61 protein-coding genes (2 of these 61 cut by a window edge) are annotated in these 55,326 nt (G+C 61.6%); 30 read left to right on the top strand and 31 right to left on the bottom strand.

The features are described from left to right. Window positions 1-206, top strand: partial view of a hypothetical protein gene (locus RRF64_RS03085; RefSeq protein WP_323844359.1) — the 3' portion only. Its footprint begins 286 nt before the window's first position; 206 of the gene's 492 nt are visible here — the last part of the coding sequence; the start codon falls outside the window, past its left edge; the stop codon is at window positions 204-206. Between the two features lie 84 nt (window positions 207-290). Here RRF64_RS03085 and RRF64_RS03080 read toward each other — a convergent pair whose 3' ends face one another. The 8 genes from RRF64_RS03080 to RRF64_RS03045 all read right to left on the bottom strand — a co-directional run bounded on the left by RRF64_RS03080 (window position 291) and on the right by RRF64_RS03045 (window position 7,717). Next, a complete protein-coding gene (locus tag RRF64_RS03080; protein ID WP_323844358.1) occupies window positions 291-851 on the bottom strand; it encodes a 3'-5' exonuclease in 561 nt (186 codons plus the stop codon). Beyond that, a complete protein-coding gene (locus RRF64_RS03075; RefSeq protein WP_323844357.1) occupies window positions 848-1,690 on the bottom strand; it encodes a metallophosphoesterase in 843 nt (280 codons plus the stop codon). The genes RRF64_RS03080 and RRF64_RS03075 overlap by 4 nt, the downstream gene beginning before the upstream one ends. Window positions 1,691-1,891: 201 nt before the next feature. Continuing rightward, on the bottom strand, window positions 1,892-2,977 hold the full coding sequence (locus RRF64_RS03070) for a bifunctional nicotinamide-nucleotide adenylyltransferase/Nudix hydroxylase (RefSeq protein ID WP_323845585.1): 1,086 nt from the start codon (window positions 2,975-2,977) through the stop codon (window positions 1,892-1,894). A 276-nt stretch (window positions 2,978-3,253) separates the two neighbouring features. Then, a complete protein-coding gene (locus RRF64_RS03065; protein ID WP_323844356.1) occupies window positions 3,254-3,730 on the bottom strand; it encodes a Mov34/MPN/PAD-1 family protein in 477 nt (158 codons plus the stop codon). Continuing rightward, window positions 3,718-5,355: a ThiF family adenylyltransferase gene (locus RRF64_RS03060; RefSeq protein ID WP_323844355.1), complete on the bottom strand. Its 1,638-nt coding sequence runs from the start codon at window positions 5,353-5,355 to the stop codon at window positions 3,718-3,720. The genes RRF64_RS03065 and RRF64_RS03060 overlap by 13 nt, the downstream gene beginning before the upstream one ends. Further along, entirely contained in the window at window positions 5,352-6,491 is a 1,140-nt protein-coding gene (locus RRF64_RS03055) for a CBASS cGAMP synthase (RefSeq protein ID WP_323844354.1), read from the bottom strand. The genes RRF64_RS03060 and RRF64_RS03055 overlap by 4 nt, the downstream gene beginning before the upstream one ends. Then, the gene (locus RRF64_RS03050) at window positions 6,485-7,486 is read right to left on the bottom strand and encodes a CBASS cGAMP-activated phospholipase (RefSeq protein ID WP_323844353.1); all 1,002 of its coding nucleotides are present in this window, start codon (window positions 7,484-7,486) and stop codon (window positions 6,485-6,487) included. The genes RRF64_RS03055 and RRF64_RS03050 overlap by 7 nt, the downstream gene beginning before the upstream one ends. Before the next feature lie 6 nt (window positions 7,487-7,492). Beyond that, complete coding sequence (locus RRF64_RS03045) at window positions 7,493-7,717, bottom strand: DUF2188 domain-containing protein (protein ID WP_323844352.1); 225 nt, start codon at window positions 7,715-7,717, stop codon at window positions 7,493-7,495. Between the two features lie 187 nt (window positions 7,718-7,904). Here RRF64_RS03045 and RRF64_RS03040 point away from each other — a divergent pair, with 187 nt between their 5' ends. Then, window positions 7,905-8,399 (top strand): helix-turn-helix domain-containing protein, encoded by a 495-nt coding sequence (locus RRF64_RS03040; protein ID WP_323844351.1) that lies wholly within the window; start codon window positions 7,905-7,907, stop codon window positions 8,397-8,399. Window positions 8,400-8,401: 2 nt separating this feature from the next. Next, window positions 8,402-9,271, top strand: coding sequence for an ImmA/IrrE family metallo-endopeptidase (locus RRF64_RS03035; RefSeq protein ID WP_323844350.1), 870 nt, complete (start codon window positions 8,402-8,404; stop codon window positions 9,269-9,271). Between the two features lie 68 nt (window positions 9,272-9,339). On the opposite strand, the gene RRF64_RS03030 is transcribed toward RRF64_RS03035, so the two are convergent. Beyond that, on the bottom strand, window positions 9,340-10,284 hold the full coding sequence (locus tag RRF64_RS03030; RefSeq protein WP_323844349.1) for a site-specific integrase: 945 nt from the start codon (window positions 10,282-10,284) through the stop codon (window positions 9,340-9,342). 235 nt (window positions 10,285-10,519) lie between these two features. Between RRF64_RS03030 and RRF64_RS03025 the strand changes: the two genes are divergently transcribed. Beyond that, complete coding sequence (locus RRF64_RS03025; RefSeq protein WP_323844348.1) at window positions 10,520-11,542, top strand: DNA-binding protein; 1,023 nt, start codon at window positions 10,520-10,522, stop codon at window positions 11,540-11,542. A 51-nt stretch (window positions 11,543-11,593) separates the two neighbouring features. Here RRF64_RS03025 and RRF64_RS03020 read toward each other — a convergent pair whose 3' ends face one another. After that, entirely contained in the window at window positions 11,594-11,929 is a 336-nt protein-coding gene (locus RRF64_RS03020) for a YnfA family protein (protein ID WP_323845584.1), read from the bottom strand. A 412-nt stretch (window positions 11,930-12,341) separates the two neighbouring features. Here RRF64_RS03020 and RRF64_RS03015 point away from each other — a divergent pair, with 412 nt between their 5' ends. The 6 genes from RRF64_RS03015 to RRF64_RS02990 all read left to right on the top strand — a co-directional run bounded on the left by RRF64_RS03015 (window position 12,342) and on the right by RRF64_RS02990 (window position 20,326). Further along, window positions 12,342-12,713 carry a hypothetical protein gene (locus tag RRF64_RS03015; RefSeq protein WP_323844347.1) on the top strand — a complete coding sequence of 124 codons (372 nt, stop codon included), beginning with the start codon at window positions 12,342-12,344 and terminating at the stop codon, window positions 12,711-12,713. 78 nt (window positions 12,714-12,791) lie between these two features. After that, the gene (locus RRF64_RS03010) at window positions 12,792-14,093 is read left to right on the top strand and encodes a TolC family protein (protein WP_323844346.1); all 1,302 of its coding nucleotides are present in this window, start codon (window positions 12,792-12,794) and stop codon (window positions 14,091-14,093) included. Between the two features lie 35 nt (window positions 14,094-14,128). Continuing rightward, window positions 14,129-15,424 (top strand): efflux RND transporter periplasmic adaptor subunit, encoded by a 1,296-nt coding sequence (locus RRF64_RS03005; protein ID WP_323844345.1) that lies wholly within the window; start codon window positions 14,129-14,131, stop codon window positions 15,422-15,424. Window positions 15,425-15,436: 12 nt separating this feature from the next. After that, entirely contained in the window at window positions 15,437-18,556 is a 3,120-nt protein-coding gene (locus tag RRF64_RS03000) for an efflux RND transporter permease subunit (protein WP_323844344.1), read from the top strand. Between the two features lie 80 nt (window positions 18,557-18,636). Beyond that, entirely contained in the window at window positions 18,637-18,975 is a 339-nt protein-coding gene (locus tag RRF64_RS02995; protein WP_323844343.1) for a P-II family nitrogen regulator, read from the top strand. A gap of 454 nt (window positions 18,976-19,429) precedes the next feature. Further along, complete coding sequence (locus RRF64_RS02990; protein WP_323844342.1) at window positions 19,430-20,326, top strand: cation diffusion facilitator family transporter; 897 nt, start codon at window positions 19,430-19,432, stop codon at window positions 20,324-20,326. A gap of 17 nt (window positions 20,327-20,343) precedes the next feature. Here the strand turns inward: RRF64_RS02990 and cadR are convergent, their stop codons facing one another. After that, entirely contained in the window at window positions 20,344-20,754 is a 411-nt protein-coding gene (gene cadR / locus RRF64_RS02985; RefSeq protein WP_323844341.1) for a Cd(II)/Pb(II)-responsive transcriptional regulator, read from the bottom strand. A gap of 136 nt (window positions 20,755-20,890) precedes the next feature. On the opposite strand from cadR, the gene RRF64_RS02980 reads away from it, so the two are divergent. The 13 genes from RRF64_RS02980 to RRF64_RS02920 all read left to right on the top strand — a co-directional run bounded on the left by RRF64_RS02980 (window position 20,891) and on the right by RRF64_RS02920 (window position 28,624). Continuing rightward, window positions 20,891-21,739: a cation efflux transmembrane domain-containing protein gene (locus RRF64_RS02980; protein ID WP_479691290.1), complete on the top strand. Its 849-nt coding sequence runs from the start codon at window positions 20,891-20,893 to the stop codon at window positions 21,737-21,739. Window positions 21,740-21,806: 67 nt separating this feature from the next. Then, window positions 21,807-22,211 carry an Hg(II)-responsive transcriptional regulator gene (gene merR / locus RRF64_RS02975; protein WP_323844339.1) on the top strand — a complete coding sequence of 135 codons (405 nt, stop codon included), beginning with the start codon at window positions 21,807-21,809 and terminating at the stop codon, window positions 22,209-22,211. Between the two features lie 60 nt (window positions 22,212-22,271). Beyond that, a complete protein-coding gene (locus RRF64_RS02970) occupies window positions 22,272-22,610 on the top strand; it encodes a mercuric transporter MerT family protein (protein WP_323844338.1) in 339 nt (112 codons plus the stop codon). Between the two features lie 39 nt (window positions 22,611-22,649). Further along, the gene (gene merP, locus RRF64_RS02965) at window positions 22,650-22,925 is read left to right on the top strand and encodes a mercury resistance system periplasmic binding protein MerP (RefSeq protein ID WP_323844337.1); all 276 of its coding nucleotides are present in this window, start codon (window positions 22,650-22,652) and stop codon (window positions 22,923-22,925) included. A gap of 14 nt (window positions 22,926-22,939) precedes the next feature. After that, the gene (merC, locus tag RRF64_RS02960; protein WP_323844336.1) at window positions 22,940-23,341 is read left to right on the top strand and encodes an organomercurial transporter MerC; all 402 of its coding nucleotides are present in this window, start codon (window positions 22,940-22,942) and stop codon (window positions 23,339-23,341) included. A 12-nt stretch (window positions 23,342-23,353) separates the two neighbouring features. Beyond that, on the top strand, window positions 23,354-24,754 hold the full coding sequence (merA, locus tag RRF64_RS02955; RefSeq protein WP_323844335.1) for a mercury(II) reductase: 1,401 nt from the start codon (window positions 23,354-23,356) through the stop codon (window positions 24,752-24,754). 304 nt (window positions 24,755-25,058) lie between these two features. Further along, the gene (locus tag RRF64_RS02950; RefSeq protein ID WP_323844334.1) at window positions 25,059-25,415 is read left to right on the top strand and encodes a hypothetical protein; all 357 of its coding nucleotides are present in this window, start codon (window positions 25,059-25,061) and stop codon (window positions 25,413-25,415) included. A gap of 4 nt (window positions 25,416-25,419) precedes the next feature. After that, window positions 25,420-25,731 (top strand): heavy-metal-associated domain-containing protein, encoded by a 312-nt coding sequence (locus tag RRF64_RS02945; protein WP_323844333.1) that lies wholly within the window; start codon window positions 25,420-25,422, stop codon window positions 25,729-25,731. Continuing rightward, the gene (locus RRF64_RS02940) at window positions 25,728-26,039 is read left to right on the top strand and encodes a heavy-metal-associated domain-containing protein (protein ID WP_323844332.1); all 312 of its coding nucleotides are present in this window, start codon (window positions 25,728-25,730) and stop codon (window positions 26,037-26,039) included. Before RRF64_RS02945 ends, RRF64_RS02940 begins: the two co-directional genes overlap by 4 nt. Further along, the gene (locus tag RRF64_RS02935; protein ID WP_323844331.1) at window positions 26,032-26,949 is read left to right on the top strand and encodes a transporter; all 918 of its coding nucleotides are present in this window, start codon (window positions 26,032-26,034) and stop codon (window positions 26,947-26,949) included. Before RRF64_RS02940 ends, RRF64_RS02935 begins: the two co-directional genes overlap by 8 nt. A 20-nt stretch (window positions 26,950-26,969) precedes the next feature. Next, window positions 26,970-27,923, top strand: coding sequence for an NHL repeat-containing protein (locus tag RRF64_RS02930; protein ID WP_323844330.1), 954 nt, complete (start codon window positions 26,970-26,972; stop codon window positions 27,921-27,923). Window positions 27,924-27,942: 19 nt separating this feature from the next. Further along, window positions 27,943-28,227: a glutaredoxin family protein gene (locus tag RRF64_RS02925; RefSeq protein ID WP_323844329.1), complete on the top strand. Its 285-nt coding sequence runs from the start codon at window positions 27,943-27,945 to the stop codon at window positions 28,225-28,227. Beyond that, window positions 28,211-28,624 (top strand): heavy metal-responsive transcriptional regulator, encoded by a 414-nt coding sequence (locus RRF64_RS02920; RefSeq protein WP_323844328.1) that lies wholly within the window; start codon window positions 28,211-28,213, stop codon window positions 28,622-28,624. Before RRF64_RS02925 ends, RRF64_RS02920 begins: the two co-directional genes overlap by 17 nt. 53 nt (window positions 28,625-28,677) lie before the next feature. On the opposite strand, the gene RRF64_RS18775 is transcribed toward RRF64_RS02920, so the two are convergent. The 14 genes from RRF64_RS18775 to RRF64_RS02855 all read right to left on the bottom strand — a co-directional run bounded on the left by RRF64_RS18775 (window position 28,678) and on the right by RRF64_RS02855 (window position 45,315). Continuing rightward, window positions 28,678-28,767: a nuclear transport factor 2 family protein gene (locus tag RRF64_RS18775; RefSeq protein WP_422732604.1), complete on the bottom strand. Its 90-nt coding sequence runs from the start codon at window positions 28,765-28,767 to the stop codon at window positions 28,678-28,680. Between the two features lie 232 nt (window positions 28,768-28,999). Then, on the bottom strand, window positions 29,000-29,923 hold the full coding sequence (locus tag RRF64_RS02915) for a DMT family transporter (protein ID WP_323844327.1): 924 nt from the start codon (window positions 29,921-29,923) through the stop codon (window positions 29,000-29,002). Then, on the bottom strand, window positions 29,893-30,591 hold the full coding sequence (locus tag RRF64_RS02910; protein WP_323844326.1) for a lycopene cyclase domain-containing protein: 699 nt from the start codon (window positions 30,589-30,591) through the stop codon (window positions 29,893-29,895). The genes RRF64_RS02915 and RRF64_RS02910 overlap by 31 nt, the downstream gene beginning before the upstream one ends. Next, a complete protein-coding gene (locus RRF64_RS02905; protein ID WP_323844325.1) occupies window positions 30,588-31,478 on the bottom strand; it encodes a ribose-phosphate pyrophosphokinase in 891 nt (296 codons plus the stop codon). Before RRF64_RS02905 ends, RRF64_RS02910 begins: the two co-directional genes overlap by 4 nt. A gap of 16 nt (window positions 31,479-31,494) precedes the next feature. Continuing rightward, window positions 31,495-33,927, bottom strand: coding sequence for a phosphoketolase family protein (locus RRF64_RS02900; protein ID WP_323844324.1), 2,433 nt, complete (start codon window positions 33,925-33,927; stop codon window positions 31,495-31,497). Then, window positions 33,924-35,063, bottom strand: coding sequence for an acetate/propionate family kinase (locus RRF64_RS02895; RefSeq protein WP_323844323.1), 1,140 nt, complete (start codon window positions 35,061-35,063; stop codon window positions 33,924-33,926). Before RRF64_RS02895 ends, RRF64_RS02900 begins: the two co-directional genes overlap by 4 nt. A 1-nt stretch (window position 35,064) precedes the next feature. Beyond that, window positions 35,065-36,570, bottom strand: a complete 1,506-nt coding sequence (locus tag RRF64_RS02890; RefSeq protein WP_323844322.1) for a thymidine phosphorylase family protein — start codon at window positions 36,568-36,570, stop codon at window positions 35,065-35,067. Continuing rightward, window positions 36,567-37,214, bottom strand: coding sequence for a hypothetical protein (locus tag RRF64_RS02885; protein WP_323844321.1), 648 nt, complete (start codon window positions 37,212-37,214; stop codon window positions 36,567-36,569). Before RRF64_RS02885 ends, RRF64_RS02890 begins: the two co-directional genes overlap by 4 nt. A gap of 3 nt (window positions 37,215-37,217) precedes the next feature. After that, window positions 37,218-38,570 carry an MBL fold metallo-hydrolase gene (locus tag RRF64_RS02880; RefSeq protein WP_323844320.1) on the bottom strand — a complete coding sequence of 451 codons (1,353 nt, stop codon included), beginning with the start codon at window positions 38,568-38,570 and terminating at the stop codon, window positions 37,218-37,220. After that, window positions 38,567-40,597: an ABC1 kinase family protein gene (locus tag RRF64_RS02875; RefSeq protein ID WP_323844319.1), complete on the bottom strand. Its 2,031-nt coding sequence runs from the start codon at window positions 40,595-40,597 to the stop codon at window positions 38,567-38,569. Before RRF64_RS02875 ends, RRF64_RS02880 begins: the two co-directional genes overlap by 4 nt. 2 nt (window positions 40,598-40,599) lie before the next feature. Then, the gene (locus RRF64_RS02870) at window positions 40,600-41,982 is read right to left on the bottom strand and encodes an SRPBCC family protein (RefSeq protein ID WP_323844318.1); all 1,383 of its coding nucleotides are present in this window, start codon (window positions 41,980-41,982) and stop codon (window positions 40,600-40,602) included. 26 nt (window positions 41,983-42,008) lie between these two features. Then, complete coding sequence (locus tag RRF64_RS02865) at window positions 42,009-42,665, bottom strand: methyltransferase family protein (protein WP_323844317.1); 657 nt, start codon at window positions 42,663-42,665, stop codon at window positions 42,009-42,011. Beyond that, a complete protein-coding gene (locus tag RRF64_RS02860; protein WP_323844316.1) occupies window positions 42,662-42,892 on the bottom strand; it encodes a DUF2933 domain-containing protein in 231 nt (76 codons plus the stop codon). Before RRF64_RS02860 ends, RRF64_RS02865 begins: the two co-directional genes overlap by 4 nt. A 149-nt stretch (window positions 42,893-43,041) precedes the next feature. Beyond that, window positions 43,042-45,315, bottom strand: a complete 2,274-nt coding sequence (locus tag RRF64_RS02855; RefSeq protein ID WP_323844315.1) for a copper-transporting P-type ATPase — start codon at window positions 45,313-45,315, stop codon at window positions 43,042-43,044. 161 nt (window positions 45,316-45,476) lie between these two features. Between RRF64_RS02855 and RRF64_RS02850 the strand changes: the two genes are divergently transcribed. The 6 genes from RRF64_RS02850 (at window position 45,477) to RRF64_RS02825 (ending at window position 50,252) form a co-directional block, all read left to right on the top strand. Further along, window positions 45,477-45,935, top strand: coding sequence for an ATPase (locus RRF64_RS02850; protein ID WP_323844314.1), 459 nt, complete (start codon window positions 45,477-45,479; stop codon window positions 45,933-45,935). 26 nt (window positions 45,936-45,961) lie between these two features. Next, entirely contained in the window at window positions 45,962-46,216 is a 255-nt protein-coding gene (locus tag RRF64_RS02845; RefSeq protein WP_323844313.1) for a DUF5676 family membrane protein, read from the top strand. A 12-nt stretch (window positions 46,217-46,228) separates the two neighbouring features. Next, the gene (locus RRF64_RS02840; RefSeq protein ID WP_323844312.1) at window positions 46,229-46,717 is read left to right on the top strand and encodes a hypothetical protein; all 489 of its coding nucleotides are present in this window, start codon (window positions 46,229-46,231) and stop codon (window positions 46,715-46,717) included. 127 nt (window positions 46,718-46,844) lie between these two features. Next, window positions 46,845-48,062 (top strand): hypothetical protein, encoded by a 1,218-nt coding sequence (locus tag RRF64_RS02835; RefSeq protein ID WP_323844311.1) that lies wholly within the window; start codon window positions 46,845-46,847, stop codon window positions 48,060-48,062. 616 nt (window positions 48,063-48,678) lie between these two features. Continuing rightward, the gene (locus tag RRF64_RS02830) at window positions 48,679-49,704 is read left to right on the top strand and encodes a porin (protein WP_323844310.1); all 1,026 of its coding nucleotides are present in this window, start codon (window positions 48,679-48,681) and stop codon (window positions 49,702-49,704) included. Window positions 49,705-49,715: 11 nt separating this feature from the next. Further along, window positions 49,716-50,252: a c-type cytochrome gene (locus RRF64_RS02825; RefSeq protein ID WP_323844309.1), complete on the top strand. Its 537-nt coding sequence runs from the start codon at window positions 49,716-49,718 to the stop codon at window positions 50,250-50,252. A gap of 117 nt (window positions 50,253-50,369) precedes the next feature. Here RRF64_RS02825 and RRF64_RS02820 read toward each other — a convergent pair whose 3' ends face one another. Then, on the bottom strand, window positions 50,370-51,137 hold the full coding sequence (locus RRF64_RS02820) for a zinc metalloprotease (RefSeq protein ID WP_323844308.1): 768 nt from the start codon (window positions 51,135-51,137) through the stop codon (window positions 50,370-50,372). Between the two features lie 104 nt (window positions 51,138-51,241). Between RRF64_RS02820 and RRF64_RS02815 the strand changes: the two genes are divergently transcribed. Then, window positions 51,242-51,451 (top strand): hypothetical protein, encoded by a 210-nt coding sequence (locus RRF64_RS02815; protein ID WP_323844307.1) that lies wholly within the window; start codon window positions 51,242-51,244, stop codon window positions 51,449-51,451. An 80-nt stretch (window positions 51,452-51,531) separates the two neighbouring features. On the opposite strand, the gene RRF64_RS02810 is transcribed toward RRF64_RS02815, so the two are convergent. From RRF64_RS02810 to RRF64_RS02790, 5 genes are all read right to left on the bottom strand, one after another. Continuing rightward, on the bottom strand, window positions 51,532-52,023 hold the full coding sequence (locus tag RRF64_RS02810) for a YybH family protein (protein WP_323844306.1): 492 nt from the start codon (window positions 52,021-52,023) through the stop codon (window positions 51,532-51,534). Window positions 52,024-52,038: 15 nt separating this feature from the next. Next, window positions 52,039-52,560: a c-type cytochrome gene (locus RRF64_RS02805; RefSeq protein ID WP_323844305.1), complete on the bottom strand. Its 522-nt coding sequence runs from the start codon at window positions 52,558-52,560 to the stop codon at window positions 52,039-52,041. A gap of 43 nt (window positions 52,561-52,603) precedes the next feature. Next, the gene (locus RRF64_RS02800; protein ID WP_323844304.1) at window positions 52,604-52,888 is read right to left on the bottom strand and encodes a hypothetical protein; all 285 of its coding nucleotides are present in this window, start codon (window positions 52,886-52,888) and stop codon (window positions 52,604-52,606) included. Between the two features lie 135 nt (window positions 52,889-53,023). After that, window positions 53,024-53,842: a copper resistance protein B gene (locus tag RRF64_RS02795; protein WP_323844303.1), complete on the bottom strand. Its 819-nt coding sequence runs from the start codon at window positions 53,840-53,842 to the stop codon at window positions 53,024-53,026. Between the two features lie 11 nt (window positions 53,843-53,853). Further along, window positions 53,854-55,326: the 3' portion of a copper resistance system multicopper oxidase gene (locus RRF64_RS02790; protein WP_323844302.1), read on the bottom strand. It continues 603 nt past the right edge of the window; the window shows 1,473 of its 2,076 coding nt (coding positions 604-2,076); its start codon lies beyond the right edge, outside the window — the gene reads right to left on this strand; its stop codon occupies window positions 53,854-53,856.

Genomic DNA, 55,326 nt, shown 5'->3' with positions numbered 1-55,326 from the left:
TGCGCAAGCGCCTTGCCAAGCTCCTTTTCTCGCTTCTCGCGTTGCTCCAGCGTCTCGTTGGCCGGTGCTATCGACTTGCGATAATAGGACTTGGCTTTCTCCTCGAAACCGGCGATCGCCCGTTCGAGAGGGCTCATTTCGTGGTAGTGAGGCGTGATTCGTCGTCCGTGATCATATTCCATCGCAGTTACTCCATTGCTGCTTGATGCGAAGGGCGCTTTTTCCAAAACGGGATGTTACAACATTCTCCGGACACGGAGGAAAGCTCCGGCGCGCCGTGACGACCGGCACTACAAATCCAGATTCGGCAGTAGCCGGGCGATGTTGCGCGCGTCGTCCTCCCCGCGATGCTGCCGCCCCTCGAATTCCAGACCGAGGGATTGCAGTGCGCTTCCGAGGCCGGCGTGACGCTTCTTGCCGGTCTTCTGCTGCCACAGCGCCTTAAGGTTGATATGTTGCTTGGCAAAAAATGCCGGCGCGCAGTCGTGGCGCGCCTGCTCGATGCGGATCTGGTTGAAGTCGTACTGTCCCCAACTGGCCCAGGCCTTGTATTCGAGCCCCTGCAGCCAGCCGTTCAGCAGCGCCGTCGCCTCTGCAAAGTCCGGCGCCGCCGCCACTTGTCCGGGATCTATGCCGGTGAGCTGGCAGCAGAAATCGCTGAGTTCGGGGTTGATGGTGGGCCTCACTAATTGGCTGTGGCTGGCCAGGACTTCTCCCTCCAGGGTGGCCAGGGCTAGTCCGAACTCGATCACTTCCATGGTCTCGGCGGACTGTGGGCGATCGTTCCAGCAGGTGGCTTCGAGGTCGACGATCAGCAGGTGACGGATGGGATCCGCATTCGGCGGTGTCATGAAAGGGGCTCCGTTGTTCCAGGGGATTCGCTGAGGCACACCAGGGCGAGCCGCTCGCCTTCCTCTCCGCGATAGGTATCCAGGAAGTGGCAGTTGCCCACGGCGACCGGCCTGGGTACAAAGTTGTGGCCGAGGTAGAGTGCGTCGATGCCGTCGATCCGGAAGGGGGCGAGGGCTTTCGGTTCGGCCTGGGCAATCGTGTCCAGGCGCTCCAGAAATAGTCGTCTGTATTCGGCCGGGGTGCGTTTCGCATCGCCCAGCCCGAGCAAGCGCCGGTACAGCTGGCTGGCCAGGGAGCGATCCCATAGGAACTGCTCCGCGGTATTCGCCACTCGCTCGTCTTCTTCCAATGATACGCCAGAGGACCAGGACTCCTCGATTACGGCCAGGGCGCGCAGCGTTCGCGGCCAGCTGCCGCCGAGGACGTTGGCGTGGATCAGGCCGATGTGCCGGCCGCCGGCGTCTAGCTCGATGGCCCAGGGCCATCGCCTAACTTGGCTCACTAGGTACTGCTGTTGTGCCTGCGGCAGCCTGTAGAACCAGTCGCCGCCGTTGGCACGGTGCCGGAGTGCAGTTTCCGGATTCTCGGACCCGGCGATCATCATCGCTTCGTGGTTGCCGAGAATGCCGAAATAGGTCTTTTGATCGACCATTGCGAGCAGAGATTCGCTGTCCGGGCCTCGGTCAACCAGGTCTCCGAGACAGAAGAGGCGATCGCAAGCAGGATCGAAGGCAACCTCCCGCAATTGCTTATTGAGCTGCTGCAAATGGCCGTGCAGGTCCCCGACGACGAAGTCACGTCCGGCAAGATTCCTGTCGACATTGAGGAACAGACTCATGGAAGACTCACATGATTGACCATAGGCCGCGTTGCCGGCATCGGAGAAGCCGTTGTTTCCGGCCTCATTGCCGGCACTCAGGTGGCCGACGGCTTCCCGGATGGCGAAGTTATCAAAATCACTTATAACTCCCTAAACTCGCTATAAATCGACCGCGGTGGGGTGCGGGTACCTGCGAGCACATCTCATGATGCCGGAAGGTTACGCTGTCCCTACCAAGGATTGGATTATGTAGTAGTGGTCCTCGAACATCTCCTGGGGATCCAGTGCACCCAGTGGCACCCACCTGGCATGGCGGGCGTCGTCGCCGCCCTTTACCTTGGGCAACTGGCTGCAGGGTTCCAGTTCAATATAGAAGGCGTGGGTAATGGTCCTGCCACGGGCGGAGCGATAGGGCTCGTCGAAGACGTCCTGGCGGCGGATCGAGCCCTTGAGGACCGGAGCCGGCACCCTAAGCCGGGTCTCTTCGCGCAGTTCCCGCAGGCAGGCGTCCACCAGCTTCTCGTGCGGATCGACAAAGCCGCCGGGCAGGGCCCAGAGGCCACGTCCCGGGAAGGCGCGCCGCTCCACCAGGAGCACGTGCCCTGACTGAACTACCACCGCATCCACCGTCACATGCGTGGGCGGGTAGGGCGCGGCAGTCCAGGAGGCCTTGTACTTGGTCACGAACTCAGCCTCCTCGCGCATTGCCTGGTAGGCCGGATCAGAGTCCACGAAGCTGTGCAGAGTTTGCGCCACCGGCGGCGGCAGCAGGTGGGAATCCTCCAGATCCCGCAACTGACCAGCCGGATTATCGCCGAACACCCGCTCCCGGATGGGCGTCGCGCTGATGCTCTTGAAATTGTCGACGCCCAGAGAATCCCACTGGGGGAAAAGGTTCAGGTAGAAGCCGGTGTGATCCTTGCGGTGACCGATCAGCGCGATCTTCGGAGGCTTGTGCGGCACCGGGTGATGCGCGGTCACTATTCCAGAGACCGAAGTCTGCACGTTGCGTACCCACAACTCATCGTTATAGGGCACGTCCATCAGCGGCAGGCAGATGAGACGTCGGTTGTCTGCTTCCGGCAAGCAGGCCCGGATATGCGTCTCCCGCTCGACGTGCGTCCAAGGGTTGCGGGGATTGCGTGGTTGGAAGGCTGAGCCGATCAGGACGATCAGACGCGCTGCCCGGGACAGCCCTTCCTCGACCACCTTGAGGTGACCTGTATGAAATGGCTGAAAGCGGCCGATAAAGACGGCGAAATCGTAGTCTTTGGACATGGCAGCAAGCTCCTTGCTGGGGTGAATGACTCTGGTCTATCCAGTGCCGTGATTATTCATCCTTACATTATTGACTTTTAGACACTAATGGTCAAGAAGCAGATACCTTGTTAGCCAACATGCTATGCACGAGATTACATTATTATATCGCTAGATGTCTTGAGGATCTTGGGCTTCAACTCTAAAAAGAATCTGTGACGCTTGGACCTTTTTCTATCCATGGTTCGATATGCAAAATCCGCGCTATTTCTTTTTCACGGCATTGTAGTATTCGGCTTTAGTAGAGCAATACAGATTGAGCAGTTACTCCATAGGGACAAGCACAGAACCGCGCCCTGAACTTGGCACCAATTCTACATATAGAGATTTTCGTCCAACGATGGCAGCAAGCATTAGCCGCTTGTCCTGGCGCTTCTCTGATAAGCGGTTCCACTCTGACCTATCGAGAACAGAAGGATGAGGATTGTCTTCCGGATGGGTGTGCCATTCACCCAGATAACGGACGGTCCCGTGACTCATCGTCCATCGTGACATGGCGATGGTTTCGTGGCCAAATGGCATCCGCTCGAAAAGATAAGGAAACCGCTTATCCAATGCCGTGGGAACCGTGGCTTGCTCAATGAGCATATGGGTTCCATGGACAGAACCGAGCAGAAGCCCACCAGCTTCGCAGTCGGTATCATTGCTCTGAATATGCTGACAAAAAGTTTCCAACGTGGCCTTCGAAAAATGCAGCAGCGTTCTTTTGTCGTTGGTCGCCCAAGAACTCATGAAGTGCATAGGGGACATTCCCGATCCCGCAGCGGATCGCAATCGGGTGTAGCAAGCTGTTGGGTGCGGTCGATCAATCTGGTTCGCAACGCGGGGGAATAAACGCCGTTGATCCAGTCAAGGGTCATCTCAGCACCTAGGCTGGCAGCATGCACCGACACCGAAGCGGGGAATGGCACGTACAAGCCCTCGCATCCATGCCCTGCCAAAATGGCAGGTAGAGGATCAAGGGTGGAACGGAGTTCATCTCTCCTGTTGCTATGCCAAAGACATCGGAAGCACGCACCAGATGCGTTCGTTCTCAGGAGCGCACGGACGGCCGTTCCCGGCCCCTCGATCCAGACCGAGAGCATGGGCATCGGAGGCGGATAGTGGCCGCACAGCCAATGTCCAAGCGATTCTTCTCCAGTGGCGTCTATGAGTAAATCCAACTCTCCCAACTGGGCTTGCCTGACATCCACAGGGAGCGCACGAATCTCGGCACCTGGCGCCAAGCGTTTGAGTTCCTTCGCCATAGCTTCGGCCTTGTTCGACAGCAAGTCTGGAAAACCCAGGCGATGCCGCCCGATGTTCTGCGGGAGAAGGTAATCGAAATCCACCAATGTGAGTTTTCCGCCGCGTGTCCCCGCCCCAGCCTTGACCAGCATGTCCGACAGATATCCGCCGATCGTGCCGCATCCCACAACGGCAAGGTTTTTACCCGCAAGCGTCTTCGACTTTGGTATGTTCCGCTGGGCAAGGTACCGATCGTCAATTCTGACCACCGAGATGGGCTTCGCCTTCAATCCATAGCTCAAATCCTTGCGATCTGCGAGTTGTTTGCTCTTTTGGACCGGACGTTTTTTGCGGTCATAGAAAACCACGAAGCCATACGTCATCAACGGAGACTCGATAATGATCAGATTGCCGTTGGCCTTTTTCCTTTCTCCCTCCTTGATGCGCTTGTGAATCTTGCGCCGGCATTGAGGGTCAAGGGTGCCTTGCCATGCCAAGATGTCCCCAACGGTTTCGGGGGGCCAATGGCCGGTCAGAGGACGGGGTTGGGTGCCAGTCCTTATCCGATAAGTCAGCACAGTGCTATCGGTGACTTGGAAGCCCAGCGACTTCAGCTTCTCAGTTGTTCGGTCTTCGTTGTCGGTGATAAACCAAAAGGGGCTCTCGTTGGCCTGTGCGACTATGCAGTTCTGTTGCCCTAGGTCCTCGCTCTGCATGTCCACGAAGCAAAACCAGCCACGCCAATAAGCGAAGAACTCTTCCGCCAGGTCTTCAATCATCTCCCCCTGCATGATCTGCCCAAAAACAGCCGCTGCACGTTGCAGGCACGCCAGCGACTGTCCGACAGGATCGTAGATATCCAGAACGACAGTACCCTTGGCGAGATAGCAAAGCTCGCCATCTGCACCAAGATGAGGAACCGCTGCGGGCAGCTCAGGAGGGATTTCCAGCAGCCGGATGCGGGGCAAGTCGAAGAACGTGGGATCGAGCTGCACTTCGCATGGACAACCCTTGTCCGCTTGGGGCGGAATCAACCGCCCGTGTAGTCGGAACCAGCCGTCCTTCTTCATGCCGACAAACTCAAAGCCTCGCTGCTTGAAGGCCTCGATCACGTCTGCGACTGCTGCAACGCAGCTCATCCAGCCTTCGTTCGCCCGACAAGTTCGCTCGGACCAGCAGTGGCGGGCGCTGCGGAAATGGTGGCGGCAACGGATACCACCTTGACCCGATCCGGCTCGTTGGGAAAGCGCGGGCCAAACTTACCTTGCATCCAAATGCAGGCCTGTGAAGGGCTGCCGGCGTCGGTGGCTCCGCGCAGCACCTTCTCAAATTCTTCAAACGCCTTGGCCGCTTCTTCGACCCCCGCGTTGCCGAGCCGTTCAGTGAGCGACTCGGACTCTTCCACTGGGTTGTTTACACCCTCCCGTAACTGGGTCGGCAGTGCCGCGACGACATCCAGCAGCGCGAGGTCGTCGCGCCGATCACGTTTCTCAAAGACAGGTGCGGCGGCGGCCATCAACAGGATCGAAGCGGGGCCGCCGTTGGGCCAGCTCCAATCGCGGTATGCCTTCAAATAACGAACCACGCGGCGGAACTGCTCCCCCTTGGCTTCCACTTCGCCCAGGAACCATTCCTTCACAGGCCTGGGGTCAGAGGGCTTCCAGTTGCATTCACGATGGGCCAACAGCACCTTGTCAGCGGGGAGCGCCGTCCAGATATCCTGCTCCGCCATGTTTACAGCTTCTGATAGCGAATCGTAGCCACGCATTTCCATTGACGCCTTTAGAAGCGCAAACTCTTCGTCCGGGATGGCATACAGGGGAATATCGATGTGGGCGAATGTAGCAATGACGATGCGAATACACGTTGGCTTATCGGTGACAAGACTCCAGCTATTTTTTTCGACCAGCGGCTTCAAGGCTTCTTCCGCTGCTGCAAAGAATACCGTCGCTGCAGTGCTAGGGCGCTTAGTCTGAGAGACGAAGCTCATTGGCAGATAGCAGCCATCATCGACATCCGCCTGCTGCGGGTGCTGTGCTGGGGAGTTCAGCGTCTTGTATGCCCACGACCCTTGTGTGAAGAAGCGGGGCTTGGGGACGTTTTCTGTGTATCCGCCTGCCTTCAGCACCCGAGGGATCCCCGAACGCAGGCAGTCTCTGACATCAGAGCGTGCGCTGGCGATACAGGCGCGCTGCTCAGAGGTGAGGTCCAGCTCGTCATGCATGCAGGATTCGTCATCAACGGTGGTAAAGAAAAGTGGGCTCAGGTTCAGCATGCGGTCTCCGGAACATTTTTGTTGGGGCCGTGATAGAAAATGGGTGCGCCGGCTTGGTGCGCTCGAAATGGTTGGAAAAGAGGATCGCCGAGCGCACGCTGCGCCGCATGATTACCGCGATCCTTGAGCGTATTCGTGGCGGCAATGGAAACCCGATCCAGCGCTTTCACGTCCTTGCTTTGATCCGGCGTCGCCTGGTCGTCGATCTGGAAATAATCGTTACCCAACGACTGCCGCAGCATGTAGTCCACGGACGACTCCTGAGCGGAGATCACCAAATCAAAGAGCCCTCCACCCCACTTGCCGAATCCACGATCAAGGCTGGCACCGCCGCGAACGGTTGCACCGATGGTCATCGTGCCGATGGCGAGGACCCGAACCAGCGCATCCGGGTTCGGCGCCAGGAACATCTTGACTTCGTGCAACCCGAACAGGCCGGGGGCGTTGCCCACTAGCCCCCCGTCCGCGAAGACACCGCGGTTATTGCGAGCCAGCGGAAAGTAGACAGGCGCGGCCGCGGTCGCCAACGCAACGTCGACGATCTTCATCCGGTGATCCAACTCAAAGGATGGATGGTGCGGGGTCTTGAAAAACTGCCCACGTCCCGTCGAGTAGTTGACCGCCGGCACAAGAACACGATGCTTCAGGTCACCGATCGTGGTTCCTTGAAAGCGCTCTGTCAGCACTTCATTCAATCCCGCTGAGTCATGCTTTGCGGTCAACCAGAATCCCAGGAGCCGTCGCGGAAGGTTGCGACAACCAAAGATGCGGCTGCCCTCGTCTTCAAACAGTGCTTTGAGTTCATGGGCCGGAATTTCTGCAGCCAGCCCCAAAGCCAGCATCCCGCCCGCCGATGTGCCGCAAATCAGATCAAAATGTGAAGCGATAGGGCGACCCAGCACGGCTTCAAGTTCGGCAAGAACCGTAGCCGTATAGAGGCCGCGATAGCCTCCGCCCGACAGGGCGAGCACATGGTAGGTAGGGATGTCAGTCATGGCACCTTAACCTCTCGGGGGAAAGGAGTCGTTGCCATGGCTATCCTTGTCGCGGATACGGCCATCTGGACGATGGATGACGAGTTCGGAATTCTGGTTGCGTGCAATATCCCGCGCAGCATCTATTGCCTGTTGCTGCGTGTCATGCACAGAGGTCGCTCGCTGGTTGCCAGCGCCTTTGACGGCCCAACCGTCTTGATGAGGAACAACATGCTGATTTTTTCCGGCCATGATGGCTCTCCTACAGTGGGGCTAAGGAAGTCCCAGCCCATCGGCTGGGTTGTCAATGGCCGTCCACTGCAGCACAATACGTTGCTCAGTCAGACAACAGGAGGGCCGAGCCAATCCAAGCTGAAGCGACCGTAAAGCCCGCCTCTGTTGTCTGGCTGGACAACAATGTATCAGAGCATGCGCGCCGGTGCAACCCCTGCGCCACATGCGCCTTTTAACTCGACTGGATGCGGGATTGGTGCAACCGAGGGCTACGACCTTCTTCCCGCAACCGCAAGGATCAGAACTCATGCCGCAAACAGGTTTGGGCGTCGCTATCAAGACGCTACGCGAACGCAGAACCCTTTCCCTGCGTGAAATTGGCCAGCTATCGGCAGTGGACCATGCGTATATCCACCGTCTCGAAACGGGCGAAAAAACAAACCCCTCTCCAGACCTGGTTGAAAAGCTATTGAAGGTTCTTAAGCCGTCGGAGAGAGATGCTGTACTCGTAACTTGGCTGGTTGATCATGCAGGAGCTGACCCGAGCCTCGTCGAATATGTGCTGCAAGATCCTTCTATCAGTATCGACGTATTTACGGCTGCGGCTGGAGTCAGGCATAGGGGTAATGCAAGGCCTGATCCTGCAACATTGATTGCCCGAATTAAAAAGGCCTTCGAGGATGACGACGAGGACGATTGAGTATGGATGAAGCGAATGTCAGGCAGAAGGCGCGTGCGTTTATCGCGAAAGTCGATGTTTCTAACATCCAAGAAGATCTTTCCCCCTACGTGACCGCAGCTAACGCCAAGGTCAAGAAAGATGAGCTTGGCGAGGGGGAATCTGGATACACCATTACCAAGCCAAACGGGAAGCACATTATCACGGTGAACTCGCTGGAAACTAATGAACGCCAGCGCTTCACCATCTGCCATGAAATAGCTCATATCGTGCTCGGTTTGGAGTCGAGCCACGAGGAAGTCCCGTCCTGGTCTTATGCCAAACGACATCCTAACGAGATCGCCTGCGACACATTTGCCGCTGAACTGCTGATGCCTTATCAGCTTTGGCTTTCTGCCGTACCCAGGGAAGAGCCTTCCCTAGAGCTTCTCCAGCATATGGCTGATTTATTCGGTGCTTCGTTCCCTGCCGCTGCGTCAAGATTTGCCAGTCTCAGCGATATGCCGTGTGCCTTCGTCACCATGGAGCGTGGTGCAGTACGGTATGCCGCACGCTCCACGTCTTTGAGGCAAGTCGGGGCCTGGATATCGCCGAGATCGGTGATCCCGACCGGCTCAGTGGCTCATCGACTCAGATCTTCCGGGACCAGTACAACTGAGACTAGGGAAGTTTCGCAGGACTTGTGGTTCGATAACTGGGAAAAGGGCCTTGATCTCTGGGAGCTTTCGAGGCATTACGCACGCGTTGACACTACCATCTCGCTGCTATGGTTTGACAGCGAAGATCTGCCAGAGGTCGAAGTAAACCGCTTCGGCGCGCGAATCGAAGACGATGGTGGCTTGCCCGAACTTACGGGCGAGCTTCCCTGGCCAGGGCGAAACCGGCGCCGCTAGCAAAGCCAGACAGCCACGGTTTCCGAACAGTAAACCAAGCTTTTCCCTTGCTGTCAGTTTCGTTGGCCTTAAGGGGGTTTTGCTAGGCTCCGCTCAATGAGTTGCCGGGAAAAGGGGTCCGGAACATCGATGTATCGCATTGCAGATTGAATATCCTTCCAACCGACATGCTCCATCAGAGCCTTGGCATCCCAGCCGTTGCTGTTTGCCCAGCTGGCAAATCCGCGACGCAAGGAATGACTGCTAATGCCAGCATGCTTTGAGGTCCCGGATTCATCGAATACGCGCCGGAGTAGGGCAGAGACACTGTTAGGCTTCAGGCCTTGCTCGGAAAGATGACCCCAACGGTTAATGCCGCGGAAGACCGGACCTTCGCCAATGTCGGCCAAGTGAATCCACTCTTCATAGGCAGAAACGGGGCATAGCCGGCTTAGCGCCGGTACCCTGAACTCCCTTCCCGCATTCTGTCGATCGCCCTTACTCCTGGGCAAGAAGATTGTCAGTCCCTCGCCGGGACTCACCGTCACAAACTCCGCTTGTAGGCGGCAGAGTTCGTCACCACGAAATCCGCGCCAAAAGCCCAATAGCAGCAGTGCTTTGTTGCGGGCATGTGCGAGTGACGACTTGTGATCTCCCCCGGCTGTTGCGGCTTCGCACTCCCGTTCAAGCCAGGAGGTTAGGGCGGTCAACTCCTCCAGCTGCAGTGGGCGCGCCCGCTTTTCTTGTGCCGGGTGCAACTCCCGAATGCCCTTGAGAACCTTCTTGACGATTGGCGCCTTGGTGGGATCTGGGAATCCCTGATCATTGTGCCACTGCGCCAGTGCGGCGAGGCGCAATCTGAGCGTGTTGACGGCCAGGGTCTCCGCATGGTCCACCAGATACCGAGCCACGCTGTCGGCGGTCGCCGGCAGGAAGCCACCCCAGCTCACCTCGAAGTGGTGGATCGCTGCCTGGTAGCTGCGCCGCGTGTTGTCACGGGTGGCCGCGTGGATGTACTGCTCGATCTTGCTCATGGCGATTTCTTCCCGGGTTGCCGGGGTAGGGGTGCTGCTGGATTCACTAGGAATTAACCCGGCGACAGGGCTTTCGTACTGAGAAGTGGTCATTTTACGGCAAAGATGGCATCTAACAATGGATAATTCCTTATTATCTCTAATTAATAATTGCGAATTCTTGCCAAGTTAAAAGTTGAATTTTAGTATGTATATACATGGTACATACTACAGTACAAAATAATAGGATACCCCAATGGCGCGTGCAGGTATCAACAAAGCCCTCGTCCAGAAGGCACGGGATGCCGTGCTGGCCCGTGGAGAGAATCCGTCGTTGGATGCGATACGTATCGAACTGGGCAATACCGGCTCCAAAACAACCATTCACCGATATATCAAGGAAATCGAGGAGGCTGAAAGCACTCGCCTCGACGATGAGCAGCTCCTCAGCAAGACGCTGCAGGAAATGGTGGCCCGGTTGGCGGCGCGCTTGCGGGAGGAGGCAAATGAACTGGTCTCGGCAGCCGAGAAGCGCCTCAAAGACCAGGAGGCTCAATGGAAACAGGAGCGTGAACGACTCGAGGGCTTGCTGAAGGAGAGCGGCGAGAAAGCGCACCGCCTGGAACAACGCCTGGCGGACTCCAAGAGTTCACTGGAACAGGCGAGAGCGGAGTTGCAATCCGAAAGGCTCCAGTCGCAACGGCAGGCCCAGCAGATAGAAGATCTGGAAGCGCGCCTGGCGGACAAAGACTCCCACCTGAAGTCCTTGGAGGATAAACATCAGCACGCCCGAGATGCTCTCGAGCACTTCCGCCAGGCCAGCAAAGAGCAGCGGGATCAGGACATCCGCAGGCACGAACAGCAGGTGCAGCAGCTGCAGGCCGAACTGCGTCAGTCCAATCAATCCATCATCGTTAAGCAGGGCGAGCTCACACAGCTCAACAAGGACAATGCCCGCCTAGCCAGCGAGCTTGGTGCAGCTCGCAAACAGGCAGGCAGTCAGGAAGATGCGCTCCGGAAGTCAGAACAGCTGGTCGCCGCCTTGCGCGAGCAATTAAGCCAGGCCAACACCAACTTGAGCGCAAAAGCCAAAGCGCGAGATCTGTATTGCGAGCAGTTGGAGCGCGCGCAACTGGAACTGAAAGAGTGTGCGCACCGGCAAACAGAGCTGGAGGTCGCCCTCGCCGAAGCCCGCACCAGTCTGGGCCATTTCAAAGCAGCTGCAGACGCAAAAGGTGACCTCTCGGGGAGACCTCAACCGGAAGAGAAATCCAGGTAAGGCCGCGGGCGGGCGATATTGAACTCAGTTGAGGAAGTTGGAAATGGCCCACTATGCTTTGCTGTGCCAGCCCAACACTATGATTGACATGCCGAGTAATGCGACGCCGGCGCCCACCCAATCGAGGGCGGACAGCTTTACCCCATCTACGACACGAAGCCAGACCAGTGCAGTAGCCACATAGACGCCACCGTAGGCTGCGTAGACGCGGCCACTCGCGGCTGGGTGTAATGTGAGCATCCAAACGAAGACCGCCAGGCTCATCGCTGCCGGAATCAGCAGCCACATTGGCCCGCCTTTACGCAGCCACAGGTAAGGCAGAAAGCAGCCGACGATCTCGGCGAGCGCTGTTACTACGTAAATTCCTGTTGTTTTCAGAATCAAGATCGATAGCTCCACCGTTGATGGACCTCAAAGAGACGTTGGCAGCGGCGTCTGCCCGGAGCGTCTATTATGCAGACAAATGTAGTCCCGGGTCTGGTTAATGTGCTCCGGGTCGAACGGGAGGACGGATATCCGCAATAGGTGGACGGACGCCACAGCATTGTCACCCAATTGGTCGACGAACACATCGGCCGGGTGAAATCCCAGATGGCGGTGCTGCGGCAATTGAGGCAACAGTTGGTGGCTCTGCGCATCCGGTGTGCCGGGGAAAACTCCGGTGAATCGTGTGAAATACTGCAGGAGCTGTCTGGTTGCGCCTGTCATTCCGCACAGGCGGATTAGCCGGAGTTGGAATTTCCATCCGCAAGCTGTTAGATTGGCGGCCATTCATGGATGCAAAAACTGACTTTCTGTAATGAGCTTCGCCCGTGCCTGCTACCTGCTGATCGCGCTGTTGGTCTTCCAGACCGCAGTGGCGTTTTATGATAGCCACGAGGCGTTGCAGGATGTCGCCACCCATGTGCCGCCTCACCACCTGGATGGGGGCGAAAGCGTAGAGTTTGCCCTCGAGCCAGATCAGGGGGAGGCAGGGCCCGCGTCGCCTTCGCTTCCAGACGAGCCAGATTTCTGCCACCACTGTTGTCACTGCCACGGCGTCGGCGTGGTCGGCATTCTCGGCCAAGCGCCGCGCTTTTTCGATCCCGGCAGCCGTGTGCTGCGGGACACTAATAATCCCTCCTTTTCTTCCGGCTATTTCTCCGCGTTTTTCCGCCCACCCATAGCCTGAGTTGCGCCCTGAATCCGCGCGTGTCTGCAATTTTTGTATCAGGCGCGCGCTCTTCACGACACGACTCGGGAGTACCCTATGTTGCCTATTTTTGCGTGCGCATTTCGCGCGCACTATCGGCGTGCCGCGCTGCTGGCGCTGACGCAGCTGATATTGTGGATACCACACGTCCAGGCCCAACAGCCTGAGCCCTTGACCCAGCTAACCCTCGCTGAAGCCATTGACCGCACGCTTTCCCAAAACCCGGAATTGGCGGTATTCCGTCTGCGCGAAGCGGCGTTGGCCGGCCGGACACAGACCGCTGCGCTGCGGCCGCCGCTGGAGCTCGGTGCCGAGCTGGAGAATTTCGCCGGCGAGGGTGGCGCCGACGAGGCGGAACTGACCGTTTCCCTGTCCTCGGTGATCGAACTGGGCGGCAAGCGAGCGGCGCGGGTGGGCGCAATCTCCGCCCGGCGCGATCTGCTGCTGGCAGAAGAGCAGGCCAAGGCTCTGGATCTTCTTGGCGAAGTGATCCGCCGCTATGTGGAAGTGCTGGCGGCTCAGGAGAGGCTGGCGCTGGCGCGAGACTCTGCCGCCCTCGCCGGCGACACCTTAAGCGCAGTGGAGCGCCGCGTAAAAGCAGCGGCTTCGCCCAGGGCTGAGGCCCTGCGCGCCCGCGCGGCAGTTTCCAGGGCGCGCTTTGCGGTCCAGTCGGAGGAGCGTCTGGTCGCATACCACAAACTGGCGCTGGCCTCCTTGTGGGGCGGCGAAAACTCCGCCTTCCGTCTGGACTCCGCCGAACTTTACCGCTTTCCCTCCTCAGGCGGCTTCGCCGAACTCTACAACCGCGCCCAGGAGAACCCTGCCATAGCCCGCTTCGCGTCGGAGGAGCGGTTACGTGCGGCTGAACTGCGCCTGGCCGAGACGCAATCGAGCCTGGACATCGGCTGGTCCGCGGGTATCCGCCGCTCCCGTGAGATCGATGAGACCACTTTGGTGGCCGGATTCGAACTGCCGCTTTTCCCGGCACGCCGCAACGCCGGTGCCATCGTCGCAGCCTCCGCTGAGCGGGAGCGGGTGGCTGTGGAGCGTGAGGCTGCACTGCTGCGCCTGAAGAGCCGCCTGTTCCGCGCGGTCAGTGGCCGCGAGCAGGCATTGGTGGCGGTAGAGATACTGCGCAGTGAGGTGGTGCCGACCCTGCGCGAGGCATTAGTGGAAGTAGAACGGGCCTACAATCGCGGCCGGTACTCTTATCTGGAGTGGGCCTCGGCGCAGGAGGGACTGATCGGTGCCCGTCGGGCGCTGATAGAGACCGCTAGCGCGGCGCTACGCTTTGGCGCCGAAATAGAACAATTGACCGCTGCACCGCTATTGCCCGCGGGCGCAGAGCCGAGCAAATAGAAAAGATTGGATTACCGATGAAAAGCAGAAATAGATTGCAAAACACTTTCGCAGCGCTGCCCTTGATCACGCTGCTGTTGTATGCAGCCGCCCTGACGACACCAGTTTCGGTCTTTGCCTCTGGTGGAGAAGAACACAGCGAAGAGCACGGAGAAGAGCACGGTGAGCACGGTGAGCACGGTGAGCACGGTGAGCACGGTGAGCACGAGGAGGCACGCGGTCCCCACGGTGGCCGCCTGCTGGAGGACGGCGAGCTGAGTGTGGAGCTGCTGATTTTCGAGCGCGGAGGGCCGCCGGAATTCCGCGCCTGGATCAGCGACAGCGGTGAATCACTCATGAAAGCCGGGGATGCGCGCCTGGCTGTGGAACTTACGCGCCTGGGCGGCAAAGTGGATCGATTCGATTTCACGCCGGTGGGCGACTACTGGCGCGCTAAAGGCGCGGTCGAAGAGCCACATTCGTTCGACGTTAAGGTTTCGCTGGCACGTAATGCCGAGCGCGCAGAGTGGCATTATGAATCCCATGAGGGGCGGGTAGAAATCGACGCCGATATGGCCGCCAAAGTGGGTATCGAGACTGCCGTAGCGGGCCCTGGTGAAATACGCCAGTCACTCACCCTCTACGGTAAAACGGCGCTGGCCCACGGCAGCCTAAGTCACGTGCGCGCACGCTTTCCGGGCCCCATCAAGGCGGTCACAGCGGAGATCGGCGACCGGGTGCGCAAGGGACAGAAGCTGGCTGAAGTGGAGTCCAACGACAGCCTGCAGGTCTACCCGATTACGTCGCCCATAGACGGGCTGGTTATCGATAAACAGGCGAGTAGCGGCGAGTACAGCGGCGAGCGTGAGCTTTTCACCATTGCCAACTATGACCAGTTGTGGGCGGAGCTGCGGTTGTTTCCCGCGCAGCGAGCGCAGGTCGCCCGCGGCCAAAAGGTGACTTTGAGCGCCGATGGGCAGGAAGTGGAGACGCAGATCGCCAATCTCGTGCCGGGCACACCGGGACAGCCTTTCGTGTTGGCCCGCGCTCCCATCGACAACCGCAAAGTCAACTGGCCGCCGGGTCTGATGCTGGAAGGGGAGGTGCTCGTCGACCGGGTGCGCGTTCCTCTGCTAGTGGAGAGCCGCGCGCTGCAGCCGCTGCGCGACTGGACCGTGGTGTTCGTGAAGGTCGGCGCCAGCTACGAGGCGCGCCCGCTGCGATTGGGCCGCTCCGACGGCCGGGTGACAGAGGTCCTGGGCGGGCTGAAGCCCGGCGAGCGCTATGTCACTGCCAACAGTTACCTAATCAAAGCCGACATCGAAAAGTCCGGCGCAGCCCACGCCCACTAACGGAGGCAAGTTATGATTGAAGCCATACTGCGCCTCTCGATTGAGCGGCGCTACCTGATGCTCTCCCTGCTGTTGGTACTGATCGGCGCGGGTATCTGGAGCTATCAGAAGTTGCCCATCGATGCGGTGCCGGATATCACCAACGTGCAGGTGCAGATCAATACCGAAGCCCCCGGCTATTCGCCGCTGGAGGCGGAGCAGCGCATCACCTATCCGGTGGAGACCGCGCTGGCGGGGCTGCCCAACCTCTCCTATACGCGCTCACTGTCTCGATACGGTTTGTCGCAGGTGACGGTGGTGTTTGAGGAGGGCACCGATATCTACTTTGCCCGCAACCTGATCGACGCCCGCCTCGGCACGATCAAGGGCGTACTGCCGCCGGGGCTGGAGCCGGAAATGGGCCCCATCGCCACTGGGCTCGGCGAAATTTTCATGTACACGGTCGAGGCACTTCCTGGCGCAGCTCAGGCGGACGGGCGTCCTTACGATGCGACCACACTGCGAGAGATACAGGACTGGATCATCAAGCCGCAGCTGGCGCTGGTGCCCGGCGTCATCGAAGTGAATACCATCGGCGGCTTTGACAAGCAGTACCATGTGATGCCGGACCCCCGCAAGATACTTGCCTTTGGTCTCACCATGGAGGAGGTGATCGAAGCCTTGCGGCGTAACAACGACAATCGCGGCGCAGGTTTCGTGGAGTCCAACGGGAGGCGCCTGTTGGTGCGATCGCCGGGCCAGCTTCGAGATATCGCCGATATCGAAAATGTCGTCGTAGCCAACCGCGACAGCGTGCCTGTGAAGATCGCCGATATTGCCGAGGTAGCCATCGGCAAGGAGTTGCGCACTGGTGCCGCCACCCGTGACGGCAAGGAAACAGTGCTTGGCACTGCGATGATGTTGGTGGGGGAAAACTCCCGTGCCGTTGCCCGGGACGTGGCCGCGGCACTGGAGAGTATCAAACCCTCTCTTCCCGAGGGCGTGCGCCTGGAGGCGGTCTACGATCGCACGACACTGGTAGACAAGGCCATACGCACGGTGCAAAAAAACCTGGTCGAGGGTGCTTTGCTGGTGATCGCAGTGCTCTTCCTTTTGCTGGGTAACCTGCGAGCGGCCTTTATTACTGCGGCGGTAATTCCCCTGTCAATGCTGGCCACAATCACCGGCATGGTGAAGACGGGCGTGTCCGCGAATCTGATGAGCTTGGGCGCGTTGGACTTTGGCCTGATCGTAGACGGCGCCGTGATCATCGTTGAGAACGCCATTCGTCGCCTGGCAGAAGCCCAGCACCGCAACGGTGGCACCCTGCCACTCGAGGAGCGGCTGGAAATGGTGTTCCGCGCCACCAACGAGGTGATACGCCCAAGCCTCTTCGGAGTGCTGATCATCACCGTGGTCTATATCCCGCTCTTCTCGCTTACCGGCGTGGAAGGCAAAATGTTCCATCCGATGGCGGCCACGGTGGTGATGGCGCTGCTGGCAGCACTCGTACTGTCGTTGACGGTGGTGCCGGCGGCGGTGGCGGTGTTCCTGACCGGCAAGATCAGCGAAAAAGAAAACCGTCTAATCGTTGCCGCAAAATCCCTGTACCTGCCGCTACTGCTGGCGGCAATGAAAGTCCGCTGGCTGGTGTTGGCCGCAGCCGCCGGGCTGGTGGTGCTCTGCACCTGGCTCGCCACAACACTTGGCTCAGAATTTATTCCCCAGCTTAACGAAGGTGATATTGCCCTGCATGCTATGCGGATTCCCGGTACCGGCCTGGAACAATCATTGGAAATGCAGGAAACCCTAGAGCAGCGCATCAAAGCCTTCCCCCAGGTGGACAAAGTATTTGCGAAGATAGGCACCCCGGAAGTGGCCACCGATCCGATGCCGCCCAATGTTGCAGACAACTTCCTGATCCTGAAGCCGCGTGACGAATGGCCCGATCCTGACAAGCCCCGTGATGAGCTCATCGAGGAAATCGAAGCCGCGCTTCGAAAGCTGCCCGGCAACAACTACGAGTTCACCCAGCCCATCGAGATGCGCTTCAACGAGCTGATTTCAGGGGTGCGCGCGGATCTCGGCATCAAAGTGTTCGGCGACGATCTAGACCAGTTGGTCGTATCAGCGAATGAGATTCTCGCCGTGTTGCAGGGCATCGGTGGCGCCGCAGATGCTCGTGTCGAACAGGTGGAGGGGCTGCCGGTGCTGTCGGTGGTGCCGAAACGCATTCAGCTGGCCCGCTACGGCCTGGACCTGCAGGCACTACAGGATCTGGTGGCCACCGCCATCGGCGGCGAAAGCGCAGGGCTGATCTACGAAGGCGACCGCCGTTTTCAGCTAGTAGTGCGTCTGCCGGAAGACATTCGACGCGATCTGGACCGTCTTGGTGAATTACCGGTGCCGCTCCCCGCAGGCGGTTTCGTGCCGCTTGAGGAGGTGGCCGACTTGGAGATGGCCCCGGCCCCCAACCAGGTTAGCCGTGAGAACGGCAAGCGCCGGGTGGTGGTTACCGCCAATGTGCGCGAGCGCGACTTGGGCTCTTTCGTCGCAGAGGTGAAACAACGGATTGCCAGTGAAGTGCAATTGCCTCCGGGCTATTGGCTGGATTACGGCGGCACCTTCGAGCAGCTAGAGTCCGCCAGCCGACGCCTGTCGCTGGTAGTGCCGGTGACTCTACTGATTATTCTGGGATTGCTGGTAATGGCCTTCGGCTCGCTGAAAGATGCGCTAATCATCTTCACCGGTGTGCCGCTGGCGCTGACCGGCGGGGTGCTGGCGCTGTGGCTGCGGGACATGCCGCTGTCGATTTCCGCCGGGGTGGGTTTTATCGCCCTGTCAGGGGTTGCGGTGCTTAACGGCCTGGTGATGCTGTCGTTTATCCGAGAACTCTGGCGCGAGCGAGGCGACTTGGTGTCCTCCATAGTCGACGGTGCCCTAATCCGTCTGCGTCCGGTACTAATGACCGCACTGGTAGCCAGCCTCGGCTTCGTACCCATGGCGCTGAATACTGGCACCGGCGCCGAGGTGCAACGACCGCTAGCGACCGTAGTGATCGGTGGAATCATCTCATCCACGCTGCTGACGCTGCTCGTGTTACCGCTGCTGTACCGGATTGTCCATGGCGGACGCAACGCCAAATACGGTTAGCCAACCAACTATTACAAGCGTCTCTGCACCTGACAGAGACGCTTGTTGTCAAGGATTCTTAATCCGAGAGAAAGTGAACCATGAAAAAAATTGAAGCGATTATCAAACCGTTCAAATTGGCTGATGTGAGAAAAGCCATCGTACTGTGCGGCGCAAAAGGACTTACCGTAACCGAAGTAAAGGGTATCGGTAACCAAATGGGGCATGTTGAGCTAAGTACTGATTTCGACGACATGGCGGATCTGGTGCCTAAGTTAAAATTGGACATTGTCATCAAGGATGACCTGGTACAACCCTGTGTGGAGGCTATCGAAAAAGTGGCGAAAACCGGCAAAATCGGCGACGGCAAGATCTTCGTATCAGACATCGAACAGGTCGTCCGGATCCGAACCAGTGAGCGCGATCAAGACGCTTTATAAGTACGGCAAATCAACCTCAATTTTTAGAAACGGAGGTTGGATGCGATAGAAGCATAGTTGAAGCCTGATCATTCCTATGCGACGTACGTTGTCTGCATCTGGTCACCGCATGGAGAACTTCATGTACTTACTGTTCACGTTATTCTTGAGGGTAACTCTATCGACATCACTCGCCATTGAAAATTAAAGGGAGAAATGGCGGACAAGCTTGGGAAATATCAGCTGCAGCATACAGCGATAGAACTCGAGCGCAGCGAAGAGCTATGCCGGGATCAACTTGACAGGTAAATATCAACTGCAGCGGTTAATCCTCGGTAGCGTTTGAACCCTAGGGCGGCTGTTGCGATATCCCGCAATGCGCACCTGTGCGACCGCTTGAACAGCGGTTTTGAATCGACTTCAACAGCCTGAGCAGCGGCGAGCTGCCGGCACCTACCCATTGCAAGGAATTAGCATGCACCGGAACAACCACACTCTAAACGAGGATGCCAGTTCACGGCGTATCGGGCTGGCATTTTTCCTGAATCTCGGCTTTACCATCATCGAGTTTGTAGGCGGCCTGCTTACCAACAGCACCGCTATCATGGCCGATGCGGTGCATGACCTGGGAGATAGTGTATCCATCGGTAGCGCCTGGTTGCTGAACCGATGGGGTGGAAAAACAGCGGACAGCAGCTTCACCTATGGCTACCGGCGACTGTCCCTTTTCGGCGCTCTGTTCAATGGCTTGGTACTGCTGATTGGTTCGGTGTGGGTATTAAGCAAGGCCATACCGCGCTTGGCCAACCCGGAAATGCCAGTCACCGAAGGGATGATGGCGCTGGCGGTGTTTGGCGTTGGGGTCAATGGCTATGCGGCCTACCGCCTCAGCCACGGCACCTCCCTGAACGAAAGGGTCCTGAACTGGCATCTGCTGGAAGATGTGCTCGGCTGGTTAGCCGTCTTGATCGTTGCGTTAGTGCTGCATTTTGTAGAGTTGCCGATACTGGACCCACTACTCTCCATCGGTTTCACACTGTTTATCCTGTCCAATGTCATCAAGAACTTGTGGGTTACAGCAAAACTGTTCTTTCAGGGTGTGCCCGACAAAGAGATGTGGGACGAAATCAATAAAGTACTGCTGGAAGTGCCTGGTGTCAGCGATGTGCATCATCTGCATCTCTGGTCACTGGATGGAGAACATCACGTGCTTACGGTTCATATTGTTCTTGACGGAAACTCTATTGACATCGCCCGCCATCAGAAATTAAAGGGCGAAATGGCAGACAAGCTTGAAAAATATCAGTTGCAGCACACGACGATCGAATTCGAGCTCAGTGAAGAGCTATGCCGGGATCAAATTGACAAGTAAATACAAACCACAAAGGGTTAATCCTCCGTAGCGTTTGAACCCTCGGACAGCTGTTGCAATATCCCGCAATGCGCAACCGTACGATCACTTGAACAGCGGCTTCGAATCGACTTCAACTGCCTGAGCAGCTCATTGAGTTCCCCGATGCGGCACTCAATCTGTCGGATGTGCCGGTCGATCAACTGGTTGGCATGGTCGCAGTGGGTTCCCGGAAAACGGTTCAACTCGAGCAGCTGGCGAATTTCCGACACCGTGAGATCAAGACTGCGGCAGTATTTGATGAACAGCAATCGGTCAACGGCTGACGGGTCAAAAAGGCGGAAATTGCCCTCGCTCCGCCGGTTCGCACCGAGCAATTGTTGCTTCTCATAATGGCGAATCGCCTGCACGGTGCAGCCGGTCATTTTTGCCAGTTCGCCTATCTTCACTCTCTTGGGGCCCGGAGTTGACTCTATAGTGGCTATAGAGTTTAAAGTGCACCCTGGAGACAACACAAGGGCATTTTTTATGTCGAATCAATGTGGCGGTGAATGCAGGGGTGGGAAGGCGGAGCCAGATGTTTCCGTGCCGGACTTGATGTCCGTAGCCTCGCGTAAAGACGGCAGTATCAGTGAATTCGAGGTGCCCAAAATGGACTGCCCGTCCGAAGAGCGGATGATTCGCATGGCACTGGAGAATATCCAGCCCAAAGTTGCCCTGGACTTCGATATTCCCACACGCAGGGTCCGGGTGTTCCATCAGGGGAACATCGACGCAATTCGCGAGCGCATGGTTTCGCTCGGGCTGGGAACCACGCTGCTAGACACGCGCCGGATCGCTCACAGCGATTTGACCCGGGCCATGGCTTCCGCTGGCGAGTCGGATAAAAGGGAGGCGGCGGTGCTCAAGTGGCTGTTGGCGATCAATGCCGTCATGTTTGCGGTGGAAATGGTCGTGGGCTGGTTGGCCCAATCGACGGGCCTCATTGCCGACTCGCTGGATATGTTTGCCGACGCTGCGGTCTATGGCGTCGCCCTTTATGCCGTCGGCCACAGCCTGCGTATGAAACTTCGGGCAGCACACCTGGCCGGGTGGCTGCAGGTGGTCCTGGCCCTGGGCGCATTGAGTGAAGTGGCGCGGCGGTTTTTGTTTGGCAGCGAACCCGTATCGACACTGATGATGGGGTTCGGGTTTGTGGCCTTGGTGGCTAATATCGCTTGCCTGATGCTGATTGCAAAGAGCAGGGACAGCGGTGCGCACATGAAGGCTAGTTGGATATTCTCCGCGAATGACGTTATCGCCAATCTCGGCGTGATTCTGGCGGGCTTCTTGGTGGCCTGGACCAATTCAAGGTACCCAGATCTAATCATTGGCCTCATCATCGGTGTAATTGTGCTCAACGGGGCGCGAAGAATCTTACAGATGAGATCCTGACAAAAGATGCGCCGTCAAAAATTATTCCTTGCAAACTTGTACCGCTACAAGAGGAACAGGTTGAACCATGTCTGGCAGCAAACCTCTGACCATTGGCCGCCTGGCGCGGGCCGCCGGCGTGCATGTGGAGACTGTGCGCTACTACGAGCGCCGGGGCCTGATCGAGCAGCCGGCAAGGCCCGCACAGGGCCACAGAGCTTACCCACGGGCCGCCCTCGAGCGACTGCTGTTTATCAAGCGCGCCCAAGAGCTGGGGTTCACGCTCCAGGAGATCGATGGCCTGTTGGCGCTGGGCAGCGGGCAATGCGCCGAGGTGCTTGCCATTGCCGAGGAAAAACTGGCGGCAGTGGAAGCCAAGATCGCCGACCTCCAGCGCCTCCAGGCGGTCCTCGACAGGCTGGTGCGCAGCTGTAAGGCCAATCGCAGCAGCGCACATTGCCCCATCGTCGAAACCCTGTTGCCGGACGCTTGACTCCGTACGGTGGTACGGCCTCTAAACTCCCCCTATGAGTTTCGGAAAGAGGGAGAGGCCGTGCCCACCGACAACACCAGATTACCCCTGATCGGCGGTATCGCCGCCGCCATCGGCGCCGGACTTTGCTGCGCCGGCCCCTTCGTTTTGCTGTCGCTGGGCATCAGCGGCGCCTGGATCGGCAACCTAACCCTGCTGGAGCCCTATCGCCCGCTGTTTATCCTGGCGGTACTGACGCTGTTCGGCTGGGCGGGCTGGAAGGTGTTCGGGCCCTGTGCGCCGGGCAGCGCCTGTGCCGCGCCGCGGGTGCGCCGTCGCCGCCAACTGATCTTTGTGCTGGCCGCGCTGGCAGCGGCCCTGCTGGTGACCAGCAACTACTGGATTCCGTGGATCGCCTGATCCGCCCATCGCTACAGACAACACCAAGGAGAAATCTTCATGAAAAACATCCTGATCGCCCTGACCCTGCTCACCGCCAGTCTGTCCGCCCAAGCGGCAACGCGCACCGTGACCCTGGATCTGCCCAGCATGAACTGCGCCATGTGCCCCATCACCGTAAAAAAGGCACTGGACAAGCTCGAGGGCGTGAGCAAGGCGGAAGTCAGCTTCGACGACAAGCGCGCGGTGGTGACCTTCGATGACACTGCCACCAGCACCGAGGCGCTGGTCGAGGCCACCACCAACGCCGGCTACCCGTCCACCGTCGTGAAATAGGGGCGGCCAACATCGTGAAGCCGGGTCCTCTGCTGGCCCGTATCGGCGACAAGCTCGGCGCCCTGGGCGCGCTGGTGTCCGCGGCCGGCTGCGCCATCTGCTTCCCGGCCATTGCCAGCCTGGGGGCGGCGGTGGGCCTGGGCTTTCTCAGCCGCTGGGAGCCATTGCTGCTCAACACCCTGCTGCCGCTCTTCGCCGGCCTGGCGCTCGTCGCCAACGCCCTTGGCTGGTTCTGGCACCGGCGCTGGCGCCGCGCCGCCCTGGGCATACTGGGGCCAGCGCTGCTGCTTCTGTCCCTCTATCCCTGGTTCCAGTACGCCTGGAGCAGCACTGTGACTTACGGCGCCCTCGCGCTGATGGTGGCTGTGGCAATTTTCGATCTCAAGTACCCGCCGCGGCGGCACTGTAAGACCTGAAGTGAGGAATATGTGAAACCTGTATCCATCGCCATTATCGGCAGCGGCTCTGCCGCCTTCGCCTGCGCCATCCAGGCCGTCGACCGCGGCGCCCGGGTCACCCTGGTGGAAGCCGGCGAAGTGATCGGCGGCACCTGCGTCAATGTGGGCTGCGTGCCCTCGAAGATACTGATCCGGGCCGCACAGCTGGCCGAGCAACAGCGCCGCAATCCCTTTGCCGGCATCGCCGACGCCGAGCCCGCCGTCGACCGCCCGCAGCTGATTCGCCAGCAGCAGGCGCGGGTGGAGGAGCTGCGCGCGGCCAAGTACCAGCACATACTCGACACCACCCCGGACATCCAGCTGCTACGCGGCCGCGCCCGCTTCGCCGACGCCCACACCATGTCGATTGCGCGCGCGGACGGCAGCGAGGAGCGCCTCAGCGCGGACCAGTTCCTGATCGCTACCGGCGCCAGCCCGGCGCTGCCGCCCATCCCGGGTCTGGCGGACACTCCCTACTGGACTTCCGACGACGCCGTCTTCGCCGACCAGGCGCCGGAACACCTGGTGGTGATCGGCTCCTCGGTGGTGGCCGTGGAGCTGGCCCAGGCCTATCGCCGCCTGGGGTCCCGGGTTACCGTGCTGGCGCGCAGCAGCCTGCTGTTCCGCGAGGAGCCGCTGCTGGGCGAAGGCCTGACCCGTGCTTTCGAAGACGAGGGCATCCGCGTGCTGGGGCAGACCCAGGCCAGCCGCGCCGACTACCGGGACGGGGAATTTATTCTCGACACCAACAGCGGGCAGATCCGCGGCGACCGGCTGCTGGTGGCCACCGGACGCAACCCGAATACCGCTGACCTGGGCCTGGAAGCCATCGGCGTAGAGACCGGACCCGGCGGTGCGGTTCGCGTGGATGAGTCCCTGCGCACTTCCGTGCCGCATATCTATGCCGCCGGCGACTGCAGCGACATGCCCCAGTTCGTGTACGTGGCCGCGGCGGCGGGCACCCGCGCGGCCATCAACATGACCGGTGGGGAGGCCCGTTTGGACACTTCTGCCATGCCCGCGGTCATCTTCACCGACCCGCAGGTGGCCACCGTGGGCCTGTCCGAGCAGGAGGCGCATGTGCGCGGTATAGAGACCGATTGCCGCGTGCTGGAACTGGAAAACGTGCCGCGCGCGCTGGCCAACTTCGACACCCGCGGCTTCATCAAGATGGTGGCCGAGGCCGGCAGCCACCGGCTGCTCGGCGTCCAGGTGCTGGCCCACGAGGGCGGCGAGGTGATCCAGGCTGCAGCCCTGGCCCTGCGCAACCGCATGACCGTGGAGCAGCTGGCGGACCAGCTGTTCCCCTACCTGACCATGGTAGAGGGGCTCAAGCTCTGTGCGCAGACCTTCGCCGGGGATGTGAAGCGTCTTTCCTGCTGTGCCGGTTAATCCGTACATCGGCATCTTAAGGAGCAACGTCGGGTGCAGAGTCGGCGCCGGCATCCCCCTCCCCAACAGAAGATACCCTCCACCCCTTGACCTGGAGTCGGCTCCAGCTGCTAGCCTTCTCGGGCTTTAACGCAAAACCAAGGAGACTGACAATGAAAATCGCAACTGCAGTGGTCTTAGTACTGTCGCTGGCCGGCGCTGTCGCCTGGGGCGCACAAGCCGGCTCCTGCCCCCTGTGCCCGCCCGCCGAGGCACACTCCCAGCAGTGACGGCGCTACTACCGGGGCCAATGGACAGAGAAGCGGTGCGAACCGATGCCTCCCTGGCCGGCGGCCTCGGGCTGGCGCTGCTGGGTACCAGCTGCTGCGCCCTGCCCATCACTCTGGTGGCGCTGGGGCTCGGCGGCGTGGTGGCCTCGCTGGTGGCGGCGGCCCCCTGGCTGGTGTGGCTGTCCCACTACAAGGGAATTACCTTTACCTTCACCGCGCTGGTGCTGGCCTACAGCGGCTGGCGCCTGCGCAAGGCGCGCCTCTGCGACCCGGCATCAGGAAGGCGGCGCAAATGGCAGCAGCGCATCCTGCGGCTGAACGCCGCGCTGCTCGCGGCGTCGCTCTTCGCCGCCTACGCTTTGTTGCCACTGGTGCAATGGCTGAAAGGATAAGCCGATGAGGATATTCAGATTGCTACTGTTGGGCGCCTGCCTGTTGGCCGCCGCTGCCCGGGCCGACGGGCCGCAATATCGCCTGGGCGTGGATGGCGTGGCCTGCGCCTTCTGTGCCGCCGGGGTGGAAAAGCGCCTCAAGGGGATAGAAGGCATCGAGTCGGTCGAGGCCGACCTGGGCAAGGGCCTGGTGGTCATCCACATGCGCGAGGGCGCATCGCTGACGGAAGAACAGGCGCGCGAACAGGTGGAAAAGGCCGGTTTCAGCCTGCGCACCTTTACTCGCGGCGAAACCCGCGGCGAGGAAAAGTCGTGAACGGACTGTCGCTGCCGAGGCAGCTGCTGGCGCTGCTGGCCGGGCTGCTGCTGAGCCTGCCGCTGCTGGCGGAAAGCCGGCAATATGAACTGGGCGTCGACGGCCTGGCCTGCCCCTTCTGCGCCTACGGCATAGAGAAAAAACTGCGGGTAATAGACGGCGTGGCGCAGGTTCGGGTGGACATTGCCAACAGCCTGGTGCGGGTCACCATGCGCGAAGGCGCCACTCTCAGCGAGGCGCGCGCGCGCCGCGCCGTGGAGCAGGCGGGCTTCACCCTGCGCTCCTTCCGGGAAGCCGGCGGTGGCTAGTGTGAGACACCACACCAGGCACGCCGCGGCGCTGTGCCTGCTGCTGTCGCTCAGTGGCGCGGCGCAGGCCGCGCCCATCACCTTCAACACCGCGCTGCCCGTGGCCGAGGGCGAGTTCGTCTGGCGCGAGCAACTGGTACGGCGCCGGCGCTCGGACGGCGGCCCACTGGACCGAGAGGTGTCGGTGGACGCCCTGGGCAGTGTGCTGGGCTACGGCGCCAACTCGCGCCTGGCAGTGTTCGCTGCGCTGCCGTACTTCTTTGACAGGGAGTTGCGCGTCACCACCCCTGCCGGCCGCCTGCAACGCGACACCGGCGGCATCGGCGACCTGGCCCTATTCGCCCGCTACACCCTCTACAAGCGCGATTCCAAGGGCGCCACCTTCCGCATAGCGCCGCTGCTCGGCCTGGAAGCGCCCACCGGCGATGACCGCGACCGCGATGCCGTCGGCCGCCTGCCGCGGCCGCTGCAGGCGGGCAGCGGCGGCTGGGACGTCTTCGGCGGTGTGGTGGTCACCTGGCAGACGCTGCAATACCAGATCGACAGCCAGTTGCTCTTCCGCGAAAACGGCCGCCACGACGGCTTCGACCCCGGCGACCAGTGGCGCTTCGACGCCTCCCTGCAGTACCGCGCCTGGCCGCGCGAACTGACCGGGGACACGCCGGCCTTCCTCTATCTGGTGCTGGAATCCAACCTGTCCCACACGGGGCGCGATATCGACGATGAGCGCGGCATAGGCCTCGATCCCAACTCGGGCGGCACCCAGTGGCTGCTGGCGCCCGGGCTGCAGTATGTGACCCAGCGCTGGATCCTCGAGGGCGCGGTGCAGCTGCCCGCCGCCAGCAACCCCCACGGCAACGCCCTGGAAGACGACTACCTGGTGCGCGCCGGCTTCCGCTACAACTTCTGACAGCTTTCGGGGAGGTGGAAATGGCTATGGGCAGCGGCATCCGCCGCCTGATCGCGTTCACGGCGCTGCTCGCCGCGCTGCTCTCTGCGGTTCTCTACGCCGGTGGCGCCGTCCACTGGGACCGCGAGCCGCCCTACCAACTGGTCGACAGCTGGGGGGGCAGGGGCAGTGATCCCGGGCAGTTCAACGACCCCACCGGCATTGCGGTAGGCAACGGCGAGGTGTTCGTGGCCGACGCCCGCAACCGCCGCATCCAGGTGTTCGACAAGCGCGGCAACTTCCGCCGCGCCTTCGGTGGCGAGGTGCTCGAACGGCCGATGAACCTGGCCATTGCCGACGGGCGCCTCTATGTGCCGGATTACTTCAGGGACGTGATCCAGGTCTTTGCCCTCGACGGCAGTCACCTGCGCACCCTCGGTGCCGGCGCCGGCCTCGACAGCCCCGGCGGCGTGGCCGTGCGCGGGGACGGCTCGCTGCTGGTGGCCGACACCTACGGCCAGCGCGTACTGCACCTGGACGCGGACGGCCGCCTGCTGCACAGCTGGGGCGGCCGGGGCAGCGGCGCCGGCGCATTCAGCTACCCCACCGATGTGGCGGCAGCCGGTGGCGGCTTCTACGTGGCCGACGGCTACAACGACCGCATCCAGCAGTTCGACGCCGATGGCGCCCTGGTGCGCAAGTGGGGCGGCCCCTTCGCCGCCAATATCTTTGGCCCCTTTCGCGGCTGGTTCGCCACCGCCACCTCGGTGGCCGCGGGCGCGGACGGCAGCGTCTTCGTGGCCGACTTCTACAACGACCGCATCCAGAAATTCAGCGGCGACGGCCGCTTCCTGACCGCCTTCGGCACCCCTTCGCGCGGCCCCGGCCACACCCAAATCGCCGTGGCCGTCGACGCGGATGGCAGTGTCTGGAGCGCCAACTACGCCGACAATCGGGTGGAGAAATGGCGCCCACTACAGCAAACTGAAGACTGATATCGAGCGGAGACGTCAGATGCCAGTACAGGTGGAGCTTCTCACCGCCAACGGTTGCGGCGCCTGCCAGCGGGCCAGGGCATTGCTCGCGGAGGTGATCGGCGAGTTGGATGACCCGCGGCTGGAGTACCGGGAGCTGGATTTGGTGGCAGAGATCGACTACGCGGTGCAACTGGGCGTCACGGCTTCCCCGGCGGTGGCCGTGGACGGGCAGCTGCTGCCGCCGGCCTTTTTCACCAGGAAAAAACTGCGCGCGGCCATCGCCGCGCGCCTGGAGAGTTTGCATCGTGAAACGCATCGGTGAAGTCGCGGCGGCGTTGGGTGTCGGCGTGGACACCCTGCGCTACTACGAAAAAATCCGCCTGTTGCCGGCGGTGGCGCGCGACGGCGCCGGCCTGCGCCTCTATTCCGAGAAGGACCTGTCGCGCCTGCGCTTTATCCGCCGCGCGCAGAAAATGGGCTTCAGTCTCGAGGAGATATCCCGGCTGCTCGAGTTCCGTGAAAACCCGCAGGGCGCCAAGCCCCAGGTGCGGCGCCTGGCGCAGGCCAAGCTGGAACAGTTGGAGGCGAGCCTTGCGGACCTGGCCCACCTGCGCGACGAGCTGCGCCTGTTGACCAGCCTGTGTCGCGCCGATGTGGACGGCTGCCCGATCTTGCAGAATATTGAGGGCAATCATGAAGAAAGGGAGCAGAATGGATAGCTGCCAATTCCTCTCTCTGGAAATGTAAAGTTTCCTAAATTCCTCCCAATTCCCTATTTGCTCGACCAGTGCACGTGCACGATTTTCCAGTCGCCGTCGCTGCGTTTGAGCACAAGGGTTTCCATGCTTTGCAGGTCCAGCACCGTATTCTGTTCCTACGGCTCTTTGCCCTGTCCGCCGGTGCAGCTGCAATGCTGTTGCTGTGGTGCCGCGGGGAATAATAAAAAATGAAACTGGACTTTGGTTTCCGAGCCCACACGACGATCGAATTCGAACTCAGCGAAGAGCTATGTCGAGATCAAATTGACAAGCAAATATCGACCGCAAGGGTTGATCCTCCGTAGCGTTTGAACCCTCGGACAACTGTTGCAATGTTTAGCGGTCCTCGAATTGCAATATGACGATGCCAAGCAGGATCACGGCGATACCCGCTGCTTGTCCGGTATCGAGTCGCTCACCGAAGTACAGGTAGCCAATGGCCAAGCCGAATGCCGGGGTGAGAAAGCTGAACACATTCAAGCGGCCCAGGGGCATCTTTGCCAGCAGCCAATACCAGAGAACTACCATCAACGCAGTAGCCAGGGCGGACAGGACCAGTAGCGAACCGCTGAAACCCAGCGTCCAGTGCACGCTCCAGGGCTCTTCGGCGATTGCCGAGGCGAGCAGCAGCAGGCCGCTGCCGATAACGAGCTGCACGGCCATGGGCAACAGCACGGCGCCCTGCGCGCAGCGCTTGAGCAGCACGTTGCCCGCGGCAGTGCCGATGGCAGCGACAAGAACCCAGGCCACTCCGGCGATATAGCCATTATCCCCGCCGTCCGTTCCCCCCAGGGACAAGAGGGTGACTCCGGCAAAACCAACGGTGAAACCGAGCAGGGCGCACCGCGTCAGCGGCTCATCCAGCCAGGCGGCCGCCATCAGCGCGGCTAGCAACGGCTGGGTGGATGCGAGCACCGTAGCCAGCCCGGGAGAGAGGCGGCCGGCGCCGAGAAACATCCCCCCGAACCCCATCGCAGTAAACGTAAGCCCGATAGCAGCGAGGGCTGGCCAGTCGCGCCGGCGGAGTCTCAAGCCGTGCCTGCGCGACTGCAATATCGCCACCAGTGCCAGGAGCAAACCGGACAGCAAGGCCCGCAGGGCCGCAAAAAACAGGGGAGGGGCGTGGGGAAGGCCGATGGTTATAAACGGAAAGCAGATGGCCCAGAGTAGGGCCACCACCGGCATCCATATCCAGGCGAGCAGCCTGTTTTCACGGCTTGCCGCCGGCATCAGCTGCGGTGCCTCGCGTAGCGCCGCCACGCCAGGTGCTCGTAGAGCGAACCCCACATCAGCCCCAGGGTTGCCGCGAACAGCAGTTCCTCGAGCGGTACGCCGCCGATCAGCAGTCCGCTGAGCCGCTCCAGCCGCCAGACCCGCGACACATAGTCCGGATAGACGGCGGCCAGTGATGCGAAGTAGAGGAAGTACAGTGCGGTAAACAGCAGCGCGGCAATGCACATCGGGCGCCACAGGTCCGGGCGACAGAGGCCGGTGGCCAGGCCGCCGAGCAACATTGCCAGGGAGGCGGTGTAGATGGGGTTCAAATCCGTCGCCAGGTACAGGATGGCGAAGGCGACAAAGGGCACCGACAGCATCAGCCGGTGCCAGCGGTGCCGCGGGTGCCGCCGTTCGCAGGGCTCGACGCCTTTCTCCTGCACCGGCACCAGCGCCGGGTAGAGGGTGCTGGCGATGCCGCCGGCGGCAAAGGCGAACAGCAGGCTCTCCAGGTCGAAGCCGGTGCGCGCAGCCAGGTCGAACAGGGTCGGCGGCTGCCAGTAGTCCGGCACGAACAGCGGCTCGGTGAGTCCCAGCGGCGCGGTGCACAGGCCGGCCAGCCACATCCTGCGGCGCAGCGCCGGGCGTGCGGCGTAGATCAGCGCCCAGATCCCCAGCAGGATCAGGCTCCAGGTCAGGTAGGCGAACTTCACCCCCGCGCCTCCAGCGCACGCACCCCGTCGGCGAGCAGGCCGGCGATATCGATGGCATTGCTCGGGTGGGGGATGGAGTTGCTGGTCACCACGCGCGTCGTGGCGGATGCCAGTTGGGTCGCGGCCTCCCCGGCAAAGACGCCGTGCACACCGATGCACACCGCCTTCGGCAGGCCGAGGCGCTGCAGCTGTTTCAGGGTTTCCAGCATGGTGTGGCCGCTGGAGACGATATCGTCCACCAGTACCGGCGTGTGCGATCGCCAGCGCGCGATATCCGGCGCGCTGACCTCCACGTCGCGATCGCCGTGGCGCACCTTGTGCAGGACCGTAAAGGGTGAACCGGCGCGTCCGGCCACCGCCTCGACCCACTGTGCGCTTTCGCTGTCGGGACCGATCAGCAGCGGATTGTCGATATTCGCCGCAATCCATTCGGCGATCAGCGGTGCGGCCTGCAGGGCCAGTGCCGGTATCGTGTAGATTTCCGCCAGCGATGCATAGCGGTGCAGGTGCGGGTCCACGGTGACCAGGCCATCGAAACTTGTTGAAACCAGTCTGGCGAAATAGCGCGAGGTGACGCCCTCGCCAGGGTGAAAGCGTTTGTCCTGGCGCATATAGGGCAGGTAGGGCGCGGCCAGCAGCAGGGATTCCGCGCCCAGGTCGCGCAGGGTGCCCGCCAGCAGCAGGGCGGGCAGCGTGTTGCGGTCAGGCCGGTGCAGGTCCGCCAGCAGCACCAGATTTTGCCCGCGCACCTCGTCGAGGACGCGGAAATAGCTTTCGCCATCGGGAAAATGCCGCGTATCCAGTCTCCCCTCGGCGGCGCCGAGTCGCTTTGCCAGTTCCGCAGCCAACGCCCGGTTGGGATGGAGGCTAAAAATTGTGCCAGCCATTTCTCTGTCCTCGCCGCTAACAGGGAGTGAAGCGCAGCAGCGGGCGCGGATCTGTGCGCCCTTCAAGGGCCGTAAGCTCGTCCGCGCCCAACCATTCGGACAGTAGAACGTCGAGAGCGCCAGCCAGTGACTGCAACAGATGCAGCCAGCTGCAGCCATTGGCGAACAGCATGCCCTCCGTATCCAGGGTGCCACCGCGGTTGCGGTAGCCGAAGAGGATCTGTTGCCCGCCGCCCGGCAGCAGCCCGGCGAGTGCCTCGGGGCGGGTGTGGCTGGCGACCATGGTGACGCTGGCGTCTGCGCGAAACAGTTCCTCTACGAGTGCCGTGTCCGTGCCCGCCCGCCGCTCCCATTCATCGCGAAAATCCCGGCGGAAGCGCCCCGGCTCCAACAGGCAGATGAGCGCCGCGTCGATCCCGCGCTCCGCCAGTCGCTGTTGGGCCAGCCAACACTGCTGCAACTGATAGGCGCCCACGGCCACCAGGCGTACGCTTGCGGTTGGGTTTCCCTCCACCAGCAGGGCGCCGTCGCGCACCAGCTGCTGTGCCTGCTCGCCGTCCAGCAGTACCGGCAGTTCCCGTTTCGGCACCACCAGCGCGTGCAGTTCCCCCTGCCGCCGGTAGCAGTCTGCCAGCGCCGCCAGGGCACTGTTGGCGTCCACCGGGAAGCGCACCACGCTGGTGTCGGACATCTCGCCGAGCAGCGCTTCGCACAGGGTGGGATCTTGATGAGACTGTTCGTTCTTGCCGTTCTCCCAGGTGTGCGAGCTGAGCAGGAAGGGCACCGACAGCCACTGCGGCGGCCGTCCCGCCTCCTTCTGGTGGCGGGCAAAGATGAGTTCCTGGCGCAGGATGCCGAGCATCTTCACCGCGAAGGCCTCATAGGTCACCACTAGGTTGATGCCGCCCTTGTTGCCCAGCGCTGCGCAGGCCACTGCCTCCTCGTTGAGGGCGGTGATCACCGCGCCGTCCACCGCCTCGTCGCTGCCGGCCTCGGGCACGAAGACCCGGTGGCGGAATTGTTCCAGGGTGCGGGTAAAGCGGTTGCTGTGCAGCTCGTCGGGATTGCCTACGCGCACCCGCCACTCGGGATTGGCGCCGGTGATGGCGACGAAATACTCGTCGAGTGCGGCCATCGGCGACTCGCGCCCGCCGACGGGGCGCCAGTCCGGTAGCAGCGGGTGCGCCAGAACGACATCGCGCCTGCCCAGCGGGTGGTCTTTTTCCCGCACGCGCCCCTGGGCGGCGTGGTCGGCGAAATAGGGCAGGGCCTCGCGCAGTTGCCGCTCCTCCACATAGAGTTCGGCGGCGCCGGCGGTAAACTCGCCGCGGGCGCTATCGTCCTGCGCTGGGTTGCCCGCCAGCGGCAGCCCGTGGGCGCGGTTGGTGCCGGCGCCGGGAAAGCCGTAGCCTTTCGGCGCCTCGGCGATCACATAGTGCAGCGGTACCGGATAGCGGGTGCTGCCGTTGGCGACCGCATCGGCGCAGCCCTGCAGGCGCTCCTCGGCCTCGAAAATGGCCCAGGCGAAAGCGGCGGGGTCGGTGCCGTCGATCAGCAGCGGATCGAAGCCGTTCAGGCGCAGGTGCGCGGCAAACCAGTCCACGCCGCCCTGCTGGAACAGGGTGGAGCGCTGCTCGATGCGCCGCCCGTTGGCGATCATGATCGGGGTGACCAGCCCGCAGTCCGCGGCGCGCCACCAGCGCGGTGCCCAGTCGCTGCCGCGCTGCTCCTCGAAGGCGCCGTCGCTGAGGAAAGCCACCAGCCGCTCGCCCGGCAGCGGCATATGTACATACTGCACTTCGGCGAAGCCGAGATAGCCGCCCTCGAGAATGCCGCCGGCGGTGTTCACATTCACGTGGCTGCCCAGTGGCGATTCGGGCCGGCCCCGGTTGTCCAGCGCGTAGGAGTAGAAGTCGCGCACGAACCGCGTCAGGCCCTCGTCGGTCCAGCTGTAGCGGGCGGCGTGCTCCGCCTCCATGTTGCCCACCAGCAGGTTGCAGGCGTCGATGGCGGCCACGCAGTGGCCCTGGCCCATCAGCCAGCTGCGGGTGAGGCCGCAGAGCGCATTGGCCGCCAGGTAGCCGATATAGCCCGGCACCATGTTCAGCGAGCCGCCGGTGTGGCCCTGGGGATCGGCCTTGAAATCCGCCGCGGCCAGTGGCCGCCCGTCGGTGCAGACGCGCTTCGCATAGGTCATGTGCACCACCAGCCACATGGCCGCCCGCGCCAGCCGGTCAGCGGCGCCTAACAGGCGGAACACCTGGGACCTGTCGGCCACCGCGCCGCGCTGCTCCAGGTCGCAGGCCATGCGGAAGACCTTGACCTGGGTGTCGGCGCGGTGGCGGATCACCCCGTATCCCGCCGCCCAGGCGGCGAAGTCGGTATCGTGCTCGCGATAGCTGCGCGCCTGGCGCTCTTGTTGGTGCCTCTGGTGCGTGCGCTGGTTCATGTCTCCTCTCCCTGTAGCAACAGTTCTGCGTTAAATAGCAGCTCGCGCGCCTCGTCCGCGGGCAGTACATGGATCTCCGCGCTACCCACGCCTGTGTCCCTCGCGCCTATGTCCGCCTCGCCGGCGCTCGCCGCCGAGTTGCGCGCGGCGTCCAGTTGAAGACCGAGCGCGGCCAGCGGCGCGAGTATCTGCGCGCGCACCTGGGGGCAGTGCTCGCCGATGCCGCCGGAAAACACCAGCGCATCGGCGCCGCCCATTTCCGCGAGATAGGCACCGATATATTTGCGCGCGCGGCGGCAGAAAATATCCAGCGCCAGTTTTGCGCTCTGGTCCTCACGCGCCAGCAGTTCGCGCATGTCGTCCGTGCCGGCGAGCGCCACCAGCCCCGAGCAGCGGTTCAGGATTTCATCGAGTTTGGCGGCGTTTATGCCGCCGTTGCGCAGCAGATAGAGCAGCAGCCCCGGGTCCAGGTCGCCGGCGCGCCGGCCCATGACCATGCCCTCCAGCGGGGTGAAGCCCATGGAGGTGTCCAGCGGCCTGCCGTCCAGGATGGCCGCGGCGGAACAGCCGGCGCCCAGTTGCAGGGTGATTAGCCGGCCGCGGCTGCGCCCGCTGATCTCGCACCAGCGCCGCCACATGGCGCTGTGGGCCAGGCCGTGGAAACCGTAGCGGCGCAGCGCCTGCGCGGAGACCAACTCCTGAGGCAGCGGGTAGCGCCGCGCCCCCTCCGGCAGGTCCGCGAAAAAGGCGCTGTCCGCCACCGCGACCTGCGCTGTCGAGGGGAGGAGCGCCCGGAACTCGTGCATCCACGCCAGTGCCGGGGGATTGTGCAACGGGGCCAGCGCCGCGGTGCCTTCCAGTTGGGCGAGCAGTGGTTCGTCCAGTATTGCACTGCGCGGCAGCACCGCGCCGCCATGCACATAGCGGTGGGCCACGCACAGCAGCCGGTGTTCGCGAATCCCGGCGACGGCGAGAAATTCCGCGATTTCTGGCGCTTCCGCCGTCGCTAGAGGCCAGTTGCGATACAGGCTTTGCCAGGGGCGGCCCGGTTCGCGGACAAAGGCGGTCACCTTCAGCGATGAACTGCCGACGTTGACCGCGATTGCCTGCTGTCCGGCGCCTTTTGCTGCGGTCATCTCAGGTCTCGACCTGGAAAATGTCGCTGTTGTCCCGCACATAGGAGAGGGCGTAGTCCAGCTCACCGGGTGTTTCCGCGTGCAGCTCGAACAGGACCTGGTCCTTTTCCAACCTGTCGCCGAGGGCACAGTGCAGCAACAGACCTGAGGCGGGGGAGGCGGGCGCGCCGGCGAGCTTGGCGGCGCGGGCCAGGCGCCGGTTGTCGATGGCGGCGACGCGGCCGGCCTTTGTACTGCGCACCTCCTGCCGCAGTTTCGCCACCGGCGGCGTGCGCATGCCGCCCTGCGCCGCGCAGATGCGCTGGAATTTCTCCCAAGCGCGACCGCTGGCGAGTGTCTCCTCGGCTGCGGCCCCGCCGCTGCCGGATGCGGCGCTTCCGGCCAGTTCCAGGATCTCTCCGGCAAGGAATACGGCGCGTTCGCGCAGGTCCCGCGGCTGGTCCGCGCTGTTCTGCAGTACCGCGAGCAGGTCGCGGGCTTCCAGTGCCGGGCCTATGCCGCGCCCGACCGGCTGGCTGCCGTCGGTAAACACCGCGCGTACGGACAGCCCGATCTGTTCGCCGGTCCACTGCAGCAGTTGCGCCAGCCGCTCGGCGTCCTCCCGGCTGCGCACCTTGGCCGTGGGGCCGACCGGGATATCGATCAGCACATGGGTGGAACCGGCCGCGGCCTTCTTCGACAGCACCGAGGCCACCAATTGGCTTTCGCTGTCGATATCCAGTGCGCGCTCGACGCGGATCAGTATGTCATCAGCCGGGCTCAGGTCCACCGCCGAACCCCAGACGGCACAGCCGCCCTCGCGCTCCACCACCCGGCGCATTTCCGCCAGCGACAGCCTGACCGGGGCCAGGGTTTCCATGGTGTCGGCGGTGCCCGCCGGGGAGGTGATGGCGCGCGACGAGGTCTTCGGCATCAGCAGCCCGTGGCAGGTGACGATGGCCACAATCAGCGGTGTGGTGCGGTTGCCCGGCAGGCCGCCGACGCAGTGCTTGTCGACGATGATACCCGGCGGCCAGTGCAGCTGTTTGCCCGCATCGACCATGGCGCCGGTCAGGTGCGCGACCTCCTCGCGGCTCATCCGCTCGCCGGTGCAGGCGGTGAGGAAGGCGGAGATTTCCACGTCGGTGTAACGGCCGGCGCAGACATCGGCGATGATGTCGTTGAACTGGGACCGGTTCAGGGGGTGGCCGTAGATCTTGGCGCGCACCGCGCTCATCGACGCCACCGGTGGCGCGTGGGAGAAGCTGGCCAGCTCCCCGTCGGACGCCGCCAGCGCGCGCCAGGCGGATTCCGACAGGCCGAATTCGTCGTGGGCCAGGCGTTCCCCCTCAACCGAGTTGAGGGTGGCGAGAATACTCCGGTCTCCCATCGTAATTTTGATGCGCGCCTGGGCACTGAAACCCTCGGCGCGGCACACGTGGCAGTCCTGGCGCATGTACACCACATGCTCCTGGTGGGTGTCTATGCCGAAGCGGCGGGCCTTCAGCCGGTAATCTCCGCGGTTCATTTTTTCCGGCCCCTTTGCGGCTGAGGTCGTTGCGGTCGGCGGCTGCGGGCGCGCTCCAGCAGCGACAGAAGATCCAGGGCATCGTTGCTGAAGCGCACCTGGCGCATCAGGTTCCAGTTGTCGTGCAGGTGCTTTTGCAGGCAGTCGACGATGGTTTCCAGTGAGACCACATGCCAATGCGGCGGCGGCTGTTCCGGCTCTATGCCGCCGAACGCGATCATGCGCACGATGTGGCCGCGCGCACTGGTTTCCTCGCCGCTGTGCACCAGCTTCTGTGCCAGGGAGTGAGCGTGTTTCGGTTCGCAGCAGCCGAAGCGCATCAATGCCGCGGCCAGCACTTCCGGTCGGCGCGCGGCGGAGTTGAAGCGCGCGCGGCCGCGCTTTACCTCGCCGACGATCATGTCCGGCTGGTCGGTTGGACTGTCCAGCGCCGGGTCCGGCTCGAAGCGCGTGTCGCCGACGATCTTGTCGTGTTTGTGCAGGCGCACCTCGCGCCCGGCACCGGGAAAGCGAAAGGCCAGTACATCCAAGTCGCTGACGGTTGTGATTTCGCCGCGCGACGATTCCAGCAGCGGGTATTCGGTGATACAGAAATAGCCGTTGACCTGCAGGTAGGCACTGACCAGTGCGACGGAGGTATCCACGGCTCAGTCCAGCTCGACGGTTTCGCCCGGGGCGGGGCAGTGGCTGGCCCAGCCCGACTCCGCGCCCAGGTGGTCGGCGAGGGCGGTGCGGCTATCCGCTTCGCCGTGCACGATAAAAGTGCGGCGTGGGGGCGGGGCGCTGTGCAGCCAGCCGGTCAGCTCGCGCTGGTCGGCGTGCGCGGAGAGACCGTCGACCGTCTCGATGCGTGCTTCTACCGGAATATCGGCGCCGAGAATTGGCGCCACGTCTATGCCCCGCTGCAGCTCGGCCCCCAGGGTCTTCTCGGCCTGGTAGCCGACGATCAGCACCGCGTTGCGGGCATCCGCCAGGTAGTGCTTGAGGTGGTGCAGCACGCGCCCGCCGGTCGCCATGCCGCTGGCGGAGACGATGATTTTTGGGCCGCTGTGCGCGGCGATATGCTTTGACTGCTCGACACTGCGCGTGTATTCGGCGATGCCGCACATGGCTTCGCACTGGGCTTCGCTCAAGCGGTGCTCCTGCGCGTGTCGGCAATAGAGGCGGGTGGTGTTGATGGCCATGGGGCTGTCGAGGAATACCGGCACCTGCGGCAGGCGGCCCGCGGCCGTGGCTTGGGCAATTAGGTGCAGTATGCTCTGCGCCCGCCCCACGGCGAAGGCGGGAATCACCAGGGTGCCGCCGCCGGCGATGGTTTCCGCCACCAGCTTTTCCAGCCGCTCTGCCGGGTCTTCCGGTGAGTGCCGCCGCCCGCCGTAGGTGGATTCCACCAGCAGGTAGTCGGCGCCATCGAAGGGTTCAGGGGCGCGCATGACCGGGTCCCGGGGGCGGCCTATGTCCCCGGATACGCAGATTTTCAGTCCGTCGACCTCCAGGTAGACGCTGGCGGCGCCGAGGATATGGCCGGCGGAGCGGAAGTGTGCGCTGATTCCAGGAGCGACGTTAAAAGGCCGGTGCAGGGCGTGCGGCTGCATGGCGGCCAGGGTTGAGTCCACATCTTCCGGTGAGTACAGCGGCGTATCGGCCACAGTTTCCAGACCGTGGCGCTGCAGGTAGCTGTAGTGCTCCTGCTGCAGGTGCGCGGAGTCCGGCAGCAGGATATTGCACAGTTCCAGCGTGCCCGAGGTGGTGTGGATGGGGCCGGTGTAACCGCCGGCGATCAGCGCCGGCAGCATGCCGCTGTGATCGATATGCGCATGGGTCACCAGCACGGCGTCCAGCGATGCGGGCGAAAACGGCAGCGGCGCGCGGTTGCGCGCCGCCGCGTCACCGCCGCCCTGAAAGAGGCCGCAGTCCACCAGCCAGCGCCGCCCGTCGTGTTCAAACAGAAAGCGCGATCCGGTGACCGTATCCGTGGCGCCGAAGAAAGTTAGTTTCACGAGTCCCTCCGATATTCTGATGCCTCTAAGTCCGGGTCGGCGGCCTCGTCGTCCCGCTGCCGCAGTTCCACCGCTTGTGCCAGCTGGGCGGTGAACAGCCGCAGCAGGGCCAGGCCACCTTTCATCGATGACTGGAGTATCTGCTTGTCGTCCCAGTATTCGGTGTGCGGAAACCTGCGCGCTTCGGCTTGCCAGAATTCCCCGATCTGGCAGGCGTCCGCGGTCCAGGGGCGGCCCTTGTCCCCGCGGTTGCGAATGGTCTGTTGGAAAGCGCGATAGTCGGCCTCGTCTGTGGCGTCGCCGCTTGAACCTTGCGTCGCTGTATCCGGGGAATTGTCCCCGCCCGGCTCGCTGGCCCACAGCGCCCGCTCCTGCTGCATGGCCAGCAGGCGCAGCAACCCGAGTCCGGTCTCGATCAGCGCTTGGATTTCCGGGTGCTCGAGCCAGTAATCTGTGGAGGTGTAGCGCGAGATATCCGCCGATTTTTCCCTGAGTTTCTCGTCTGTCTCTTCGCCCCAGACATAGGCCAGGGCCTTGAGTACCTCGCGGCGGAAACGCCGCTCTTCCAGGTCGTCGTTGGTCGGCACCGGGCCGGCGGGGGGAGTTTCTCCGAGCAGGATAAACTCGCCCAACCCGCCCCAGATGCGGTCGAGAATGCGGCGCGGCGTTGCCCGCCGGGCCAGTTCGCGCGCGACTATGGGGCGCGCCTCCTCGGTGAACTTGAAATCCGGGTAGAGCACCAGATCGAGCGCCTCGGCGGTGACCACGGCCTTGGCCTGCAGCATCATCTCCGGCGGCATCACGATGTTGCATTCGGCTGCCGCCAGCAGTATGTCCAGGTAGGTGCGCGCCATACTGCGCTCGAGCAGCGGGGCGCCGTAGAACTGGTCGAGAATAGCGTCGTAGCGCTGGCGAAACTGATCGAGGTCGGCGCCTTTCAGGGAAGAGGCCATCTGCAGCAGGTGATGTGCGGCTCTGTCCCGCTGGCGTCGCTCTATGGCCACCCAGTAACAGAGGAAGCGGTCCTGGGTGCGCGCTGCTATTTTGCCCACCATGCCCACATCCAGGATGACGATGCGGCCGTCGGCCTTGAAAAAGATGTTGCCCGGGTGCAGATCCGCGTGGAAGAACGCATCGGTGACGAGCATCTGCAGCTCTATCTCGGCCAGGCGCCGCGCCAGCCGGTGGCGCTCGTGCGGCTGCAGATTCGGCGTCACCTCTTGCACGCGCATGCCGCTGACCCGTTCCATGGTCAGGCAGCGGCTGGTGGTGTAGTCCCAGTAGATGCTGGGAAAGATCACGTCGTCCTGGCCGGAGAAGTTTCGCCGGAATTCGTCGTAGGTCTCACCTTCCAGGTGGAAGTCCAGCTCCCTGAGGGTCCAGCGGCCGAACTCCTCCACCGCTGCCTCGGGTTTGAGGTTGCGCACCCGCGGGTAGAGGCGCGCCAATTGCCGGGCCAGCCAGCGGAGTATCGCCAGATCCTCCTCGATGACGGCCCGGATCCCGGGGCGCTGGATCTTCACCGCGACCTCGGTGCCGTCGTGCAGCACGGCGAAGTGCACCTGCGACAGGGAGGCCGAGGCAATGGGCTTTTCGTCGAAGGCGCCAAAGCAATCGGCTGGCGGCTTGCCCAGTTCCTCCTCCAGGATCTGTCGCACTTCGGCAAAGGGGAAAGGCGGCACTGTCTCCTGCAATGCCTGCAGCGCCCGGCTGTACTCCTCCGGTATCAGGTCGGGGCGGGTGCTGGCTATCTGCCCCAGCTTGATAAAGGTCGGCCCCAGTTCTATTACCGTGTTCAGCAGTCGCTGCGGCAGCGGCAGGGCGTGCCCGCAGGGGCAGGCCCCTTTTTCCTCTTTGCAGCGACAGGCTTCGGCGATCTCCGCCCGGCATTCCCGCGTCACCAGTGGGGCGAGAGGGGTCTTGTCCACGAACGCCTCGAATCCCTGGTGGAAGAGGATATGGGCTATGCCGCGCAGCCGCCGCAGCGTGCGGCCGCGCGCGGGGACTCCTTCGAGGTCGATGGCCATGTTTACCTCGGTTTCGTGCGGTTGAACTGGCGCTGGCGCGTCCGTCTCTGGTCCCGCCACAGGCGGAAGAACTGGGGGTTGGGTATCGCAGCGGACATCACCTCGGTGACGACCACCGAGGCCTCCTCGAAGGTCAGTACCCTGTCGGGCTTCAGCGTCAGGATCCTGTCGGAATACGGGTGCGGCTGTCCCGTCTCCGTCGGCCAGTCGTGGGCGATGACGCTATCTTGCTCGAACAGGTAGTGTTGATCCTCTGTGGAAAATCCGCCGGCGCGGATGAGCCTGTTGATACCCCTGACCTCCTCCTGGATGTGCCAGGTCTCGTACTCGATATCGATGCCCGGCAGTGTTCCGAACCCGGAAAAAATGGGCAGATACTCCTGGGGGATGTCGACCCAGATAACGTGGTAGCCATGGGTCCCCCCATCCGCGCGCGGAGTCAGGTCGAGCGACGTGCCGATAAATACCTTTGGCCACTCGGCAAACGGTGCCCGCCAGGCGAAGTGCCGGTTGCGTTCGAACTCGGTGACCGTCGCGTAGTGCATCACGTGGCGATCGCCCGGTTTCTCCCAGATCAAAAAGCGCGAGCCGAGCCCGCCCCGGCGGACCCGGTGCCACTCGGCGCCGACGTGAATGGTGCGCGTCCAGTCGGCGTAGCGCGCGAAGCGGCTGAACACGTTGAACACCAGCTCTGGGGACGCCGGGAAGTCCACTTCGCCGTCGGCGTACAGCAGGCGCACCCATTCGCCCTCACTGACGCGCTGGGGCCAGTCGGCTGCCAGGACCCGGTTGTCGGTGAAGAGATAGGCGAGGTCCGGTTCTTTTATCTTTCCCTGTTGAATCAGCTTGTCCAAACCGCGCAGCCGCGCCTCGAGGAAATCCGCCAGGGTCTTTTGATCAAACCCGGACATCGCGGTGAATCCGGCGACCACCGGCAAGTGCTCCTCGCGGGCCTCGAAGTAGAGAGTCTCGGTTACCCGGCTGCCGCCGCCGGACTTGGGGGCGATTTCCAGTTGGGTGCCGATATAGGCGCGGTTCCACTCGCTGAACGGCGCCCGCCAGGCGAAGCGCCGGTTGCACTCCAGCTCGGTCACTTCCCCGAAGTGCGCCAGGTGCCGCGCGCCGGGTTTGTCGTACAGGATGAATCGCGAACCGGGTCCCCCCTCGCGGACGACAAGCCAGTGGCCCGCGCCCTGAACGTCCGGCGCCCACTGTTCGTACTCGGCCCAGCGACTGTACGCGTTAAAGAAAGTGTCGACCTCGGTCGCAACCTCCACCGTTGCAGCCGCGTGCTCTATGCGGACCATCGCCGGATCGATACGGCTGGGCCCGGTCGTATGGGAATGAGCTCCCGAGTGATGGTGCTGATCAGAACCTTTTTTCATCTCCTCGCCAGCCATTTTGAAGACGGTCAGCGGCTGGCGGTGCCGGGCAAGCGCCAGCGCGGAATAAAGCGCGGCGTCACTGCGGCGTAGCGGCGCCAGGTGTCGCCGAAGCGCGCCTCGGTTTCGCGCTCCTCGCGCTTGGCCAGGTGCACGTACATGTAAACCAGTATCGGGTACATCACCAGGGTCAGCAGCGTCGGCCACTGCAGCAGGAAACCGGTCATGATCAGGATAAAGCCCAAGTATTGGGGGTGGCGCAGGTGGCGGTAGATGCCGCCGGTGGCCAGGGTGCCGCTCTGCTGCGCCGCGTACAGCTGGCGCCAGCCGGCCGCGATCAGCCAGAAGCCGGCGCCGATCAGCGCGAAACTCAACAGGTGGAAGGGGCCGAAGTGGGGATTGGCCTCCCAGCCGAACAGCATCTCCAACAGGTGGCCGGCATCGTGGGACAGCCAGTCCACATCCGGGTAGCGGGACTGCAGCCAGCCGGACAGCAGGAAGATGGTCAGCGGGTAGCCGTACATCTCCGCAAAGAGCGCCACCACGAAGGCGCTGAAGGCACCGAAGCTGCGCCAGTCGGTGCGCGTCTGCGGCTTGAAGAAGCTCAGCGCAAAGAGGATAAATACCACCGAGTTGATGATCACCAGCCCCCAAAGGCCGTAGGCCTGTATTTCTCCGTGGCTCACCGCCGGTCCTCCCTGTCGTCCCGCTCCCCGCCGCCGTGGTGGTGCCCGTGCCCGCCATGTCCTCCGTGACCACCATGGCCCCCGTGCATAAAGACATGCATCAGCGGGCAGACCAGCAGTATCAGGTAGGGCAGGGCGCCGAGCATGTGCGCGCGGTGCTCCTCCAGCAGCAGGAAAGCGGAAATGGCCGCGAAGGCGAGAAATACCAGCCAGAATTTCCATTGCATAGGCTTACTCTCCAACTTTTAACGCAGTTGCGTCGGAAACCATCGCTCTGTGGGAGCCAGCCCTGCTGGCGATATGGGGGCTGCCAGCGGAACCTTCCTATTCGCCTGCAGGGCAGGCTCCCACAGGACACTACTTCCGCTCATCACTCCTAAACCTGCACGCGGTTCAGGCGCAGCGAGTTGCCAATCACCGACACCGAGCTGAAGGCCATCGCAGCGGCGGCGATAATCGGTGACAGCAGCAGGCCGAAGGCCGGGTAGAGCACGCCGGCGGCGATGGGCACGCCGGTGGCGTTGTAGGCGAAGGCGAAGAACAGGTTCTGCTTGATATTGCGCAGGGTCGCGTGGGAAAGGCCCCGTGCCCGCGCTATACCGCGCAGGTCGCCCTTGACCAGGGTGACGCCGGCGCTCTCCATGGCCACGTCGGTGCCGGTGCCCATGGCGATGCCCACCTGCGCCTGGGCCAGCGCCGGGGCGTCGTTGATACCGTCGCCGGCCATAGCGACTGTGCGGCCCTCCGCTTGCAGGCGCTTGATGGACTCGGCTTTCTCGTTCGGCAGCACCTCCGCGAACACCTTGTCGATCCCCAGTTTGCGCGCCACCGCCTCGGCGGTGGTGCGGCTGTCGCCGGTGATCATCACTATCTCCACCCCTTCTTGGTGCAGGGCTTCGATGGCCTCCGGCGTCGAGTCCTTGATCGGGTCCGCCACACCCACCAGCCCCGCGGCTTTGCCTTCCACCGCCACGAACATCGCCGTCTGCCCCTCGGCGCGCAGGGACTCGGCAGTTTTCAACATCTCGCCGATATCCACCTGCAGGTCTTCCATCAGCGCCTTGTTGCCGAGTGCCACTGCCTGGCCGTCCACGCTGCCGCGCACGCCCTTGCCGGTGATGGAGTCGAAATCCTCGGTCTTTGCCAGCTCCACATCGCGCTTTTCCGCGCCGCGCACTATGGCGGCGGCCAGCGGGTGCTCACTGCCGCGCTCCAGGGAGCCGGCCAGGCGCAGCAACAGTTGCTCGTCGAAGCCCGCCGCCGGCACGACGCTGACCAGCTGCGGCTTGCCCAGGGTCAGGGTGCCGGTCTTGTCCACCACCAATGTGTCCACCTTGCGCAGCAGCTCTATAGCCTCGGCGTTCTTGAACAGCACGCCCAGTCCGGCGCCCTTGCCGGTGGCCACCATGATCGACATGGGCGTGGCCAGGCCCAGGGCGCAGGGGCAGGCGATGATCAGCACCGCCACCGCGTTGATCATTGCGAAGACAAAGCGAGGTTCGGGACCTATGGTGGCCCAGACAACAAAACTGATCAGCGCGATCAGCACCACCGCCGGCACGAAGTAGGAGGCCACTAGGTCCGCTAAGTTCTGGATGGGCGCACGGGAGCGCTGCGCCTCGGCCACCATCTGCACTATCTGCGCCAGCAGGGTTTCGGTGCCGACGCGCTCCGCCTCCATCACCAACCCGCCGGTGCCGTTGACCGTGGCGCCGATGACCTTTTCCCCTGCGGTCTTTTCCACCGGAATCGGCTCGCCGGTGATCATCGACTCGTCGACGCTGGAGCGCCCCTCCAGCACCACGCCGTCTATCGGTATCTTTTCGCCGGGGCGCACCCGCAGCTTGTCGCCCGGCTGGACTCGGTCCAGGGGCAGGTCCTCCTCGCTGCCGTCCGGGTTTATCCGTCGCGCCGTCTTCGGCGCCAGCCCCAGCAGGGCGCGGATGGCGGCATTGGTTGCGCTGCGCGCCTTCAGCTCCAGTACCTGGCCCAGCAGCACCAGGGTGACGATCACCGCCGCGGCCTCGAAATAGACGCCGACCATGCCGCTCTCCTCGCGGAAGGTCTCGGGAAAAAGATCCGGGAACAGCAGCGCGATCACACTGTAGAAATAGGCCACGGCGACACCCAGCCCAATCAGGGTGAACATATTCAGCTTGCGGGTAATCACCGAACGCACGCCGCGCACAAAGAAAGGCCAACCGCCCCAGAGCACCACCGGCGTGGCCAGGATCATTTCCAGCCAGCCGCTCACCTTTGGCGAAATCCACTCGTGCAAGTGCAGGAAGGGAATAAATTTGGACATCGCCAGCAGCACTACGGGCACCGTGAGCAGGGCGCTGATCCAGAAGCGCCGGCGCATATCCGCGAGTTCCGGGTTTTCCTCCTCCGCGAGTGCGCTGCGCGGTTCCAGGGCCATGCCGCAGATGGGACAGTCGCCGGGTTCGCTGCGCACGATTTCCGGGTGCATGGGGCAGGTCCACTCGGTGGAAACCGCGACCGGCGCCTTCAGCTCCAGGGCCATGCCACATTCCGGGCAGCTGCCGGGCTTGTCCGACTCCACCTGAGGATGCATGGGGCAGGTGTAGACAGCGCCGCCGGCGGATTTACTGTGGGCGTCATCTTGCGGGCGGTGTTTGTGCTGCGGCATAAGGTGCTTTCCCTGACCTGATCGCGCTACTGACGGCAAATGTTGAATATCAGTAATAGTCCAGCCGGGGCACTTGCTACTCTTTGATATAGATCAAGTGGCGGGCGAAAACGCTTCGCTATTTTTGTTGCACCGTGTTCCTTTACCTGTGGAGACTGAAAGTGCAAGTCGAGACCCTGAGGGATGTGCTGGTGTGGACCCGCGAGTTTCACAAGAATTTATCCGCCTGCCTGCAGCACTGCGCGGGCAGGAACGAGAATGCCCGCTCCAAAATGCTGCTCGAATACCTGGCGCGGCACGAGCAGGAACTTTCGCAGACAGTTGCCGGCTTCGTGGAAACTGCCGAAACCAGGGCGCTGAACACCTGGTGTTACGACTTTCTGGAAAAGCATCCCATTTTGCACAGCGCGCAGTGCGACGCGCCCTTCCAGGCGTTAGAGCCGGACGAAATTATGGGTATCGTCACCGACCAGCAGGAGCAGGTGATCGATCTCTACCGCTACCTCCACGGCAGGGCGGACATAGAGGCAACCCGGGAGCTGATGGAAGAGCTGGAGTCGCTGGAGGAGCAGGAGACCAAGCAGATGGTCCAGGGTGCCAACCGAATGCAGGAGATGTAACACTTCATTAAACAGGGAGACTCGTAATGAAACTGCACGCGTGTAAATTTGGCATCGCCGCCGCGCTCAGCTTTGCCATCGCCTGGCTGCTTTGCAGCCTGCTGGTGATGTTACTTCCGGGCATGACGATGGGCCTGTCCGGCGACATGCTGCATATGGACATTTCCCAGATGGGTTGGCACCTCACGGTCAAGGGTGTGTTCATCGGTATGATTGCCTGGGCGGTGGTTGCCGGTTTCATTGGCTGGCTGCTGGCCTGGATCTACAACCGTTTGGTTTAGGTGTTGGCGGCTGTGGCGGCTAGACAATTGCAGGATCCTGTCTGCGGCATGATGGTGGCAGAGGACTCCTACCCCCTCGAGCATCTGCACATTCACTACGCTTTCTGCTCCGAGCAGTGCCGGGAACGCTTTCGCCGCTACCCGCACCTGTTTGTCGGTGACCCGGCGCACGGCCCGTCGGAAAAACAGAAGGGCAGGGTAGAGCGCAAAGCGCACCGGATTAAACTGGTTGCCGCGGTGGAGGGAACAAAGCGAGAGAGCCTGAGAAATGCCGTCGAGTCGCTGATGGGTGTTGAGACGGTGGATGTCGGCGGCGATCAGGTGCTGGTGGTCTACGATCTGGTGCAGGTTTCGCTGAACGATATCGAAGATGCCATCATTGCCGAGATCGGCGGTATACGCGAAGGGGTGACGGATAAAATCCGCCGTGCATTTATCCACTACAGCGAAGAGTGCGAGCTGGAAAATCTCGCGCATCTCTCCGGCCACCACCGCCATTGAGAAACACCGTCCCGCAATCCGCCACCAGGCAACACCGGCCCTCAGCGAGACTAACCCTTCCTTGCCTGTGAAGCCGGGCGCGCGCCGATCTTGGCGCATGAAAGCTAACGAATTCTAACGAGATGTGATGTCCTATTTTATTCTGCCGGTAGTGGCACTGGCAGTAGTGGCCATGTTGTTCCGCCCGGCGTTGCAGAATTTGCCGCTGTGGCGCGCCACGCTAACACCGCTCGCATCCATTATCGGCAGTGGCTTCCTTATTTCCGGACCCCTGCTTACCCATATCGTGGAAGTCTGGGCGCCGCTGGCAATGCTCGGCATTCTGCTGGCGGCCTTCGCCATCGGCGCCGTCATCCGATTCAATATCATCTATGCAGAGCCGCTGCTGGCAGGGAGAGATCGTCCGACTGCTGCAATAGCGCTCCAGCGCATATCGGATCTGGCGCTCGGCTTTGCCTATATCGTATCGGTGGCTTTCTATCTGCGCCTGTTTGCGTCTTTCGTTGCACGAATTGGCAGCTTCCGCGACGCGGCGATCGAGAATGCGCTGACCACCGCAGTGCTGTTATTTATCGCTGCAGTCGGTTGGTTGCGCGGTCTAGCTGGGCTGGAAAAAATGGAAGAGGCGGCGGTGGTGGTCAAGCTCGGCATTATTGCGGCGCTGCTTTTGGGGCTGGCCGAATTCGACATGTATTGGCTCGCTGCCGATGAAACGCTTGTGATTCCGGGTGTTGACCTTTCCGGAATGGAGCGTCTGCGACTACTGGCGGGGTTGCTGTTGATTGTGCAGGGGTTCGAAACCTCGCGTTATCTGGGCAAGGCCTACGACCAACCCACGCGTGTAAGGTCGATGCGGAATGCCCAGCTGATTGCGAGTGCCGTCTACCTGCTTTTTGTAATGCTGGGTTTGCCTCTCTTATTGGCGTTTCACGGTATCGCGGATGAGACGGCGATTATCACCCTGGCAGAAAGAGTCGCGGCAATACTGCCCGCGATGATTGTCGTGGCCGCGGTGATGAGCCAGTTCAGCGCCGCGGTGGCCGATACCGCCGGGGGAGGGGGGCTGTTCAACGAGGTTTCCGGCGGCAGAATTTCGCCCCGCAAGGGCTATCTGTGCCTCATCATCACCGCGATCATATTGGTGTGGACTGCAAATGTGTTCGAAATCGTCACATTGGCATCGCGCATCTTCGCGCTCTATTACCTGCTGCAGTGCCTGGTGGCGATAGCCGTATGTGTTACGGAAAGTTCAGCAGGATCGAAGCGCCACCTGCTGATTCCGGCTATTTCAGCAATGGCCATCTTGTTGGCGCTCGTCGTTATTTTCGCTATTCCTGTGGCGTGAATCTAATAATCGCGAGGCTAACCTGAATGTTGCACCGCGCCGCGCAGCTTGTGCTCTAAAATTTTGCAGTCAAGCCACTTTCCCGAATTATTCCCGGGTTACAGTTTTCTAGCCACCACCGCTGGCCGCACCGTCCCCTGGTCTCTGCACTGAGCGCGCAGATCTCGATGCAATCATCGCGGCCCGCGATGCAATATCCGGGCTAGGGTGAAATAAATATTCGCATTTGCGTTTTTGTTTCAAGGCTCTCTGGCTCTTACCGCAGTGTGCGAATGCTGTTGCGTAAAACCGGCGTCTAGATAGTCCAGTGTCCTTTTCCTTGAGAGGTGAGTTTCTACTACTTTATGCGGTGGTTGTTAATAGATATGGGTGTCATTGCTGTTTTAAGCCATTCATATGCCTCCGGATGAATGGCGCAGGTCGAAGCTAAGGCCGGTCATATCCTGTGTTACCTGAAATCAACTGCTAAAGGATCTCAGATGAAGAGATCAAGAACTTTATATTGTCTCTCCGGCCTCCTTTTTGCTCAGACAGCGTTGGCGCAGTGTCGCTGGGGGAAAATGGTTTCGAAGATTTCGGATACGGGCGCTTCGTGCTTGTCGGTTATGGCAACGCTATGTACGAAGATGCAGATCTCGCGGACAACAGCGTGTTCACAACTAACTTCGTGCCCATTTTCCTGTTCAATCTGAGTGACAAGCTGCATGTGGAGGCGGAGACGGAGTTCAGTCTCAACGATCTGGGGGAGACCGAGGTAGAACTGGAGTACGCCAACGCGCATTATTTTCTGACGAACACGACCACACTGACGGCGGGGAAGTTTCTGCTGCCCTTCGGCCAGTTCAGTGCCAACTTTCACCCGAGCTGGATTAATCGCTCACCCTGGACTCCGGGAATCTACGGTCCTCACGACGGCAACCAGGCCATGGAGCCGCTGCTGCCGGTATTGAGCGATGTGGGCCTGGCCCTGCAGCAGGTGATTCCGCTCTGTCCCGACAGAAAGGTATTTATCGATCTGTATGTCAGCAACGGAGCCCGGGAAGAATTAGAGGAGAACGGCGTGGACCCGGATGCGCCGGACGAAACGCTGGACGAAGAGTTGCACGAAGAGTTACATAGCATAGAGCCCGAGGTGGAATTCGAGGCGGCGAGCGTCGACAACAACAATAACAAGGCAGTCGGTGGGCGCCTGGCTGTCGCGTTTTTGCCACCGTTGGAAATAGGGGCGTCCTACTACAAGGCCAAATACGACGACGAGGGCGATTTCGAAGTGATCGCCAAGGGGCTGGATCTCAACTGGGTGGGCCGGCACTTCATAGTCCGCGGCGAATATATTCGCAAGGAAACCGAGGGCCTGGAGGAGATCGAAGAAGACGTATTTCGTGAACATACCTTTAAGCGCAATGGCTGGTATCTGCAGGGCACCCTGCAGCTCGGACGAATCTGGCCGGTCCTCGGCGGCACCGAGTTTCTTCTCGAACGCTCTGTTACCAGCAAGCTGGATAAGGCGCACCGCTGGGTCTACGGATTCAACTATTGGCTCGCCCCCCGCACGGTGATCAAGCTCGCCTATGAGGATACCGATGTCAAAGACGGGGAAGACGATAACCGCGTTGCCCTGCAATTCAGCTACGCATTTTGAGAGGCAGAGCCATGAAAATTCCACACACTGCTTCCGCGCGCCGCCTCCTGTTCATGCTGGTGATTTCCTCCTCTTCTTTCGCCGGAGGGGACGGATTTCCGGCGAGTGGCGCCGAGGTCATCAACAACAACTGCTCGCGCTGCCACAATTCGCGGCCGGTGCAGGAATTCAGCCTGGAGGACTGGTCGGTGATCATGCCGCACATGCGCCACCAAGCCCATCTGACCGGCGAGGAAACGCGGGCGGTTATGGACTATTTCCGGACGCTGAGCCGGCGGCCGCCGGCGGAGTCCGTTCCGGTGCCGGCGAAAACGGCGAGCGGCAAGGAGTTGATGACCCGCTACGGTTGCCTGGGGTGCCACAGTCTGGGCGGCCAGGGCGGCAGCGTCGGTCCCGCATTGGATGGTGTGGTCCAGCGGCGGGGGGCGGACTTCGTCAGGAAAAAACTTGCGAATCCCCAATTCGACAATCCGCAATCGACTATGCCGCGAGCGCCGCTCTCGGGAGCGGAGATCCAGGCAATCGTCGACTATCTCGCTAGAAAGTAGCGGGTGAAGCGGACAGCCTTTTTAAAACTCTGCATTACCTGGTAAAGGCCTCTATAGCCGAACCACAGGTGTTTAAATCGGGTACTGCTGCTGCAGTACCCGATTGCTGTTGGCGGATCAATAAGCCAGGTAGACGTAGTGCACTGTGGCGCTGCCGTCGGCTTGAGTTTCTATCCAAACTTCCATGTGGTCTGTCTTATGCACCCGGTGGCCCAAGCCGAAGTTCCGGCTATTGCCCACCGCGCTGCTGGCGCTGCCCGTAGCGTAGCTGTTGTAGCCATCCGCGTGGTCATACATGGCCATCAGCGTGTCGTAGTCGTGCTGATTGGGCCACTGACTGTTGGGGTCGGAGGAATAGTCCATGCAAGTCTGCTGGCTGGAGCCGTCCTCACTGGTGTGGTCCAGACCCAGCACATGACCGATCTCCTGGCACATCACGTGGTTTTTTTCTGCCGGGTCTTCCCAATACGAGGAATAGGAGTCGTTCATCTTGGCAGTGCCCTGGGTGATGTGGCTGTTGCTGTCGATGTTTATGCTGGCGAGACCCAGCCAGCCATTAAATCCGTAACTGGCATTGCAGACGCGCATCTGCCCCGAAACCATCTTGCACTGCTTGCGCGCTCTCCTGGAATCATCTGCGGAAGTAATCGCCATATTGAACACATCGGAAATGTTCCACATGTTCAGTGAATCGTTCAGTTCGTTGTCCCAGAATGCGGTGGTGCTGTCGACTACCTGCAGGGGAATGGGTGTGCTGGTGGACATTCTGGCCCAGTGGTAGTCATTCCAGGAATTGTTTGCCTGGGAGATGGAAGGGATTGCCACGCACGCAGCAAAGGAAATGGCCCAAGCGATACGGCTGACAGCATTTGTTGGAAGATTCATGACTTCTCCATTGATGTCTGTTTATTAGGGTTTTGTACATCAGGAGATTGATATGCTTCGACGACTACGGGTTTCCGTTATTATCAATCGCCGCGATTTATCACATGGAGTTCGCACGGGCGTCAATTGCCGGCTTTGCAATTTGTGGCTTCGTTTTGATGGCTGGCGTTTTTCTCAACCAGTGCCCTCGGCAGAAAATGCAGGAAATTTATGAATGGCGGGATGAAAAAATTTCCTGGGGAAGATTTGGCGGGTTGGCGTACGGTATCGCCGGGATAAATATTTCGGTATCTGCTCTTTTGGGAGTTCGGTGATGCTTTTTCTTGGCAGTCTTTCGTTTTTTCGAAATATTTATCCCGATTTGTTGATGTGAATACGAGCGCGGCCGGCGCGACTACTTATTCGACCAGTGCACGTGCACGATTTTCCACTCACCGCCGCTGCGTTTTAGCACAAGGGTTTCCATGCTTTGCAGATCCAGCGCCTTGTCCTTGTAGTCCCCCTGCAATCGCGAGCGGCCGTAGGCGTAAGCCAGGTCGCCGACCTCTCGCACCTGCAGCTCCTGCTGGTTGATCTTCATCTGCTGCAGAAAGGCGATATCCGCGGGCAGGTGGTGGCCGGCATACTCCTGTGCAGAACGCTCGACACCGCCGCCCTCGAAAATTACCACCGCGTCCGCAAGCGCATTTAACACGGATTGCTGATCACCCTCGCGCAGCGCGCGGTGGAACATCTGTACGGCTTTGCCGGCGCCCGTTTCCAGCCCGGAAAACATTTCCGGGTCCCTTTCTTGATGCGGCTTGTCGCCGTGTGCCATGGCCAGCGAGGCGGCGCTGAGCAAGATGCTGAGCCCCAATGCGTGAATGGTCTTGAACAGTTTTTGCATTGTTATTTTCTCGGGTTAGTGGTGGTGGCCGGAGTCTTCTTCATCGCGCGCGGTGATGATCTGGTACTGCTGTGGTGTGAGTTCGGGTAGTTTTTGCAGGAAGGCCACCATGGCCCAGATGCGCTGGTCGTCGTGGGTGGGTCCCCAGGCGGGCATGCCGGAGGCCTTGATGCCGTGCTTGATGACCCAGAACTGGCGGCGAGGGTCACCGGCTTTATCGGTAAGATTGGGCGGTGTCGGGTAGAGGCCGAGGGTGAAGTCGCTCTCGTCTTTGCCCGGTTTCAGGTGGCAGCCGGTGCACATCTCGTTGTAGTCGGGGCCGCCCGAAAGCAGCAGTTCCGGGTCGTCCAGCGCGGGCATGGCGATCTGCGACGCGGCCTTGTCGATGGATCTGTCGCGCAGGGTTTCCAGCAGCCAGTGGGTGAATTTCGTGTGCGGCACGTCGGCGCCCATGGGGTAGCTGCCGGAGTAGACGAATGCGATTAGTCCACCGGCGGCAATCAATACGGCGAGCAACAGTGTTTTTATTATTTTCAAAATATTCCTCCAGAAAAAAAAGGGGGCCGGCAGCCCCCAATCCTTATTTCTCCTGCGGCTCCTGCGCGGCGCCGTGGTCGTGGCCTTCCCCGTGGCCGGCGTGTTCACCATGGCCGGCGTGTTCACCGTGCTGCATCTGCTCGGCGCACTTCTTCATCATCGCCTGCATGACCGGATCATTGGCATCCATTTTCGAGTGGTCCATGCCTTTCATCGCCGCACAGTCAGCCTTTTCTGCTTTTTCCTTGTGCATACTGGGGTCGTGGGCCTGGGCACCGCTCGCGGCGATCAGGGTGACGGCGATTAACAGCTTGTTGAAAGTTTTCATGGTGATCTCCAAGGTTTGTTTTTACGGGCCTGCGGCCCATTTGCCGAGCTGGAGCTCGGCATTCCCAATGGCGCGGCCTGCGGCCGCTCTATGCACGATACTGCTGGTGCCGAATCTCGAATCCCGATTTCCCAATTAGAACCAGGCGTGCAGACCGATCACCCAACTGGTGATACTGGTGTGCTCGCCCTCGTCGCGGGCGAAATCGGCGGCGTTGCCGAATTTCTTCTCATAATGCACGCCGACATAGGGTGCGAACTGCGGCGTGAATTCGTAGCGCAGGCGCAGCCCCAGTTCAATGTCGGATAATCCTGAGCCGGTGCCGGCATCGCGGTCGTTCTGGCCGAAGAAATCCGCCTCGATTTCCGGGCTCAGAATCCACTGCTGGGTGAACAACAGTTCGTATTCCGCTTCCAGGCGCAGGGCGGTATCGCCGTCTTCGCCGACAAACAGCGCCGAGTCCACTTCGAAGAAATAGGGCGCCAGGCCATTGAAGCCGATGACTCCCCAGTTGCGGCTGTCGCTCTCGGTTTCGAAGTCGTGGCGCACGCCCATCTGCAGGTCCCAGTAGGGCGCTATGGCGCGACTGTACAATGCGTGCAGCTCCGCCTTTTCGGTTTCGCCCTCGTCCCGCTCCCACTCGGTTTTAAGCCAGAGCTTGTTGCGGTCACTGCCGAACCACAGGTCGCCCTTCAGCGCGCCGCCATCATTCTCGCGCACTTCCAGCTGGTCGAAGGTGACCTTGGTCAACAGCACCTCGTGATCCATCACGTGATCCGGGGAATCCGGCGCGTGCTCCAGGTTCCTCGTCGCGCCCTGTTGCGCCGGGTAGGAATCCACCGGCGGGGTCGGATAGGAATCCGCCGGCGCGCCGTGGTCGTGATGGGACATATCGTCCTGGGCGAGGGCGGCGTTTGCCGTGAGTGCGGCACATAAAATTACGGTGTTTTTCATGTTCGCAATTCTCATACGACTCTAACCTCGCGGAACATGCCCGGCATGTGATACAGCAGGTGGCAGTGGTAGGCCCAGCGGCCGTAGGCGTCGGCGGTGACCAGATAGCTGATCTTGGAGCCGGGCTGTACCAGGATCGTGTGCTTGCGCGGAATATACTCGGCATCGCCGGTTTCCAGCTCACTCCACATGCCGTGCAGGTGAATCGGGTGGGTCATCATGGTGTCGTTGACCAGGGTGATGCGAATGCGCTCACCGTACTTCAGCATCAGCGGTTCGGCGTCGTTGAACTTGATGCCGTCCATGGACCACATATAGCGCTCCATATTGCCAGTCAGATGCAGTTGCAGCTCGCGGGTCGGCTCGCGGCGGTCGATGGTCGGGGTCAGGTTGCGGATATCGCCGTAATTCAGCACGCGGCGGCCGTAGCGTGAACCGTGATCGCGCAGACCGATACCCGGGTCGTGCAGGCCGCTCATCGGCATTTCCGAGCGCATGTCCACGCCGAAACCGTACTCGCTGGGCAGGTGCACGATCGGGCTATTGCTGCCGTGGCCGGCGCGGCCCAGATTGTCGGTGAACCAGACGCCCTGCATGCCGCCCAGTTCCGAGCGGCCGCCGTGCAGGCTGTAGCCCTGCGCGCCGACCTGGTGCTGACTGTGGTCCATGCCGTCCATGTTGTGCTGGCTGTGATCCATGGTGCCCATGTCGTGCTGGCTGTGATCCATGGTGCCCATATCGTGCTGACTGTGGTCCATGGTGCCCATATCGTGCTGGCTGTGGTCCATGGTGCCCATATCGTGCTGGCTGTGGTCCATGCCGCCCATGTCGTGCTGGCTGTGGTCCATGGTGCCCATGTCGTGCTGGTTGTGGTCCATGGTGCCCATGTCGTGCTGGCTGTGATCCATACCGCCCATACCAGCCATGCCGGCGTGGGCGCCGTGGCCCATGCCCATATCGCGGTGGGTCAGTACCGGGGCGTAGTCCATCGGCGGCACTGCAGCTTGTAGGCCCGGTTCAGAAGTCAGGGTGCCGCGGGCGAAGCCGCTGCGGTCGATAGTCTGCGCGAACAGGGTGTAGGCGCTGTCGCCGTCGGGCTCGACAATCACGTCATAGGTTTCGGCGACGCCGATGCGGAATTCGTCCACCGTGACCGGCTCGATGTTCTGGCCGTCGGTTGCCACCACGGTCATCTTCAGGCCGGGGATGCGAATGTCAAAAATCGACATGGCCGCGCCGTTAATAAAGCGCAGCCGTACTTTTTCGCCCTTGCGGAACAACGCGGTCCAGTTGGCATCCGGCGTTTGGCCGTTCATCAGGAAGGTGTAGGTGTAGCCGGTCACGTCGGAAATATCGCGATCCGACATGCGCATCATGTTCCACATCTCGCGGTCGCGCCAGGTCGCCGCCACGCCCTTTTCCTTGACCTCGCGCCACAGGTCGCCGGCGGTGCGGCGGCGGCGGTTGTAATAGTGGCCCTCTTT

This window comes from Microbulbifer magnicolonia (assembly GCF_035117725.1).
Lineage (GTDB): Bacteria > Pseudomonadota > Gammaproteobacteria > Pseudomonadales > Cellvibrionaceae > Microbulbifer > Microbulbifer magnicolonia.
This window is presented reverse-complemented; position numbering and strand designations above follow the sequence as displayed.

What these genes read in the sequence shown, in the direction of transcription:
- RRF64_RS03055 (WP_323844354.1), bottom strand. Translation starts at nt 6,491, where the DNA reads ATGCTGAACCTGAGCCCACTTTTCTTTACCACCGTTGATGACGAATCC.
- RRF64_RS02810 (WP_323844306.1), bottom strand. Translation starts at nt 52,023, where the DNA reads ATGCAAAAACTGTTCAAGACCATTCACGCATTGGGGCTCAGCATCTTG.
- merR (WP_323844339.1), top strand. Translation starts at nt 21,807, where the DNA reads ATGTCTGGCAGCAAACCTCTGACCATTGGCCGCCTGGCGCGGGCCGCC.
- RRF64_RS02900 (WP_323844324.1), bottom strand. Translation starts at nt 33,927, where the DNA reads ATGAACCAGCGCACGCACCAGAGGCACCAACAAGAGCGCCAGGCGCGC.
- RRF64_RS02895 (WP_323844323.1), bottom strand. Translation starts at nt 35,063, where the DNA reads ATGACCGCAGCAAAAGGCGCCGGACAGCAGGCAATCGCGGTCAACGTC.
- RRF64_RS03065 (WP_323844356.1), bottom strand. Translation starts at nt 3,730, where the DNA reads ATGCACTTCATGAGTTCTTGGGCGACCAACGACAAAAGAACGCTGCTG.
- RRF64_RS02995 (WP_323844343.1), top strand. Translation starts at nt 18,637, where the DNA reads ATGAAAAAAATTGAAGCGATTATCAAACCGTTCAAATTGGCTGATGTG.
- RRF64_RS02890 (WP_323844322.1), bottom strand. Translation starts at nt 36,570, where the DNA reads ATGAACCGCGGAGATTACCGGCTGAAGGCCCGCCGCTTCGGCATAGAC.
- RRF64_RS02925 (WP_323844329.1), top strand. Translation starts at nt 27,943, where the DNA reads ATGCCAGTACAGGTGGAGCTTCTCACCGCCAACGGTTGCGGCGCCTGC.
- RRF64_RS02875 (WP_323844319.1), bottom strand. Translation starts at nt 40,597, where the DNA reads ATGGCCATCGACCTCGAAGGAGTCCCCGCGCGCGGCCGCACGCTGCGG.
- RRF64_RS03075 (WP_323844357.1), bottom strand. Translation starts at nt 1,690, where the DNA reads ATGAGTCTGTTCCTCAATGTCGACAGGAATCTTGCCGGACGTGACTTC.
- RRF64_RS02870 (WP_323844318.1), bottom strand. Translation starts at nt 41,982, where the DNA reads ATGAAAAAAGGTTCTGATCAGCACCATCACTCGGGAGCTCATTCCCAT.
- RRF64_RS03050 (WP_323844353.1), bottom strand. Translation starts at nt 7,486, where the DNA reads ATGACTGACATCCCTACCTACCATGTGCTCGCCCTGTCGGGCGGAGGC.
- merP (WP_323844337.1), top strand. Translation starts at nt 22,650, where the DNA reads ATGAAAAACATCCTGATCGCCCTGACCCTGCTCACCGCCAGTCTGTCC.
- RRF64_RS02905 (WP_323844325.1), bottom strand. Translation starts at nt 31,478, where the DNA reads ATGGCTGGCACAATTTTTAGCCTCCATCCCAACCGGGCGTTGGCTGCG.
- RRF64_RS02820 (WP_323844308.1), bottom strand. Translation starts at nt 51,137, where the DNA reads ATGAATCTTCCAACAAATGCTGTCAGCCGTATCGCTTGGGCCATTTCC.
- RRF64_RS03060 (WP_323844355.1), bottom strand. Translation starts at nt 5,355, where the DNA reads ATGAGCTGCGTTGCAGCAGTCGCAGACGTGATCGAGGCCTTCAAGCAG.
- RRF64_RS02815 (WP_323844307.1), top strand. Translation starts at nt 51,242, where the DNA reads ATGGAGTTCGCACGGGCGTCAATTGCCGGCTTTGCAATTTGTGGCTTC.
- RRF64_RS02990 (WP_323844342.1), top strand. Translation starts at nt 19,430, where the DNA reads ATGCACCGGAACAACCACACTCTAAACGAGGATGCCAGTTCACGGCGT.
- RRF64_RS03000 (WP_323844344.1), top strand. Translation starts at nt 15,437, where the DNA reads ATGATTGAAGCCATACTGCGCCTCTCGATTGAGCGGCGCTACCTGATG.
- RRF64_RS02860 (WP_323844316.1), bottom strand. Translation starts at nt 42,892, where the DNA reads ATGCAATGGAAATTCTGGCTGGTATTTCTCGCCTTCGCGGCCATTTCC.
- RRF64_RS02795 (WP_323844303.1), bottom strand. Translation starts at nt 53,842, where the DNA reads ATGAAAAACACCGTAATTTTATGTGCCGCACTCACGGCAAACGCCGCC.
- RRF64_RS03025 (WP_323844348.1), top strand. Translation starts at nt 10,520, where the DNA reads ATGGCGCGTGCAGGTATCAACAAAGCCCTCGTCCAGAAGGCACGGGAT.
- RRF64_RS03015 (WP_323844347.1), top strand. Translation starts at nt 12,342, where the DNA reads ATGAGCTTCGCCCGTGCCTGCTACCTGCTGATCGCGCTGTTGGTCTTC.
- RRF64_RS02845 (WP_323844313.1), top strand. Translation starts at nt 45,962, where the DNA reads ATGAAACTGCACGCGTGTAAATTTGGCATCGCCGCCGCGCTCAGCTTT.
- RRF64_RS02835 (WP_323844311.1), top strand. Translation starts at nt 46,845, where the DNA reads ATGTCCTATTTTATTCTGCCGGTAGTGGCACTGGCAGTAGTGGCCATG.
- RRF64_RS02800 (WP_323844304.1), bottom strand. Translation starts at nt 52,888, where the DNA reads ATGAAAACTTTCAACAAGCTGTTAATCGCCGTCACCCTGATCGCCGCG.
- RRF64_RS02930 (WP_323844330.1), top strand. Translation starts at nt 26,970, where the DNA reads ATGGCTATGGGCAGCGGCATCCGCCGCCTGATCGCGTTCACGGCGCTG.
- RRF64_RS03035 (WP_323844350.1), top strand. Translation starts at nt 8,402, where the DNA reads ATGGATGAAGCGAATGTCAGGCAGAAGGCGCGTGCGTTTATCGCGAAA.
- RRF64_RS03045 (WP_323844352.1), bottom strand. Translation starts at nt 7,717, where the DNA reads ATGGCCGGAAAAAATCAGCATGTTGTTCCTCATCAAGACGGTTGGGCC.
- RRF64_RS03080 (WP_323844358.1), bottom strand. Translation starts at nt 851, where the DNA reads ATGACACCGCCGAATGCGGATCCCATCCGTCACCTGCTGATCGTCGAC.
- RRF64_RS03010 (WP_323844346.1), top strand. Translation starts at nt 12,792, where the DNA reads ATGTTGCCTATTTTTGCGTGCGCATTTCGCGCGCACTATCGGCGTGCC.
- RRF64_RS02855 (WP_323844315.1), bottom strand. Translation starts at nt 45,315, where the DNA reads ATGCCGCAGCACAAACACCGCCCGCAAGATGACGCCCACAGTAAATCC.
- RRF64_RS03030 (WP_323844349.1), bottom strand. Translation starts at nt 10,284, where the DNA reads ATGAGCAAGATCGAGCAGTACATCCACGCGGCCACCCGTGACAACACG.
- RRF64_RS02945 (WP_323844333.1), top strand. Translation starts at nt 25,420, where the DNA reads ATGAGGATATTCAGATTGCTACTGTTGGGCGCCTGCCTGTTGGCCGCC.
- RRF64_RS02825 (WP_323844309.1), top strand. Translation starts at nt 49,716, where the DNA reads ATGAAAATTCCACACACTGCTTCCGCGCGCCGCCTCCTGTTCATGCTG.
- RRF64_RS02830 (WP_323844310.1), top strand. Translation starts at nt 48,679, where the DNA reads ATGTACGAAGATGCAGATCTCGCGGACAACAGCGTGTTCACAACTAAC.